Annotated in this window: 55 protein-coding genes and 2 pseudogenes (1 of these 57 running past the window's edge); 26 read left to right on the forward strand and 31 right to left on the reverse strand. The window is 68.4% G+C overall.

All coding sequences use genetic code 11. The features are described 5' to 3' along the window. Positions 1-83 precede the first annotated feature (83 nt). The 5 genes from ACLML9_RS02325 (at position 84) to ACLML9_RS02345 (ending at position 4983) form a co-directional block, all read left to right on the forward strand. Positions 84-1133, forward strand: coding sequence for a cytochrome P450 (locus ACLML9_RS02325; protein WP_411943888.1), 1050 nt, complete (start codon positions 84-86; stop codon positions 1131-1133). A 148-nt stretch (positions 1134-1281) separates the two neighbouring features. Further along, a complete protein-coding gene (locus tag ACLML9_RS02330) occupies positions 1282-2172 on the forward strand; it encodes a CPBP family intramembrane glutamic endopeptidase (protein WP_411943889.1) in 891 nt (296 codons plus the stop codon). Next, positions 2169-3377 carry a histidine kinase gene (locus ACLML9_RS02335; RefSeq protein ID WP_411943890.1) on the forward strand — a complete coding sequence of 403 codons (1209 nt, stop codon included), beginning with the start codon at positions 2169-2171 and terminating at the stop codon, positions 3375-3377. Before ACLML9_RS02330 ends, ACLML9_RS02335 begins: the two co-directional genes overlap by 4 nt. After that, positions 3374-4060, forward strand: a complete 687-nt coding sequence (locus ACLML9_RS02340) for a response regulator transcription factor (protein ID WP_411943891.1) — start codon at positions 3374-3376, stop codon at positions 4058-4060. The genes ACLML9_RS02335 and ACLML9_RS02340 overlap by 4 nt, the downstream gene beginning before the upstream one ends. 38 nt (positions 4061-4098) lie before the next feature. Next, the gene (locus ACLML9_RS02345; protein WP_411943892.1) at positions 4099-4983 is read left to right on the forward strand and encodes an HNH endonuclease; all 885 of its coding nucleotides are present in this window, start codon (positions 4099-4101) and stop codon (positions 4981-4983) included. Positions 4984-5215: 232 nt separating this feature from the next. Here ACLML9_RS02345 and ACLML9_RS02350 read toward each other — a convergent pair whose 3' ends face one another. Continuing rightward, the gene (locus ACLML9_RS02350; protein ID WP_411943893.1) at positions 5216-5869 is read right to left on the reverse strand and encodes a hypothetical protein; all 654 of its coding nucleotides are present in this window, start codon (positions 5867-5869) and stop codon (positions 5216-5218) included. Between the two features lie 287 nt (positions 5870-6156). On the opposite strand from ACLML9_RS02350, the gene ACLML9_RS02355 reads away from it, so the two are divergent. Beyond that, positions 6157-7050, forward strand: a complete 894-nt coding sequence (locus ACLML9_RS02355; protein WP_411943894.1) for a helix-turn-helix domain-containing protein — start codon at positions 6157-6159, stop codon at positions 7048-7050. Beyond that, on the forward strand, positions 7047-7238 hold the full coding sequence (locus ACLML9_RS02360) for a DUF397 domain-containing protein (RefSeq protein ID WP_411943895.1): 192 nt from the start codon (positions 7047-7049) through the stop codon (positions 7236-7238). Before ACLML9_RS02355 ends, ACLML9_RS02360 begins: the two co-directional genes overlap by 4 nt. Before the next feature lie 237 nt (positions 7239-7475). Here ACLML9_RS02360 and ACLML9_RS02365 read toward each other — a convergent pair whose 3' ends face one another. Together ACLML9_RS02365 and ACLML9_RS02370 are read right to left on the reverse strand one after the other, a co-directional pair. Then, positions 7476-7958, reverse strand: coding sequence for an RDD family protein (locus ACLML9_RS02365; RefSeq protein ID WP_411943896.1), 483 nt, complete (start codon positions 7956-7958; stop codon positions 7476-7478). A 261-nt stretch (positions 7959-8219) separates the two neighbouring features. Next, positions 8220-9467 (reverse strand): cytochrome P450, encoded by a 1248-nt coding sequence (locus ACLML9_RS02370; RefSeq protein ID WP_411943897.1) that lies wholly within the window; start codon positions 9465-9467, stop codon positions 8220-8222. Positions 9468-9972: 505 nt separating this feature from the next. Here ACLML9_RS02370 and ACLML9_RS02375 point away from each other — a divergent pair. Both ACLML9_RS02375 and ACLML9_RS02380 read left to right on the forward strand, forming a co-directional pair. Beyond that, complete coding sequence (locus ACLML9_RS02375; RefSeq protein ID WP_411943898.1) at positions 9973-10959, forward strand: AraC family transcriptional regulator ligand-binding domain-containing protein; 987 nt, start codon at positions 9973-9975, stop codon at positions 10957-10959. A 224-nt stretch (positions 10960-11183) separates the two neighbouring features. Then, positions 11184-12371, forward strand: coding sequence for a phosphotransferase (locus ACLML9_RS02380; protein WP_411943899.1), 1188 nt, complete (start codon positions 11184-11186; stop codon positions 12369-12371). On the opposite strand, the gene ACLML9_RS02385 is transcribed toward ACLML9_RS02380, so the two are convergent. Both ACLML9_RS02385 and ACLML9_RS02390 read right to left on the reverse strand, forming a co-directional pair. Then, positions 12372-12539, reverse strand: coding sequence for an SAM-dependent methyltransferase (locus ACLML9_RS02385; RefSeq protein ID WP_411943900.1), 168 nt, complete (start codon positions 12537-12539; stop codon positions 12372-12374). Between the two features lie 261 nt (positions 12540-12800). After that, on the reverse strand, positions 12801-13583 hold the full coding sequence (locus ACLML9_RS02390) for an alpha/beta fold hydrolase (protein WP_411943901.1): 783 nt from the start codon (positions 13581-13583) through the stop codon (positions 12801-12803). Between the two features lie 83 nt (positions 13584-13666). On the opposite strand from ACLML9_RS02390, the gene ACLML9_RS02395 reads away from it, so the two are divergent. The 3 genes from ACLML9_RS02395 to ACLML9_RS02405 all read left to right on the forward strand — a co-directional run bounded on the left by ACLML9_RS02395 (position 13667) and on the right by ACLML9_RS02405 (position 16654). Next, a complete protein-coding gene (locus tag ACLML9_RS02395; RefSeq protein ID WP_411943902.1) occupies positions 13667-14305 on the forward strand; it encodes a TetR/AcrR family transcriptional regulator in 639 nt (212 codons plus the stop codon). Between the two features lie 789 nt (positions 14306-15094). After that, complete coding sequence (locus tag ACLML9_RS02400; protein WP_411943903.1) at positions 15095-16072, forward strand: YdcF family protein; 978 nt, start codon at positions 15095-15097, stop codon at positions 16070-16072. Positions 16073-16270: 198 nt separating this feature from the next. After that, complete coding sequence (locus ACLML9_RS02405) at positions 16271-16654, forward strand: hypothetical protein (protein WP_411943904.1); 384 nt, start codon at positions 16271-16273, stop codon at positions 16652-16654. Between the two features lie 370 nt (positions 16655-17024). Here the strand turns inward: ACLML9_RS02405 and ACLML9_RS02410 are convergent, their stop codons facing one another. Continuing rightward, positions 17025-17627 carry a TetR/AcrR family transcriptional regulator gene (locus ACLML9_RS02410; RefSeq protein WP_411943905.1) on the reverse strand — a complete coding sequence of 201 codons (603 nt, stop codon included), beginning with the start codon at positions 17625-17627 and terminating at the stop codon, positions 17025-17027. Positions 17628-17763: 136 nt separating this feature from the next. Between ACLML9_RS02410 and ACLML9_RS02415 the strand changes: the two genes are divergently transcribed. The 4 genes from ACLML9_RS02415 (at position 17764) to ACLML9_RS02430 (ending at position 21450) form a co-directional block, all read left to right on the forward strand. Next, a complete protein-coding gene (locus tag ACLML9_RS02415; protein ID WP_411943906.1) occupies positions 17764-18528 on the forward strand; it encodes a class I SAM-dependent methyltransferase in 765 nt (254 codons plus the stop codon). 624 nt (positions 18529-19152) lie between these two features. Continuing rightward, entirely contained in the window at positions 19153-19353 is a 201-nt protein-coding gene (locus tag ACLML9_RS02420; protein WP_411943907.1) for a hypothetical protein, read from the forward strand. Between the two features lie 217 nt (positions 19354-19570). Beyond that, positions 19571-20320 carry an SDR family oxidoreductase gene (locus ACLML9_RS02425; protein ID WP_411943908.1) on the forward strand — a complete coding sequence of 250 codons (750 nt, stop codon included), beginning with the start codon at positions 19571-19573 and terminating at the stop codon, positions 20318-20320. A gap of 251 nt (positions 20321-20571) precedes the next feature. Beyond that, positions 20572-21450, forward strand: coding sequence for a LysR substrate-binding domain-containing protein (locus ACLML9_RS02430; RefSeq protein WP_411943909.1), 879 nt, complete (start codon positions 20572-20574; stop codon positions 21448-21450). Positions 21451-21593: 143 nt separating this feature from the next. On the opposite strand, the gene ACLML9_RS02435 is transcribed toward ACLML9_RS02430, so the two are convergent. Both ACLML9_RS02435 and ACLML9_RS02440 read right to left on the reverse strand, forming a co-directional pair. Then, positions 21594-21728 (reverse strand): hypothetical protein, encoded by a 135-nt coding sequence (locus ACLML9_RS02435; RefSeq protein WP_411943946.1) that lies wholly within the window; start codon positions 21726-21728, stop codon positions 21594-21596. Further along, positions 21727-21950: pseudogene (locus ACLML9_RS02440) on the reverse strand (Tn3 family transposase); the annotation flags it as partial. The gene ACLML9_RS02435 and the pseudogene ACLML9_RS02440, both read right to left, overlap by 2 nt. Here ACLML9_RS02440 and ACLML9_RS02445 point away from each other — a divergent pair. Then, entirely contained in the window at positions 21901-22110 is a 210-nt protein-coding gene (locus ACLML9_RS02445) for a hypothetical protein (RefSeq protein WP_411943947.1), read from the forward strand. The pseudogene ACLML9_RS02440 and the gene ACLML9_RS02445 overlap by 50 nt on opposite strands. 37 nt (positions 22111-22147) lie before the next feature. On the opposite strand, the pseudogene ACLML9_RS02450 reads toward ACLML9_RS02445, so the two are convergent. From ACLML9_RS02450 to ACLML9_RS02475, 6 genes and pseudogenes are all read right to left on the reverse strand, one after another. Next, positions 22148-22731: pseudogene (locus ACLML9_RS02450) on the reverse strand (dihydrofolate reductase family protein). Between the two features lie 431 nt (positions 22732-23162). Then, on the reverse strand, positions 23163-23519 hold the full coding sequence (locus ACLML9_RS02455; RefSeq protein WP_063059589.1) for a hypothetical protein: 357 nt from the start codon (positions 23517-23519) through the stop codon (positions 23163-23165). Then, positions 23516-23986 (reverse strand): hypothetical protein, encoded by a 471-nt coding sequence (locus tag ACLML9_RS02460; RefSeq protein ID WP_411943910.1) that lies wholly within the window; start codon positions 23984-23986, stop codon positions 23516-23518. The genes ACLML9_RS02455 and ACLML9_RS02460 overlap by 4 nt, the downstream gene beginning before the upstream one ends. A 106-nt stretch (positions 23987-24092) precedes the next feature. Then, on the reverse strand, positions 24093-25094 hold the full coding sequence (ilvC, locus tag ACLML9_RS02465; protein ID WP_195055121.1) for a ketol-acid reductoisomerase: 1002 nt from the start codon (positions 25092-25094) through the stop codon (positions 24093-24095). Positions 25095-25205: 111 nt separating this feature from the next. After that, entirely contained in the window at positions 25206-25709 is a 504-nt protein-coding gene (gene ilvN / locus ACLML9_RS02470) for an acetolactate synthase small subunit (protein ID WP_030521893.1), read from the reverse strand. Continuing rightward, the gene (locus ACLML9_RS02475; RefSeq protein WP_411943911.1) at positions 25706-27631 is read right to left on the reverse strand and encodes an acetolactate synthase large subunit; all 1926 of its coding nucleotides are present in this window, start codon (positions 27629-27631) and stop codon (positions 25706-25708) included. The genes ilvN and ACLML9_RS02475 overlap by 4 nt, the downstream gene beginning before the upstream one ends. Before the next feature lie 391 nt (positions 27632-28022). Here ACLML9_RS02475 and ACLML9_RS02480 point away from each other — a divergent pair, with 391 nt between their 5' ends. Further along, the gene (locus ACLML9_RS02480; RefSeq protein WP_411943912.1) at positions 28023-28691 is read left to right on the forward strand and encodes a PH domain-containing protein; all 669 of its coding nucleotides are present in this window, start codon (positions 28023-28025) and stop codon (positions 28689-28691) included. Positions 28692-28841: 150 nt separating this feature from the next. After that, entirely contained in the window at positions 28842-30683 is a 1842-nt protein-coding gene (ilvD, locus tag ACLML9_RS02485) for a dihydroxy-acid dehydratase (protein ID WP_411943913.1), read from the forward strand. Between the two features lie 67 nt (positions 30684-30750). Here the strand turns inward: ilvD and ACLML9_RS02490 are convergent, their stop codons facing one another. Continuing rightward, positions 30751-31443 carry a DoxX family protein gene (locus ACLML9_RS02490; protein ID WP_411943914.1) on the reverse strand — a complete coding sequence of 231 codons (693 nt, stop codon included), beginning with the start codon at positions 31441-31443 and terminating at the stop codon, positions 30751-30753. A 339-nt stretch (positions 31444-31782) separates the two neighbouring features. Here ACLML9_RS02490 and ACLML9_RS02495 point away from each other — a divergent pair, with 339 nt between their 5' ends. After that, positions 31783-32889, forward strand: a complete 1107-nt coding sequence (locus tag ACLML9_RS02495) for a PQQ-dependent sugar dehydrogenase (protein ID WP_411943915.1) — start codon at positions 31783-31785, stop codon at positions 32887-32889. A 97-nt stretch (positions 32890-32986) separates the two neighbouring features. On the opposite strand, the gene ACLML9_RS02500 is transcribed toward ACLML9_RS02495, so the two are convergent. The 10 genes from ACLML9_RS02500 to ACLML9_RS02545 form a co-directional block, all read right to left on the reverse strand. After that, a complete protein-coding gene (locus ACLML9_RS02500; RefSeq protein ID WP_411943916.1) occupies positions 32987-33856 on the reverse strand; it encodes an alpha/beta fold hydrolase in 870 nt (289 codons plus the stop codon). Positions 33857-33906: 50 nt separating this feature from the next. After that, positions 33907-34542 carry a GyrI-like domain-containing protein gene (locus ACLML9_RS02505; RefSeq protein ID WP_411943917.1) on the reverse strand — a complete coding sequence of 212 codons (636 nt, stop codon included), beginning with the start codon at positions 34540-34542 and terminating at the stop codon, positions 33907-33909. After that, entirely contained in the window at positions 34526-35062 is a 537-nt protein-coding gene (locus tag ACLML9_RS02510) for a PadR family transcriptional regulator (protein ID WP_411943918.1), read from the reverse strand. The genes ACLML9_RS02505 and ACLML9_RS02510 overlap by 17 nt, the downstream gene beginning before the upstream one ends. A gap of 154 nt (positions 35063-35216) precedes the next feature. Beyond that, complete coding sequence (gene gatB / locus ACLML9_RS02515; RefSeq protein WP_411943919.1) at positions 35217-36725, reverse strand: Asp-tRNA(Asn)/Glu-tRNA(Gln) amidotransferase subunit GatB; 1509 nt, start codon at positions 36723-36725, stop codon at positions 35217-35219. 43 nt (positions 36726-36768) lie between these two features. After that, entirely contained in the window at positions 36769-38154 is a 1386-nt protein-coding gene (locus ACLML9_RS02520) for an alpha/beta hydrolase family protein (RefSeq protein ID WP_411943920.1), read from the reverse strand. Positions 38155-38256: 102 nt separating this feature from the next. Beyond that, complete coding sequence (locus tag ACLML9_RS02525) at positions 38257-39291, reverse strand: ATP-dependent 6-phosphofructokinase (protein ID WP_039825973.1); 1035 nt, start codon at positions 39289-39291, stop codon at positions 38257-38259. Between the two features lie 88 nt (positions 39292-39379). Next, on the reverse strand, positions 39380-40282 hold the full coding sequence (locus tag ACLML9_RS02530) for a hypothetical protein (RefSeq protein WP_411943921.1): 903 nt from the start codon (positions 40280-40282) through the stop codon (positions 39380-39382). A gap of 146 nt (positions 40283-40428) precedes the next feature. Continuing rightward, positions 40429-42810 carry a protein kinase domain-containing protein gene (locus ACLML9_RS02535; protein ID WP_411943922.1) on the reverse strand — a complete coding sequence of 794 codons (2382 nt, stop codon included), beginning with the start codon at positions 42808-42810 and terminating at the stop codon, positions 40429-40431. A 64-nt stretch (positions 42811-42874) separates the two neighbouring features. Continuing rightward, complete coding sequence (locus ACLML9_RS02540) at positions 42875-43567, reverse strand: response regulator (protein WP_411943923.1); 693 nt, start codon at positions 43565-43567, stop codon at positions 42875-42877. A 281-nt stretch (positions 43568-43848) separates the two neighbouring features. Further along, positions 43849-45327 (reverse strand): sensor histidine kinase, encoded by a 1479-nt coding sequence (locus ACLML9_RS02545; RefSeq protein WP_411943924.1) that lies wholly within the window; start codon positions 45325-45327, stop codon positions 43849-43851. A gap of 191 nt (positions 45328-45518) precedes the next feature. On the opposite strand from ACLML9_RS02545, the gene ACLML9_RS02550 reads away from it, so the two are divergent. Then, positions 45519-45824 (forward strand): hypothetical protein, encoded by a 306-nt coding sequence (locus ACLML9_RS02550; protein ID WP_265804409.1) that lies wholly within the window; start codon positions 45519-45521, stop codon positions 45822-45824. A gap of 39 nt (positions 45825-45863) precedes the next feature. Here the strand turns inward: ACLML9_RS02550 and ACLML9_RS02555 are convergent, their stop codons facing one another. From ACLML9_RS02555 to ACLML9_RS02565, 3 genes are all read right to left on the reverse strand, one after another. After that, positions 45864-47924 (reverse strand): protein kinase domain-containing protein, encoded by a 2061-nt coding sequence (locus tag ACLML9_RS02555; protein WP_411943925.1) that lies wholly within the window; start codon positions 47922-47924, stop codon positions 45864-45866. Between the two features lie 107 nt (positions 47925-48031). Beyond that, the gene (locus tag ACLML9_RS02560) at positions 48032-48694 is read right to left on the reverse strand and encodes a response regulator (RefSeq protein WP_411943926.1); all 663 of its coding nucleotides are present in this window, start codon (positions 48692-48694) and stop codon (positions 48032-48034) included. Positions 48695-48825: 131 nt separating this feature from the next. Next, positions 48826-50064 carry a sensor histidine kinase gene (locus tag ACLML9_RS02565; protein ID WP_411943927.1) on the reverse strand — a complete coding sequence of 413 codons (1239 nt, stop codon included), beginning with the start codon at positions 50062-50064 and terminating at the stop codon, positions 48826-48828. A 166-nt stretch (positions 50065-50230) separates the two neighbouring features. Here ACLML9_RS02565 and ACLML9_RS02570 point away from each other — a divergent pair, with 166 nt between their 5' ends. The 4 genes from ACLML9_RS02570 (at position 50231) to ACLML9_RS02585 (ending at position 54640) form a co-directional block, all read left to right on the forward strand. Next, entirely contained in the window at positions 50231-50965 is a 735-nt protein-coding gene (locus ACLML9_RS02570; protein ID WP_411943928.1) for a hypothetical protein, read from the forward strand. 835 nt (positions 50966-51800) lie between these two features. Further along, positions 51801-53093 carry an alpha/beta-hydrolase family protein gene (locus ACLML9_RS02575; protein ID WP_411943929.1) on the forward strand — a complete coding sequence of 431 codons (1293 nt, stop codon included), beginning with the start codon at positions 51801-51803 and terminating at the stop codon, positions 53091-53093. Positions 53094-53222: 129 nt separating this feature from the next. Beyond that, positions 53223-54155 (forward strand): hypothetical protein, encoded by a 933-nt coding sequence (locus tag ACLML9_RS02580; protein ID WP_411943930.1) that lies wholly within the window; start codon positions 53223-53225, stop codon positions 54153-54155. Between the two features lie 41 nt (positions 54156-54196). Then, complete coding sequence (locus ACLML9_RS02585; protein ID WP_411943931.1) at positions 54197-54640, forward strand: SRPBCC family protein; 444 nt, start codon at positions 54197-54199, stop codon at positions 54638-54640. Positions 54641-54720: 80 nt separating this feature from the next. On the opposite strand, the gene gatA is transcribed toward ACLML9_RS02585, so the two are convergent. Together gatA and gatC are read right to left on the reverse strand one after the other, a co-directional pair. Further along, positions 54721-56199, reverse strand: coding sequence for an Asp-tRNA(Asn)/Glu-tRNA(Gln) amidotransferase subunit GatA (gene gatA / locus ACLML9_RS02590; RefSeq protein ID WP_411943932.1), 1479 nt, complete (start codon positions 56197-56199; stop codon positions 54721-54723). Continuing rightward, positions 56196-56495, reverse strand: coding sequence for an Asp-tRNA(Asn)/Glu-tRNA(Gln) amidotransferase subunit GatC (gene gatC / locus ACLML9_RS02595; protein ID WP_030521919.1), 300 nt, complete (start codon positions 56493-56495; stop codon positions 56196-56198). The genes gatA and gatC overlap by 4 nt, the downstream gene beginning before the upstream one ends. A 304-nt stretch (positions 56496-56799) precedes the next feature. Here gatC and ACLML9_RS02600 point away from each other — a divergent pair, with 304 nt between their 5' ends. After that, positions 56800-57450: an amino acid-binding protein gene (locus ACLML9_RS02600; RefSeq protein ID WP_039825984.1), complete on the forward strand. Its 651-nt coding sequence runs from the start codon at positions 56800-56802 to the stop codon at positions 57448-57450. Between the two features lie 17 nt (positions 57451-57467). On the opposite strand, the gene ACLML9_RS02605 is transcribed toward ACLML9_RS02600, so the two are convergent. Continuing rightward, positions 57468-57671, reverse strand: the 3' portion of a protein-coding gene (locus tag ACLML9_RS02605; protein ID WP_411943933.1) for a hypothetical protein. It continues 132 nt past the right edge of the window; 204 of the gene's 336 nt are visible here — the last part of the coding sequence; its start codon lies off the right edge, out of view — the gene reads right to left on this strand; the stop codon is at positions 57468-57470.

The raw sequence follows: 57671 nt of genomic DNA on the forward strand, positions 1-57671 counted from the left end.
CGGTTGTTGCACACCCCGCCCCCGACACCCGGTGCGCCCCTACCACCCCCCGGGCCCCCCCGGGCCGTTCCGGTGGTGGTTTGATGGACACCCGGGGCCGCCGCAACGGCCGGGTGGCCTTCGGCCACCCGTTCCGAAACGAAACGCCGGTTACCTCGCCGCCGGGTCCGATGACCTGCGGCGCTCCGCTCACCGCACGTAATCCATTGCGGAAACTGGTGGCTCCGGCGTTCACCCACCGCCGGACCCAGTCCCTGCGTCCCCGGATCGAGGCGATCACCGCCGAGCTGCTCGACGATATCGCCACCACCCCGGCCGATCGCCCCGTCGACCTGCGCGACCGTTTCGCCTGCGCCCTCCCGATCCGGGTGATCGGCGAACTGATGGGCGTGCCCGCCGAATTGTCCGCCCCCCTGCGCACCTACGCCGGCGGCCCCCTCGACACCACCCTCACCCCCGAGCAGGCCCAGGCCAATTTCGCCGGCCTCTACATCACCCTGCACGAACTGCTGGACTACAAGCGCCGCAACCCCGGTGACGATCTCACCACCGTCCTCATGACGACCCACGACGAGGACGGTTCGAAACTCAGCAGCGAGCAGGAATTGGGCGGCACCCTGCTGCTCATCATCGTCGCCGGGCACGAAACCACCGCCAATCTCCTCGATCACGCCGTCTACGCCCTGCTCACCCATCCGGAGCACCGCACCGCCGCGCTCGACGGGCAGCTCGACCGGTCCGAGATCATCGAGGAGACCCTGCGCTGGGAGCCCCCGATCGCCCATATGCCGATGCGCTTCGCCCGCACCGATATCGACCTGCCCGACGGCTACCGCATCGCCGAGGGTGACGCCCTCCAGGCCGGACTGGCCGGCGCCGGCCGCGACCCGCGGGTCCATCCCGACCACCCCGACACCCTCGACCCGACCCGGCGGACCAAGGACCACATGGCCTTCGGTCACGGCGTGCACCACTGTCTCGGCGCCCCGCTGGCCCGGCTCGAGGCCGCGGTCGCGCTGCCCGCCCTGTTCGCGCGCTTCCCGGAGATCCGCCTGGCCGCCGACCCCACCACCCTCGGCAACGTCCCGAGCCTGGTCACCAACGGACACCGCACCCTCCCGGTTGTGGTCTGAGCCCGATCTCGCATTCAGGATGACCAACCCCTGACCGAAATAGGCACAGGATCGGCTGACCCGTCGACTTCCGTGGTAGCGCGTACGCGACCACGAAACGGTCCCGTTCACCACCGACTTCCCGCGGCTGCCGCTCTGTAATGAGGGCATGACAACAGCGTTGACCGAGCGGGAGCCGCTCGGGTGCGGCACCCGGACACGGCGCAAGGGCATTCTCTGGTTCCTCATCCTCGCCTTCGCGGCAGCGTGGATTCCATGGGGGATCGCCGGGGCGGTGGGGTACTCCCTCGATAATCCGGTCGTTCAACTGCTGACCGGGGCTTTCGTTCCCGCTCTCGCCGCGGTCTGCACCCGGCGGTGGATCACCCGCGAGGGTTTCGCCGATGCCGGTGTGCGCCTGCGGCTCGCCCGGCAGTGGCGCTCGTACCTGATCGCCGCGCTGCTCCCGATCGGTATTCTCGCCCTCGCGCTCGGGCTCGCGCTGGTGCTGGGCATGTGGCGTCCCGAGGCCGGCGACTTCGATTCCGGTCATGTGCTGTTCCTCGCGCTCGCGCCGATCATCCCCATCGTGGCCGCGCCGATCTTCTTCGGTGAGGAATTCGGCTGGACCACCTATCTGCGCGACCGTCTCGTTCCCGGCCGCCCCGTGCTCACCACATTCGCGACGGGCGCGATCTGGGGGGTGTGGCATTGGCCGCTGCCCTGGGTGGGGTATCTCGGTGCGGGCGGTTCCGCCGCCGACGCGTTCGTCGCCATGGTGCTGTGGTTGCCGCTGTCGATCGAACTCGAGTTCGTGATCGGCTGGTTGTGGACGCGCAGCGGTTCGGTGTGGCCGCCGGCCCTACTGCACGGCGGGAGCAACCTCGTGCTGGCGCTGGGACTGGAACTGTTCGCCGGCACCGCCGACCCCTCCGGCGCCGCCACTACGCTGCTGATGTGCGCAGCATATTCGCCCGTGGTCGCGTGGATCGTCGTGGCGACCAAGCGCGGCGCCTCGCGGCGCGCGCAACCGGCGACGACGGCAGGAGCCCGGCAGTGACCGCGGTGGGGTCCGCACTCCGGACAGGCCCGCGTTTCCTCATTTCCCGTTGGCCGTGGTGCGCGCTGCTCTCCGTACTCTGCGGTGGCATCCTCGCGGCGGCCGCGGCGGCCGGCTTCGTACCGGTGGTACTGCTCGGGCTCACCCGCGATCTGCGGGCCGCCCTGTGGGAGCCGATGCTGCGACTCCAGTGCGCTCGGCTCCGACTCGTCGACCCCGACACCGCGGACCACGCCGCGGCGCGGGTGCGGGCCGCCGCGGCCGAGCGCCGGTTGCCCACTGCCCGGCACGCCATCTACCTCGTCGCCACCACTGTGTTCGGCGGTGCGGTGTGCTGCCTGGCAGTGTTCGGTTTCATTCTCGCCGCGGTCCTGCTCGCCGCGCCGCGCCTGGTCCGGAGTGATTACATCGACCTCGGCCCCTGGGTGGTCGATGAGCCGGCGGAAGCATGGCTCTGCGCAGGCGCGGGGTTCGTCGCCACGATCCTGCTGCTGGTGCTCCTCAGCGCCTGGTCCGCCCTCGAAGCGCTGGTGGCCCGGACGCTGCTGGTCCCCGACACCGACCCTTGGCGGCGCGAAGCCGCGCGAATCGAGAACTCCCGCTCCGCGCTGCTGGAAGCGGAGGGGTTCGAGCGTGAACTCCTCGAATCCGAACTGCACGACCGTGTCCAGCATCGACTCGTCGCCCTGTCGATGACCCTGGGCTTGGCCGAATCCCGAGACGAGAACGGACCCGGCGGCCGCGTCGCCGCCGAAGCCCACCGGCAGGTCGACGAAACCCTGAGCGAACTGCGGGCCGTCCTGCGCGGCTTCTCGCCCCGGGTCCTCACCGAACGCGGACTGGGGCCGGCTCTGATCGATCTCGCGGCGGATCTACCACTCGATATCCACATCGACCTCGACGACGCCTCCGGCCCGGGTAACCGGCTACCACCGGCGGTCGAGCATATGTCCTACGTCTTCGCCGCCGAATCCCTCACCAACGTCGCCAGGCACACCGACGCCACCCGAGTCGATTTCCACGGCACCCACACCGGTACACAGTGGGTTGTGAGCATCACCGACAACGGGCCGGGCGGCGCCCACATAGTGGGCGGCCACGGCCTCGACCGCCTGCAACGCCGCCTCGCGGCCCTGGACGGACAACTGACGGTGTCCAGCCCACCCGGCGGACCGACGACCATCCGGATGGAGTGCACAGTGTGACAGCCCCACCCTCTCGACTACGGATCGTGCTGGCCGAGGACAGCCCGCTACTGCGCGCCGGGCTGGAAAGTGTGCTCACCTCGGCCGGCCACGAGGTGAGCGCGGCAGTCGGCGACGCACCGGGCCTCCTCCACGCCTACGCGGCCTACACACCGGACCTGGTGATCACCGACGTCCGGATGCCGCCGAAGGGCACCGACGACGGCCTCCGCGCAGCCGCCGAACTACGCCGCCGTGACCCACGCTTACCGATAGTGGTTCTGTCACAGTATGTTTCCGTCGCCTACCTCGACGACATACTCGGCGATGATTCGACTGCCGGTGTGGGGTACCACCTGAAAGAGCGCGTCGGACACGTCCGGCAGTTCCTCGACACCATCTCCCGGGTCGCGGCAGGCGAAACGATCGTCGACCCCGAGGTCGTCCGAGCCCTCGTCAAGTCGAGCCGGCACCGCACTCCCCTGGCCGATCTCACCGCCCGCGAACGCGAGGTGCTCGCACTGGTGGCGGAAGGCAAGACGAATTCCGGCATAGCGGAGGTCTTGACGGTTTCGGAAGCCGCCGTGCGCAAACACATCGGCGCCATATTCGCGAAACTTCCCCTCCTCGACGGCGATCGACGAGTCCAGGCGACGCTCATCTACCTACGTTCGCTCGGCCAACCACCAACACAGGCCGTATAGAATCCCTATACTCAACGGTCCGTTGGCAAGATTCCAGGGTGGACCTCAGCACCGAATCCGTTCTGCGGCAGCAGATCTTCAAGCACCTGCGAGAGATGACACAGGAGAGTGTGACCGTAACCCGGGAACAGCTGTGGTCGTTCGACGTCGACGGAGAAGTGTACCGACTCATCGATCGCAGTCGCGGAATTCGGAATCCCAAAGGGATGAACGGCACCCTCTCCATCATGTCCGATCCGGATAGTGGTTATGCAGATGAGGAGCTCGGCGGGTCACTATTCGCGTATTCTTACCGCGCGGGAAGCGACGCGAGCGATAATACAAAACTTCGGCGCGCGATCGATCTCGAATTGCCCCTGATCCTTCTCCGCAAGATTGTCCCAGGTTTATACTACCCGGTTTTTCCGGTATACGCGGTGGACGACGATCGCGATAACCAGCGGTTTCTGATTGCACTGAACGAAGAACTACGATCGGTAAAAAACCCTCGGCAACTGGAGCCAGTGGAGAAACGCTATGCCGAAAGAATAACCAAACAGCGGATTCATCAACCCGAGTTTCGAGAGCGGGTTCTACTCGCGTACCGGCAGCAGTGCGCGGTCTGCAATCTGAAGCACAGGGAGTTGCTCGATGCTGCCCACATCATTGCCGATACCCTGCCCCACGGTACGGCGACAGTCGACAACGGCATGAGCCTTTGCAAGATCCACCACGCCGCGTACGACGCCAACTTCCTGGGTATCTCACCCGACCTCGAGGTCAAGATCAACAAGAACTTGCTGGAAGAGAAGGACGGCCCCATGCTCGAACACGGCCTCAAAGCAATGCATGACAGGCCTCTTTTCGTCCCCTCCAGCTCCAAAGACCGCCCGTCCCGAGACCGACTCGACGAACGGTATACCGAATTTTTGAGAGCCAGCTGAAATATCCGAGTGCCTCAGGCGTCCAGGTAGAGCCGTTCGCACGGAAGACGTGGGAGGCCGGCCGGGTTCTCGGGACGCAGAGCGGCTGTGTGTGCGCCATAACGCGCGATCCACTCGTTCAGGAAGAGGTTGGCAGCGGCAGGATGGGCTCGATATTCGAGGCAGAGACCGCGAAGGAAGACAGTGAGGTAGACGTCCATGTCGAGTCGATAGGCCGGGCTCGTACTCATGGCTACGCCTGGGTGAGATCAGTGGTCAGGCGCTGGAGAACCGCAAGAGATGGGCCCGTGCCAGTGATAGCCCGTTCGGCCGATAGGTAAGGGAGGCCACGGGCGGCGGCGCGTTCGCCGGGGCTGCGGGAAGCGGGGACGAGTTTGCCGGTTTCGACCAGTAAGGCGAAAGCGGCGGCTTTACGAGGGCAGTCCAAGGGATTGCAGTTCAGGTGGGTCTGCATAATGCGGTGCGCGTCGGCGATGTGCAGCCGGGTGTCGGGTTCGCTGTGCCAGACCTCGGGCAACCAGATGGGCTCGTGGGGAACGTCATGTGGATTCGTGCCGATTTTCATCCAGAGCTGCCCTGGACACACCGTCATGAGGTCGCAGGTGTCGCAGACTCGGCCGGGGTGGTTTTCGAGATGCGCGAGGTCGGGGATGATCAGCGTTGTTGTGCCGGTCGCGCGAACGATCTCGAGGACGTGACCGATGGCGTCCGGAACGGAGTCGGGGCCGAGGCGGACCATGTAGACCAGCGTGTGACGCTGCCATCGGGCGAGTCGACGGATAGCTTCCGTGTCGCGAACCTCATAGGGCGAGAGGTCGGTTCGAAGATAACCGATCGCGCGGGGTCGATGCGGGTGCTGTATTTCGTTCACCGGACGTAACGTCATCTGTTCTATCCTTTTTCGGAGATGGCGATTTTCCCGGTGACCGCGCGTGGCAGTTCCTGCCGGCACGGCAATGCGATTCCGGCAGCTATCCTGCATATTCGCAATGAAAGTAACTGCGCTCGGGATTTATCCGAGTTCACGCTCATCGGGTGGATACAGTAGACACCGAAAGCTGTTCGCTGGAAAGGCTATTCGGGACGATCCGGTCAGGTCGCCAGGCGTCCAGTATAGGTAGGTCCAGAAAACATAGGTCCGTACTGGACCACGATGAGATAGCGAGGGTGGGCATGGCTATTGGTTCGACTCTTCCACGGCGCGCTTTGGGGCGGCGGCTTCGGGAACTGCGGTTCCAATCCAAGAAGAGTCAGTTGGCCGCAGGCTTGGCGATCGAAGTGTCCAAGCAAGGGATCGGAAGGTTGGAAGAGGGGCAACCGGTTCGGATCAGTACCGCGCAGTTCCGGGATCTACTGGAGTTCTATGGGGCCGACGACGAAGTAACGGATGAGGTTCTGGGCCTTGTTCAAGAGGTGAAGGTAGCGAAGGGCGATCCGTCGCGCGGATGGTGGCGCACCTATGCCGATGTGGTGAACCCACACTTCGACCACTTCATGAGTCTCGAGCAGGCGTGCTCCCGGATGACCGCATTCCAGCTGACTCTCCTGCCCGGCTTGGTGCAGACGGCAGAGTATCGCCGGTGGCTGGTTCGGACGGCCGACCCCGAGATGCCGGCGGTAGACGTCGACCGGCGACTCGAGCTGATGGAGAGGCGGCAACGCAGACTTGTTGCGGATCAGCAGTTCACAATCGATGTGCTGCTATCGGAAGCGGCATTGCGACACCAGGTAGGGGGACGCCATGTGATGGCCGGTCAGGCTCAGCACCTCGTCGATCTGGGAAGAATACCGAACGTTTCCATCCGGGTGATTCCGTTCGGCGTCGGCGGCCACTCTGGGCTGATCGTCCAGTCGTTCACTCTCTTCGAGTTCCCCACCCTGCGTATAGCTCGCGCCCCAGAACCGCCGGTCGTGTTCGTGGAGGGCTTTACCGGAGCGCTGTTCTTGGAGGAAGACAGCGCGATCGAACGCCACAGGCAAGCCTTGGCCGATCTTCACGAGGTAGCGTTGAGTGCCGACGACAGTAGGCGCCTGATGCAGGAGATCGCAGAGGAGTTTGGCGCGTGACCAGGGATCTAACCGGCGCTAGCTGGTTCAAGAGTAGCTATAGCCAACCGAGCGGAGATTGCGTGGAGGTCGCGCATACGACCGATGCGGTCGGTGTCCGGGATTCGAAGGACCCCGCTGGGCCCGTGCTCGTCTTCGCCCCGGCCGAGTGGGATACGTTCATCCGAGAGATCTCGTCCAGTATCTGAATGCCGCGAGTATTGGGCGAGTGAATCCGCGGCGATGATCGCAGCGGCGACAATCCACAGGGCCGAACATCGGGAAAGACCGCAGTTACGCTGGCCGACACGATCGTCAAATGATCAGCATCTCCTACGGAAACCCACCGAGCACCGAGACGGTGACTCGTTCACCGGTGCGGACAGCGTTGTCGCTACCGCACCGGTTGGTGCGGTAGCGACAGCCGGCCGTCGGAACTACGAAAACTACGTGTCGATGACCTGCGTCCCACCCGCCGCGTTGTCGTGCCACCCCTGCTTCGTCGGGCTCGAGCTGATCGTGAACGCGATGGCGATGGCCGAGATGAACCACAGCAACCCGCCCACCCACGGGATCAGGTTGAGCAGCATGTAGGCGTTGCGGACGGCGGAGTCCTTGAGGCTGGGTTTCGGTGCCCTGCCCGACCCGTTGACGTGCAGGCCGAGGAGTTTCTTGCCCGGTGTCGAACCGGAGGACACCTCGAAGAGGACGAAGTAGAGCCAGCCGAAGGCGGCGCCGGGGAGGACCGAGACCCAGTCGGGGAGGTCCCAGACCGTGCCGAGGAGCCAGAAGAAGATGGCGCCGATGATGCCGGCGAGGATCCAGTCGACGAACCTGGCTACCGCGCGTTTGCCCAGGCCGGCAGGTCTGATGCTGCCGGCGGGGCTTGCGGTGGGGCTGTATGCGGGGTCGAATCCACCTGCGGTCATCACGCCTCCTAGCGCACACTGTGCGGCTCGGTTGCCTGCCGGATGCTGATCACGACATATCGATCCCAAGGATCGCACAGGGGCGGGGGTCGATGACTGCTCCTACACCGATTCGTATCCGATTCGATTTGCGGGTTCAACCTGTATTTCGTGCGGAAATGACAGTGCTACCGCCCACCCACAGCGGCGAGGAGCCGTGAGGAACGGACCTGTTTGCCGATCGGTAGCTTCAATCGGGGCCTCTCGGGCGGCACTCTCCGATCAGAGGTTCAGTTTCGCCATCGGGGTGAACGTGACCGGTAGCTCGGCCAGGGCGCGGTGGAAGGGGCCCGGCCGCCAGGCCGGTACGCCGTCCGGCAGCGCGGGTTCCATTTCCGGGAGCGCGTCGAGGAGTTGGTCGATGGCGGCCTGGGCTATCAGGTAGGACAGGGACTGGGCGGGGCAGGCGTGCTGTCCGATTCCCCAGGCGAGATGGGAGCGGTTGCCGAGGTGGTCGTCGGCGCGGATGGCGGGGTCGTTGTTGCACGCGGCCATGCTGACCAGCACGGGCTGGTCGGCCGGTAGCCAGACGTCGTCGATGAGGATGGGGTGGCGGGGATAGGTGATGAGGAAGTTCGCCAGGGGCGGGTCGTTGAACAGGACTTCGTCCAGGGCGTCGAGGGTGGACAGGCTGCCGCCCAGGACGCTGCCGCCGAACCGGTCGTCGGTCAGGATGAGCAGCAGGGTGTTGGCGATCAGGTTCTGCTGGAATTCGATGCCGGCGCCGTAGTGGCCGGCGACCTGATGGACCATTTCGGCTTCGTCGAGGGCGGCGGGATGGCGGAGCAGCTGTGAGGTGATGTCGTTACCGGGGTCGGTGCGCTTGAGCGCGACCAGTTCCAGCATCGCGGCGCTGATCATCTGGTTGCCCTGTTCGGCGTCGACGCCCTCGACCAGGGCGGCCATACCGGTGGCGACGCGCTGCCCGATCTCGGCCGGGCAGCCGAGCAGGGCGTTGACGAGCGCGAAGGTCAGCGGGAAGGCGTATTGGCCGATGAGGTCGGCGGCGCCGGTTTCGCAGAAGGCGTTGATGAGCGGGACGGCGGCCTGCTCCACGGTGGCGTGCAGGGGATGCAGGTCCACGGCGCCGATACTGGCGGTGATGGCCTGGCGGTAGCGCTGGAAATCGGGGCCGGTATTGCGGCTCGCGGTGGGGCGCCACTCCATGATCGGCAGGACAGGGCAGTCGCCGGGGATGTTCTTCTGCCAGTTGCGCGGGTCCGCGGGGAAGCGGTCCGGATCGTTGAGTATTCGCAGCGCGGTGCTGTAACCGACCACCAGGGTCGCGGGGACGCCCGGCGCCAGCTCCACCGGTACCAGCGAACCCCAATCGGCACGCATTGTCCGGTAGGCACGGTGCGGGTCGGCGGCGAACTCCGGTGCGTATAGCGCCACCGGAGTGGCATCGGGCCGGCCGCGGTGGGCGATCGGCGGGGATAGCGGGAACTGCGCGGGATTCCGCTGCGCCAAGATTTTTTCCTAACCCTCTGTCTCACACCGCTATCGGCCTCCGTGGCCCGGTGGGCCGACCCGGCGATGTTGTCAGCATTCGGGTCGGGCGAACAGTGCCGATGGTGCCGCGGCGGGGGCCGATCGCGCCGATATTGCGAATGCGTTGTGCCGAATGCGGTGTCGATGCGCGCGCCGCAGCCGGACATCGCGGCGCCGAGGGCGCGGATCGGCCGTGTATTCCCTGATGACCGGCGGCATTCGAAGGTCACCTCGTAGACGCTGCCCGAAACAACCCGGGTGCGAATACATTCCCGAGAACAGCTCGGCACGGGCCCCCCACACCCGGCAGACGGCGCCTTCCGGCGGGCGGAACGTGCCGATGTCTCCAGGGCGTTTCGCCGAAGCCGAGTTCAGGCGCCCGTACCGCCGGATTCCGGCCCGGTTCCGGACGCGCGAATCGCGCTATGGTCGACGCACTCCGGGCCCCCCGGTATGGACTTGTCCCGGTGAGGTGTGTTCGCAGATGGATCCGGTGGAGAGCATTTCGTTCCCGAACTTCCTGCTGGCACAGTCCGGTGTGAACGCAGGGGTACGGCGGCAGCTCACCCGCGCGGCGGAGCTGCCGGACTGGGTGCTGAACACGACGGACACCCTGGTGTCCAGTAACTTCCAACTGCGACTGTGGGAACTGCTCGAACACGAACTGGCCGAGCCCGATATCGCACTGCAAATCGGCGCGGTGAACACCCTGGGTCACTTCGGTGTGCACGACTATCTGTTTCGTACCGCGCCCACTCTGGGCGAAGGCCTCGCCCGCTCCGAGGAGTACGCGGAACTGATCACCACCAATGTGGGGTTCGCGGTGCTGGGTGACCCCGAGGAGGAAGCGATCGCGGATATCCGGCTGCTCAGCGGGCTCGGACGGGGCACGCAACTGGCCACTCAGTTCGCCCTGGCGGCGGTGGTCACCCGGGCGCGCAATGCGACGGGCCGCACTGTGCATCCGATCCGGGTCCGCTTCCGGCAGCCGGCTCCGCGCCGGCACGACCGGTTCGTCGAAATGTTCGGGACCCCGCGAGTGGATTTCGGCGCGCCGACCGATCAGATCACCTTCCGCGCGTCCGATCTCTCGCTGCCGCTGCGTACCGCCGATCCGGTGCTCGCCGGGATCCTGCGCGAACACACGGCGATCCTGCCGCCACCACCGCGGCTCGAGGTCACCTGGTCGGGGCAGGTCCATCAGGCGCTCACCCTGCTCCTGGGGGACGGGCGGGTGACCATCGACCGGGTCGCGCGGTACCTGGCGACCAGCCGGCGCAGCCTGCAGCGGCGGCTGGCCGACGAGGGAACCACATGGACGCGCGAACTCGACCGGGCCCGCGCGGCGCTGCTGGAGCAGCGGATCCAGCTGAGCCCGGACGATACGCAGACCGCGCTGGCCCGGCGCATCGGCTATGCCGACCCGGGCACGCTGCGGCGGGCCCGGCATCGATGGACGTCGCGGAGTTGACGTGGCGCCGGGCTCTGGGCAGGCGGTAACCGCGCCGCGCGCGCGGCGAACGGCGCCATTTCGCCGCCGCGACACTGCCTTCGAGCTGTGGATATCCACAGGTAAAGGCTCGATTCGACGCGGCTGCGTGTCGTATGCGGCCGGTGCGGTACCGGCCGGCGCCGCCCCATACTTGCGATCCGCCGGGCAGTTGTGCGGCGTCAGGAACCGAGGAGGGCGATGCGATGAGCGGGACAGCTACCAGCGATCGGGCCGAAGGTGTGCTGCCGGGAGCGCTGAAACTGGGCGGGCATGTGCTGGCCGAGAAACTGCCGGGGCGGCGGACCGGGGAGATCCCGATGCGCAAGAGCGAGGTCGACGCGCAGTGGTTCGATCAGGTGCTCACGGCCGAACATCCCGGGGCGCAGGTGGAATCGTTCGATATCGAGGACGCCGAGGGCGGTACGACGAGCCGGTGGAAAGCCACCGTCCACTACAACGAGGCGGGCAGGGAGGCGAGGCTGCCCGTGCATCTGTTCGCCAAGACCACCCTGACCTTCACGCAACGCCTCACCCAGTATCTGGCGCACGCGCTCCCCGGCGAGCCCGGGTTCTTCCGGCATCTCCGGCCGGGACTCGATATCGAAGCACCGCATGGATATTTCGGGGCCGCCGATACGCGAACCGGCAGGTCGCTGACCCTGCTCGAGGATGTCGCCGTCACCAGGCAGGCACGTTTCTGCACCCCGCTGGAGCGGGTCACCCGGGGACAGATGGAAGACCTGCTGGCGAATATGGCCCGCTGGCACGGACACTACTGGCAGTCACCGCAGCTGGACGACCACGGATGGCTGAAGACACCGGGCGCGCATTTCCGCAATTTCGACCGGCTCCTCGGTATGCGGAAACGGGCGGAAGTCGGTCTGCGACGCGCCCCCGAACTCGTGCCCGACACCCTGCCGCCGGTGCGGCACGAACTCTACGACGCCTGCGGCCGCGCCCTGCTCATCGCCGAACAGGGTCCGCATACACTGCTGCACGGCGACCCGCATATCGGCAACGCCTATATCTGCGGCGACGGGCGGATGGGATTCACCGACTGGCAGCTGGTGATGCGCGGCAGCTGGGCGTTCGATGTGGCGTACACGATCACCTCCGGACTGGAGGTCGCCGACCGCCGGGCGTGGGAGCGTGAACTCATCGCCTTCTACCTCGACCGGCTGTCCGCGGCCGGGGGGCCCGCGCTGTCCTTCGAAGCGGCGTGGCTGTCCTACCGGCAGCAGTCGCTCTACCCGTACTTCGCCTGGATGATCACCATCGGACGCGGCGCCCTGATGCCGGAGTTCCAGCCCGCCGAGGTCTGCCGTGCGATCGTGCACCGCACTGCCACCGCGATCATGGATCTGGAGGCGCTGCGGGCCGTCGGCGACTGACTATTTCTTGCGGTTCACGCCCCGCACCGACGGGATGGCCTGCTCGATCTTCGCCGCGGCCTCCCGGTCGGCGGGATAGTTGTCCTTACCGCCCAGGAAATAATCGTAGATGCGGGCGCTGTGTGCCCGGTCCTGCCGAAGGTCCGCCGAACCCTTGTGGTCTGCCACGATCTACTACTCACTCCGGCGCCGCCGTCCGCCGCCAACGAGTCGACCCCCTCCGGGTACACCGCACGGCACGGAAACGCTTGTGCCGCCGCGATTCCGGTCGACCGGGCGAGTCATCACGTCGGCGGTGGATGCGGGACCGCCACCACACCCGGGGTGAGCTGATGGCGGCCGTTTCCGGGCTGATTGCGCACCAGGGGGTCGAAGAGTTCGCGCAGTCCCTGGTGAATTCGGGCGAGTTCCGCGGCCCGGAGGGCTTTGTCACGACGAAGGCGCGGGCGGGGCAACGGGCCGTACACCGTCGATTCCAGAGCAGTGCGAACACTCGCGGATATCGCGACGGGCATCGCAACCGTCGGCGATATCGCGGATCAGCCGGGCGAAACGCTGCGGTTCGGCCAGCGGTAGGTAATGCCCGGCCCGGGGCACCACGAGCAGCCTCGCCTGGGGTGAGGCCGCGACGAAACGCTGCTCGTGGCCGCGGAAATGGTCGCGGCTTCCGTTGATCAGCCAGACGGGGCCGGAGTATCGACGGAGTTCGCCGATCAGATCGAAATTCGCTGCGGCCGCTGCGATATCGGGAATCACCTCGGTGGCGATACCGCCCGCCGCGACACTGGCGGCGACCTGCGCGGGAAGGGTGGCGTCGAAGAGCCGGCGACTGAGCCGCTCCCCTCCGTCGCGCTGGGCCGACAGGACCCGATGAGCGATCCGGAAGGGAATCGTCAGGGCACTGTTCGGGATACGTGTCGATCCGGCGGCCACCAGACCGGCAACACGTTCGCCGAGTTCGGCGGACGCCGCGATGGCGACGTGCCCGCCCAGTGAGTGACCGACGACCAGGGCGCGACCGCCGACACCGTCGATCGCCGCGCGGACGGTGTCGATCGCCGCGGGCATCGTGAAACGTTCGCCGCGACGTGCACCGTGCCCGGGAAGGTCCGGGGTGACCACCGGCCGCTCGGTGCCGATATCGGCCTCGACGGAGACCCAGCATCGGCCACTGAGCCGGATGCCGTGCAGCAGAACCACGGGAAGAGCCATGAAGCCTCCAAAACAACGCAACGTTGCGTTGCACTGTAGCGAGCCCAGTAAAACAACGCAACGTTGCGTTGTATTGTCGGCATATGGACGAGTCAGCCGATCCGAGCACACCCGCCCGGCCCCGGCGGGCCGCGGCGATCTTCGCCGCCGCCCTCGAACTCCTCGCCACCGCGGGCTACGAGGGCCTGACCATGGAGTCGGTCGCGCTGCGCGCCGGTGTCAACAAAACGACCCTCTACCGCTGGTGGAAATCCAAGGACGAGGTGCTCGCCGCCGCGCTGACCGGGTCGGATCTGCTCACCTTCCCGGTGCCCGACACCGGGAGCCTGCGCGGCGACCTCGTCGAAACGACCCGCAGCATCCACGCCCTGCTCACCGACCCCGCGACCGCCCCCATCGCAACCGCCGTCCTGGCGGCCTCCCCCGGCCGGCCGTCGCTGGCGACGATCGGCCGCATGTTCTTCGCCGACCGCGCCGCCCGCGAACACCCGATTTTCCGCCGGGCGGTCGAACGCGGCGAACTCGACGAAGAGACCGATCCCCGCCTGGTCATGGACATGCTCGCGGGGGCGATCTGGTTCCGCCTGTTCCTGCGCGCCGAACCGGTCGAGCCGGCCGATATCGACTCGGCTGTCGATATGATGCTCGGCGGTCTCGCCGCACAGCGGCGCGAACCGGCCGGCGGCCGCGCCCGATCCGGTACGCGGCGTTCCGCCGGCTGAGCCGTCCGGTCGAGAGAACGAATCCGGACTCGGGGCGCGACTGCCGGACTCGGCGATCCGAACCCCTGGACGGTTCCGGCCGGGTTCGCGCGGAAGCACACCGCTTCCATACTCGGCCTGACCAGTTTGGTTGTGCTGTGCTTCGGTATCGCGGCGGCAATGTGGCGCAGCGGCGACCAATCCGCCCGACCGGAAGCATTGTCCTCGAGTGTCCGCGGCTGGCCGTGGACAGATATCGGCTGTACCGCTATCTCACCTACTACGCCGATATCCCCTCCGCTCGGGTGGAACTCGGGACGGCCGCAGCGATGGAACGATGGGCTACGGTCCTCTGACTCCGGTCGCCGAGCGCTGAGCCCGCCGCCACTCGTGAGCGTCGACGCCGTGATGCGCCGGCCGCTCGAGCCCCACCCCTCCGGGTTCTTGGCGCCGCGGGGTGAAGGTGGAGCGCGGCGAAGCCGAGTTCGGCATGATAACACCATGACTGGTGGAGTCTTGGGTATCAACCCAACGAATTGATCGGGCGGTTGGTTGGGTTCCGCCTCTACTCCGTGCAGTTCGTGATGGACTACGTCCAGCTGCACTTCGACGGCCCCACACAGGACATGGCGGCGCTCTTCCCGGAGCGAGGACTGAGGCGACGTACGCGACGGGAGGCGGATGTGGGAGGCATCCAGATACGGGGACTCCGCCAGATGCAGAGAAAGAAGGCCGGTACTAACCTCGACAGGCTGACAGCGGACTCATGGTTCTGCGCGTCGTTTCGGATCATGAGTTTCAAGAGGACGGATGAGTGGCCTGGATCTGCCGGGTGCGAACAGCCCGGCGAGGATTGCTCTGGACGCTGCCGGTCGGGTTGCCCGCGCGTTGACCACCGGTGTCTCGGACGCGGTCGGCAAACAGAGAGGACTGATCAGCGAGACCCGGGCATCGGCCGGCATGTTCCGCCGCGCGGAACGTGATGCTGCGATACCGATCGATACGTCCGCCCGAGCGTTGATCAGGAATGATCAGGTCTACGGCGGGCGCCGGGAAGATGCCTACACCGAATGGTTCGGGGAACTCCGCGATCGCGGTGTGGATACAGACCGGGCGATGTCGGACTTGGGAAAACTGTGGGATTACCTGCGCCACGACCCGAAATGGGAGATCGATCCAGCACGGAACTACGGAGGAATCATCTTCTTCGGCAGCAAAGACATCGGCGGCGCCGCGGTGATCGCGAACCTCGTCCGCGACCGCGGGCTCCACGATGTGCCTGTCGTGTTCTCCGGAAGCAACGGCGAAGCAGCCAAATTCCGCCTGGCCGCGGAGAAGATGAAATTCGACCCCCGACAGATCATCGAGGAACCCAAGGCCGCCAACACGGGGCAAAACGCTGCCTTCTCGGCCCAAATGCTCGCCGACCACGGCCGCGATATCTTCTCGCTCATCGGGGTGTGCACCCCGTTCCACACACGCCGGGTATGGGCCACGGTCATGCAGCAGGGCGTCGCCGACGTGAACGGCAAGCGTGTGTCGGTCGATCACGTCGCCATGTCCACCCCCGATGTCTCCCTGGAGAACTACATGAAGTACGGCAACCGGCCCGATGCCGATACAGCACCGCATCCGAAATCGATCGTCGCGGTCACCATGGGAGAGATCAAACGCCTCGACGAGTACCCCGCCGAAGGCCACATCGTCGGGCAAGCCATCCCCGGCGAGGTCCGCGACGCCTACAACCGACTCAGTGAAACCTTCCGGCCCGCCGAACGCCGATACTGACCACCGCCTTGCGGCCAAGCGAACGGCTCCCTCCCTTGCCGCTTCCGGCCGGTGTTCATAAAAAGGCTATTCATAGACACTTGAAGACAAATAAACACCGTTGAACAGCGATGATCGCTCTCTTGAGTGTCCAGAAATACGTCGGTTTATGAACAGTTGGCGTCTAGCGAAAAGTCCCCGAGCGCCTATTCTGACGCGGTGCATACCCATCGGACTTTCGAAAACCCCGACGCGCTGGCCCACGAGGTCGTGGTCGAGACGTTGGAGCGAGCTCTACGTGACCGTACGGCCGAAGGGGAAGCTGCTGATGCCCTGGTCGGAACCGCGTTGAACGACGACGACATGGAGTTCGTCGAACACTGGTGCATGCAAGTGGGGGCACAGGCTGCGCCGGGTAGTCCGTTGCTTGGGCTGGCCGGCCTGTGCCTAGGTCACACCGCTCGGCGTTTCGGGTGTCTCAGCGATGACGCCCTCGCACTCGCGAAGTCGCTGGCGGCGCGTGCCGAGGCCGACCCGGCGGGCGTGGACGGTCGGGCTCTTGACGGGTATGACGACGTCCGGAGCTTCCTGCACTTGTGGTGAGGTCCATCGGAAACGGCCCTGAACTGAGGTCCGTGGCCCGAGCCGCAAAGTAGCGAGTGGCGTTCGGTGGGAGCATTCCGTCAGCTACCCGTTCCGGTTCCTTGGTCCCCCTGGCGCTGACCGCCGTGTTCGGCCGGGACCGAGATCGGCGGCCCGCGGCCCGGCGCGTGCTGGAGCTGCTATGGCCCGATCACCCAGGTGATCGTTCCATAGGAGGGGGGTTCATCGGAACAGTTCACGGAACACCGTGACCTGGGCCCGAATCCTGCGGAAGTGGTGTTCCGTTGGCGGATCGCCTTACGGAACACTCGATGAGTTCAACCGGTGGGCCGGAAAGCTTATCGGCAGCTGTTCTCGACGCCGGCAGGGCTCAGGCCGGTCGTCGTTGCACGGCATCGGAGATGACCGCTGCCACGAACTTTTCGACTGCTGATGTAGTCGGCGGACCGGGGTCGCGGTCTGTGAATAACAGGTGCCCGCCACCGACGAGGGAGAGGGTGAGTGAGTCGATGTCCGCGTCGGATGCGATGCGGCCCAGTTCCCGCTCGTCGGTCAGATAAGTGGAGATCACGGTCGTCGCCTCGGCGAGGATCGCCATGCCGCCGCCGGGCCTGGCCTGCCGAAGTCGTGCGCGGAGCTCGTCACGGAAGGTGATGAGCGGGATGATCGCCACCGGAACCGGTCCGAACAGAATGGTCAGCGCGCTGGTCAGATTGGCGGCAACCGTGCCGGCGCCGGCGGAGGCGCGCAGCGCACTCGCCTGCGCTTCGAGCTGCGCGGCCCGGTCGAGCACAAGGTCGGTGAGGAAGGCGTCGAAGTCGGTGAAATGCCGGTGCAGAACGCCTTTGGCGCAGCCCGCCTCGTCGGTGACAGCCCGGCTGGTCAACCCGTTCGGCCCATCCCGCAGCAATACGCGTTCGGCAGCATCGAACAGCTGCTGCCGCGCATCGCGCAAATGCACTCCGGTCGGCACTTACAGATCCTCTCGATACGTCAACTAGTCGGTACCAGTTGCCTAGTGGGCACACACCCATTAACGTGGGCGCATGCCCACTCTACCACGCGAGTAACCAGAACCCTTCCCAGCGCAGCTGCACAAGGCCCGGCCGATGGCCGAGTCGTTCGGTACGGACGCGCAACGCTACGACCAGGCCCGGCCCGTCTACCCCGAGGCCCTGGTCGCGCGGATCGTCGCCGGCAGCCCCGGGCCTGACGTGCTCGACGTGGGCTGCGGCACCGGCATCGCGGCCCGCCAGTTCCAAACCGCAGGGTGCACGGTGTTCGGCGTCGAACCCGATGCGCGGATGGCCGACTTCGCGCGAGCCCGCGGCCTGGAGGTCGAGGTGGCGACCTTCGAAGCGTGGCAGCCGGGTGACCGGATGTTCGATGCGGTCATCGCCGCCCAGTCGTGGCATTGGGTGGACCCGGTTGCCGGTGCCGCGAAGGCGGCCGGCGTGCTGCGTCCAGGGGGACGGCTGGCGATCTTCGGCCACGTGTACGAGCCACCCACCGCGGTGGCAGAACCGTTCGCGGCCGCCTACCGGCGGGTGGCGCCGGACTCCCCGTTCAGCGGCCAACCGGCTCGACGACCCGTCGAGCTCTACCAAGCCGGATACGCGAAAATCGCCGACCGGATCCACGAGACCGGACAATTCGGAGATCCCGAACAGTGGCGATTCGACTGGCAGCAGTCCTATACGCGCGACCAATGGCTGGAGCTGCTCCCCACCACAGGTGGCCTGACCCGGCTCCGTCCTGATCAGCTGGCCGAGATACTGGACGCGGTCGGCAACGCCATCGACGCCCTGGGCGGATCCTTCACGATGGACTGCACCACCCTGGCCGCGACCGCCGCACGCGCAGGCACTTCCTGACGGCCGCGCCCGGCACCAAAGCCGGTCCAGGGTGCCGATGGCTGCGGCGGCCGACACCGCTGCGCGCGCAGCACCGACGATGAACCCGTGCCACCCCGCGCCCGTCGGGTGCGCGCGGGCGCTATCCGTCACGGTCGTTCGGCACACCGACCACGGCTCGGTTACCGCTGTCGCGGTGAGAGCCGGGCATGACTTTCCGAAGCTACGGTCTGGCGGCGGTACGGTCATCAGCCGTAGAGGGCGCGGTCATCGGCATGAACGTGCACTCACTATCGTTGGCCGGCGGTGAGCCACACTGCGCCAACTGGCCGTCTATGGGGATCGGGAACTGGCCATCCGTGGGGAATTTCTTCTGGCCGCTGTCACCCTCACCGGGTCTCGAAGCCGAATGCCTTGGTGAGAGGTTCCCCGCACTGCTGGAGAGGCTCTACCGATCCGGCCCGGCGCGTCGGCCCCGATCGTCATACTTTGGTTATGGGGATCGAGTCGCCACGAAGGCATGCACGCGGGGGACGCCTGGGCGGCACCAACGTGAGGGGGTACACCCGCGTCACCGACCGGCCCGCACCTCGTCGGGGTGGCGGCCGGTCCCCGTACTACCCCGGATCCCGCAGCGCCTCGGTCATGCCGACCCTGTGGGCCCTCGGCGCGCTCCTGGTCGGCGGGATTCTCGTGCTGGTCGTGCTGACCCTCACCCACATGGACTCACCCACCGAACGCACCGAGGGGCCTGTCGCGCCGTCGACGGTCGTGCCCGCGAAACCTGCTGCCCCGCCCGCACCTGCTGCCCCGCCGCCGGCGTGCTTCCCTCTGGCGCCCTGCTGACGGCAGCTGTCCCGATCAGTCCCGGCGTTTGAAACGGGCGGGCCTGTCCAGATAACGCCAGAGCCGTTGTCTTTACAGTCCCTTGCCTGGTGATATCGGGGCGGCTTGTGGGGGCACCAAGTTTTTGCGTTTCCTCTGGCCGGGATCGGTCTCTACGGTGGAGATATGGCCATTCGGCCGTTGACCAGTACCGATGCCGGATAGGAGTGGATGAGCAATGGCTGAGCAATCGTTGGAGGGCAAGGTCGCGGTGATCGGCGGCGGCGAGAAGAATCTCGGCGGGTTGTTGTCGACAAGGTTCGGCGAGGCCGGCGCGAAAATCGTAGTGCATTACCACGGCAGCCGCGACGAGGCGGAAGCGACGGTCAAGGCAATCGAGGCAGCCGGTTCGCAGGCGATCACGGTACAAGCAGACCTTACTCAGGTGGCCGAGGTGCGGCGCTTGTTCGACGCGGCAGTCGATGAGTTCGGTGGTGTCGATGTCGCTGTCAACACCACGGGAATGGTGTTGCGGAAGCCGATCCTCGACACCACCGAAGAGGAGTACGACCGCATGTTCGGCATCAACGCCAAAGCAGGCTACTTCTTCATCCAGGAGGCTGGACGCCGACTCAACGACAACGGCAAGATCGTCAGCCTGGGCACCTCGCTGCTTGCTGCCTTCACCGACGGCTACTCCACTTATGCCGGGGCCAAGGCGCCGCTCGAGCATTTCACACGCGCGGCGGCCAAGGAGTTCGCCGAGCGGGGTATCTCGGTCAACGTGGTGGCGCCAGGCCCGATGGACACCCCGTTCTTCTATCCGCAGGAGAACGAGCAGCGCGTGGAGTTCCACAAGTCGCAGGCGTTGGGTAACCAGCTGACCAAGATCGAAGACATCGTTCCGGTCATCGAGTTCCTGGTGACCGATGGTTGGTGGTTCACCGGGCAGACGCTGTTCCCCAACGGCGGCTACACCACCCGCTGACCCACCGGGGTGAGGCCCCGGTCGCAGGGTGAATGGCCGGGGCCCACCGGCACCCGCCGCTGCGCGAGCCCCAGCGGCAGATCGCGGTCCGCAACGACACCTAGGGAAAGATGCGCACCGCGAGGTCGTTCACCGTCGCCGGCGGCAAGATCACCCGCACCGAGACAGGACAGGGATGACCGACCGGGGCTGCCCACACCGGCGACGGACGTGACAGCACCGCCGCGCGTGGGCACGAGGAAGAAGGTGATATGCCGGTCGACTTGCACAAGCTCGAGCACCTCGTGACAGTGGTCGAGGAGGGCAGTTTCACCCGCGCCGCCGCCCGGTTACATCTGACTCAGCAGGCGTTGTCCACTTCGATCCGCGTGCTCGAACGAGAAGTGGGCGTGCCGCTGCTGGACCGCCACGGCGCGCGGCTGTCGGTACTGCCCGCCGGGCGTGCTCTCATCGAGGACGCCTACGCGCTGCGCGGAGCCGCCCACGCGGCCCTGCACCGTGCACGCCGCATCGGGCGCGGACAAGCCGAGGTCCTGCGGATCGGGCACACCCCGGCGGTGACGGTCGACGACATCACCGACCTGCTACACCGGGCCCGCACCGCCGTCGGCGACCCCGCCGTCGAGGTCAACCAACGCTACCCACGCGAATTGACCAGCGCTTTACTGGCGGGCGAGCTCGACCTCGGCCTCTGCCGTGCCATGACACCGGCCCGCGGACTGGCACGCTCCCGATTGTGTGAACAACCGCTGCGCATCGCCGTGTCCGCCGACCACCCGCTGGCCGCACACCGATATGTCGCGTTGTCCGAGCTGTCCGAAGAGACCTTCGTCGTCTGGGGACAACCCGGCCAGTCCGGCTACACCGATCTTCTCCTCACCCACTGCCGCCACGCAGGCTTCGAACCCCACATCGAACGCAGCCCCATGCAAGGAATCCCACCGGTCACCGCCGTCATCGGCACCCACCGCCTCGCGTTCGTCACCACCGGACCCGGCCCCGAAGAACACGGCCGAGTTCACGTACTGGACCTGCAGCCACCGATCCACACCCCGATGTACGCCCTGTGGAACCAACACACCCACAGCCCCGCCCGCGATACCTTCCTCCACACCGCCACTGCGGACTGAACAAGATCGACACCACGTCGGCGCGCAGGGCCGGTGGTGGTCTCGGTGTCGGTTGTGCGGCTGTTCTCGAGGATGCGCCGTGACCCACGACGCATCCTCTGCATTGCCCGATCCGTCGGCTCACATCTGTCTCGTAGCCTTGGTCAAAACAGGGTGTCGCGCATCCGCAGGGGCCGGTACCCGGTCGGTCCGAGCTGGGCGAGTTCGGCGTCGATATCGACCTCGATGGCGCCGAAGAAGTTGATGTTCTCGCTGTGCGCCGGGCTGATGTGCGCCATTCACCGGCGTCGCCCCGTGAGTGTCGGTGGCGTGTTCGGTGATCGGCAGATCCGTGGCGTCGCCGAGGATTTCATCGAGCACGTAGTGCGCGTGGCGACGATGATCTTCGTGCCGTAGGTGGCGTGCCGATCGGTGACATGGGTGTAGGTCGACAGCACCCGGCCGCTGTGGGTGACCATCTCCCGCGCCGTCGTCGACTTGCCGCGGACCGGGAACCGCTGGACCCCGGACAAGTACGACGACTTCGTCGCGGGTATCGAACGCCTCGTCGAGGAGCTCGGAATACCCCAGCCGTTGCCGCCCTTGTCGGCGACAGGTGTCGACTACCTGTTCGAGCCCGATGTGCTGGTCGAGGTGGAGGCGTACGCCGTGCTGGACTGAGTGGTGGCAGGAACGCGCGAGAAGCGCCGCGGGAGGGTTACGCGTGCAGGGTGGGACGGTAGATGAGCTCTTGGATATTGCCGTCGAGCGTCCGGCTCTCGATCAGCTCCAGATCGAAATCGGCCGCGCCGCCGAAGATCGGGTCCGTGCCGGTCCGCCCGGTGATCACCGGGAAGATCGTCACCTGCACCCGGTCGACCAGACCGGCCGCCAACAGCGCCCAGTTCATCGACAGGCTGCCGTGTGAGCGCAACGGCACCTCGGACTCCTCCTTGAGCCGGGCGACGATATCGACGGCGTCGCCGCCCGCGATGGTCGCGTCCGGCCAGTCGAGCGGCCCTGCCAGAGTGCTCGACACCACCGTCGCGGGCAGGTTCCGCATCCGGGTGACCCAGGGGTCACCCACCCCGGACTCTTCGGTGCTCGAGCCCAGCATCTCCACGAACTGCCGAAAGGTTTGGCGCCGAATATCATGCGCTGCTCGGTGCCGAACAGTTCGAATCGGCGGTCGAGCAGTTCGGGGCCCTGTTTACCCCAGTAGCCGCCCCAGTCGCCGCCTTCTCCGTAGGAGCCGTAGCCGTCGAGGCTGGAGAAAACGTCGAAGGTGTAGGTGGCGGTCATGATGCGCTCCTCGGGTGCGGTGATCGGGCACGTACGGGTACAGACCCGGGACCACGGCGAAACTCATCGGCGAACCGCTCAGGCGGTTTCGGTGATCGGCCGGTCCACCCGGCTCAGCAGGTCGCGATCGTCGACTGAAGGCACTGACACACCGCAGCTCACCGTTCGCGACCCCGACCCCCGCGCGCTGCACGCGATGTGTAAATGCGTCGTACCCATACTCTTTCCACGTACGATGCGAAACATACTGTCCAGCAGAGCATTTAGGATCCTCGGTCAGCAAGCACCCCGGCGGTCTACTCACCCCACAAGGGCAACCCGCCACGGTCCACACGCCGTTCGAGTCGGCCGTACATTACGCAGTCGAGCGAATCCTCGACGGACTCAGATCGGAAGACACCAACTTCCGGCACGGGTCGGCCTCTTGGACATCATCGATCCGTGTCTTTGGGATGACGAGGCGATGCGTAGACGAGCCAAACGGTACGGCTGCCGTCGTCGATCACATATCGAATCCGGCCGCCGCTCGTAACTTCATACTCCCACTGCTCGAGGTCGGCTCCGTTGTGCCGATGTGTGCCGAGATCGCCGCGCAGTCGATGCTGACGATCGGGGTTCGTACGCGAGCGCGGGTCAGCACGAAGCACCTCGAAACAACGGCGAGTATTCGGCAGCGCCAGCCGACAGAGCTCCTCCCAACCACGAACTGCATCGGTGGTACCGAAGCGGACTTCCCACTCGCCATCCGGCGCGGGCACTGTAACCCGGTCGCCACGCTTCGGGCTCATATGGTGAGGTCCACAGGACCGAAATCACCGCTGGTCGGTGTTTGCGCTGCTCGATACCCGTCCGGGTCGGCCTTGATACGCGCAGTTGCCCGCCATCCCGCAATGGCCTCTCGGACAGCGGGGTCGGCATCCAATTCGGCTGCGTCCGAGAGCGCTTCGGCCAGTTCGACCGTGAATCCCCGGATTTCCTCTTCGGAGAGGTGACGCACCCAGGGAAATACGTCGGGGATGGCCAAGCGCAGCGTCGCGGCGGCCGCGTCGTGTTTCAGCAGGGCCAGGAACAGCCGGGAGGCGGCCGAGAGCGACTCGTCCCGTAAGTCTTGCCGGTCAGCGGCCGTGAGATAGAAATCCACCGCATCGCGGTGCGTGATGCGCACCCGGCCGAGCCGGGTGGCTCGCTCGGCAACCTCTTTGGGATGCCGCGACAGGTCAGAGAAGGTGACGTGGTCATCGGCAGTCAGGCTCACGATGACATCGTATATCAGAATATAATCTGAATACAGGTCTCGGTTGCGGAAGGGGCCCTCCCGCAAAACGCGGAAGGGCCCCTTTCGGCGCTGGTCGGCGAACCGCTCAGGCGGTTTCTGTGATCGGCCGGTCCACCCAGCTCATCAGGTCGCGCAGCTTCTTACCGGTGACCTCGATCGGGTGCTCGGCGTTCTGCTTGCGCAGGCCCTCGAGCTCCTTGTTGCCACCCTCGACATTGGCGACCAGCCGCTTGACGAAGGTGCCGTCCTGGATGTCCTTGAGGATGTCCTGCATCCGCTTCTTGGTGTCGGCGTCGATGACCCGCGGGCCCGACAGGTAGCCGCCGAATTCGGCGGTGTCGGAGACCGAGTAGTTCATGCGGGCGATACCGCCCTCGTACATCAGGTCGACGATCAGCTTCAGCTCGTGCAGCACCTCGAAGTAGGCCATCTCCGGGGCGTAACCGGCCTCGACCATGACCTCGAAACCGGTCTTGACCAGTTCCTCGGTGCCGCCGCACAGCACGGCCTGCTCACCGAAGAGGTCGGTTTCGGTCTCTTCCTTGAAGGTGGTCTTGATGACGCCGGCGCGGGTGCCGCCGATGCCCTTGGCGTAGGACAGCGCCAGTGCCTGGCCCTCGCCCTTCGGGTCCTGCTCGATGGCGATCAGGGCGGGGACACCCTTGCCGTCGACGAACTGGCGGCGCACCAGGTGGCCGGGGCCCTTGGGGGCGACCATGCCGATGGTGATCTCGGCGGCCGGCTTGATCAGGCCGAAGTGGATATTGAGGCCGTGGCCGAAGAACAGGGCGTCGCCGTCCTTCAGGTTGGGCTCGATGTCATTGGTGAAGATCGACGCCTGCGCCGTGTCGGGGGCGAGCAGCATGATGACGTCGGCCCACTCCGAAACCTCGGCGGGAGTGCCGACGGTCAGCCCGGCCTCTTCGGCCTTGGCCCGCGACTTGGAGCCTTCCTTGAGGCCGATGCGGACCTCGACGCCGGAGTCGCGCAGGCTCAGCGAATGCGCGTGCCCCTGGCTGCCGTAACCGATCACCGCGACCTTACGGCCCTGGATGATCGACAGGTCGGCATCGTCGTCGTAGAACATCTCGACTGCCACTTGGTGGTATCCCTTCTGACTTATTCGAACCCGCGAAACGCGGGAAACGGTAAACGAGGCACGTAACGTGGCCGGGCGCGGGGTGCGCCCGGCCACGGATCAGCGGGTGGCGGTGATGGATTTCGGTCCGCGGCCCACGGCCACCACCCCGGACTGCACGATCTCCCGGATGCCGTACGGCTCGAGCATGCGCAGCAGCGCGTCGAGCTTGGAGCGGGTGCCGGTCGCCTCGACGGTGAGCGCGTCGGGCGAGACGTCGATGACCTTGGCGCGGAACAGGTTGACCGATTCGATCACCTGGGTGCGCACACTGGCGTCGGCGCGGACCTTCACCAGGATCAGTTCGCGGGCCACGGAGGTCTCCGGGTCCTGTTCGACGATCTTGATCACATTCACCAGCTTGTTGAGCTGTTTGGTGACCTGTTCCAGCGGCAGATCGTCCACGGTGACCACGATGGTCATCCGGGAGATCTCCTTGACCTCGGTCGCGCCGACGGCCAGCGATTCGATATTGAAGCCGCGCCGGGAGAACAGACTGGCCACCCGGGCCAGCACGCCGGGCTTGTCCTCGACCAGGACACTGAGGGTGTGGGTGGTGCTCATGACGGGTTCCCCTCGGTCTCGGCCTGCTCGCGATTCATGGCCTCGTGGATGATGGCGGGTTCGGCGGCGGCCTCGTCCTCGTCGAACAGCGGGCGGATACCGCGCGCGGCCATGATCTCGTCGTTGCTCGTGCCCGCGGCGACCATCGGCCACACCTGGGCGTCCTTGCCGACGATGAAATCGATCACCACGGGACGGTCGTTGATCGACTGGGCCTCGCGGATCGCGGCCTCGACGTCCTCTTCCTTCTCCACCCGGATGCCGTGGCAGCCCAAGGCTTCGGCGAGCTTCACGAAATCGGGGATGCGCAGACCGTGGGTCTTGAGGTCGGTATTGGAGTAGCGCTGGTCGTAGAACAGGGTCTGCCACTGGCGGACCATGCCCAGATTGCCGTTGTTGATCAGCGCGACCTTGATCGGCACACCCTCCACCGAGCAGGTGGCGAGTTCCTGATTGGTCATCTGGAAGCAGCCGTCACCGTCGACCGCCCACACCTCGCGGTCGGGCTGACCCATCTTGGCGCCCATCGCGGCGGGAACGGCGTAACCCATGGTCCCGGCGCCGCCGGAGTTCAGCCAGGTCCGCGGCTTCTCGTACTTGATGAACTGGGCGGCCCACATCTGGTGCTGGCCGACGCCCGCGCAGTAGATGGCGTCGGGACCGGCCAGGCGGCCCAGGGTCTCGATGACGTACTCCGGCGACACCGACCCGTCCGACGGCTTGCTCCAGCCGAGCGGGTAGGAGTCGCGGATGCCGTCGAGGTAGGCCCGCCAGGCGGTCAGGTCGAGTTCGAAACCGGCCGGGTCGGCGCGCAGGGTCTCGATGAGTTCGGTGATCACCTCGCGGCAGTCGCCGACGATCGGCACATCGGCGTGCCGGTTCTTCCCGATCTCGGCGGGGTCGATATCCGCGTGGATCACCTTGGCGCCGGGCGCGAAGGAATCCAGCTGCCCGGTGACGCGGTCGTCGAAGCGGGCACCCAGGGTGACCAGCAGATCGGATTTCTGCAGGGCGGCCACCGCGGCCACGGTGCCGTGCATACCCGGCATACCCATATTGAGTTCGTGGCTGTCGGGGAACGCGCCGCGCGCCATCAGCGTGGTGACCACCGGGATACCGGTGAGCTCGGCGAGTTCCAGCAGTTCGGCCGACGCATCGGACTTGATCACACCGCCGCCGACGTAGAGCACGGGCCGGGTGGACTCGGCGATCAGCCGGGCGGCCTCGCGCACCTGCTTACCGTGCGGTTTGGTGACCGGACGGTAGCCGGGCAGCCGCATCTCCGGCGGCCAGCCGAAGGTCGTCTGCTCCTGCAGCACATCCTTGGGGATATCCACCAGCACCACCCCGGGCCGTCCGCTCGACGCCAGGTAGAAGGCCTCGGCGAGGATCCGCGGGATATCGGCGCCCTCTTTGATCAGGAAGTTGTGTTTGGTGATCGGCATGGTGATGCCGGAGATATCGGCTTCCTGGAAGGCGTCGGTGCCGATCAGGCTACGGCCGACCTGACCGGTGATCGCGACCATCGGCACCGAATCCATCTGGGCGTCCGCGATCGGGGTCACCAGATTGGTCGCGCCGGGACCGGAGGTCGCCATACACACACCGACCTTGCCGGTGGCCTGGGCGTATCCGGTGGCCGCGTGGCCCGCGCCCTGCTCGTGCCGCACGAGCACATGGCGCACCTTGGTCGAATCGAAGAGTGGATCGTAAACAGGAAGGACAGCACCGCCCGGAATACCGAATACCGTATCGACACCGAGCTCCTCGAGGGAGCGGACGACGGACTGCGCGCCGGTGACCCGCTCGGGCGGGACCTGGCGGCGGTTCGCCTGGGTGGTCGGAGCGCCGGCCGGAGCCGACGGGTTCGAAGGCGGGGGCCTGCGGGCCCCGGGCCCGGGCCGGGTAGTTGGTGCGCTCACCGTCTGGGTTCCTTACTGCTTGTCGTTCACTGGTCCCGACATAAAAAAGCCCTCGACAGCCGGCGGCTGTTCGAGGGTGGCGCGTCGCAGTGCGAGCTGACGTATTCGACTCCGGATCGTCTGGCTCAGCGCTGGACGCGCCGGCCGATTACGAGCATCTCGTTTCGATTCACGCGCATGACGGTATGTGTGCGTGTGGTGCGGAGTCAAACAGCTGACCGCTGACTTCCCATTATGTGGGAAGGTAGCGGGTGCTCACACCGGTCCACCATGATGCGAGGATGGAGAGGTGTCATCACCGCATCAGTCCGTGCCACCTCCTGAATCGTCCCACAACCCCGCTGCCGCGGAGGTAACGGGTGGGGATACGGCGCCGCCCGGACCGCGGCGTGTGATCCGCACGACACGACTGTCCTTCCTCGGCGTGTTTCTCCTCGCGATGTGCGTGTTCTTCCCCATCGTCGGCTGGCCGGCCGGACTGTTCTGGCTCGCGTTGATCCCCCTTGCCGTGCTCGTCTGGATCGTGCGGACACAGACGACGGTCTCGCCGGCCGGACTGGACCTGCGGTCGGTCTTCTCCTCCCGGCACATCGACTGGGCCCAGGTGATGGGCCTGAGCATCCCCAAACGGGGGTTCGTACGCGTCCATCTGGACGACGACAGCGAGGCGCCGCTGCCGGCGGTGAGCTACGACCGGCTACGCGACCTGGTGGACGCCTCCGGCGGGCGTATCCCGGACCCGTTCGCGGTCCCCGACCCGGCCCCGCCCGCCTCCGACACGGCCACCACCGACGTCACCTCGTCCGATGACACCGCCCCCGGCACCGACGACGCAACGCCCGGCACCGAAGCCGGCAGCCCTGCGCCCGCCGACACGACCTCCGATGACTCCGCGCCCGCCGACACGACCTCCGATGACTCCGCGCCCGCCGACGCCGCAGCCGATGACGCGACGCCGCGTGACGCGGGTTCCCCGGATGCGGCGCCGGGCGACTCGACGTCCGACCGGCCCGCGACCGGTGGCTCCGGAAAGACCCGCGCCGACTCCAACGACTCCTGACCCACCCCCAGGGCTGCCGATACCGGCCCCGGGCCCGCTTCCGAACGGGAGTAGCCTGGAAAATCGCCGATCGCACCCGACCGCGGTCCCCGCGCCGGGCGATACGGCGCTGTCGCAACTTTCAGCCCCGCGACCCGACCGAGGACACTCATGCCACCGCTTCGTTCCCGAACAACCACCATCGGCCGTAATGCCGCCGGCGCCCGCGCCCTGTGGCGGGCCACCGGTATGACCGATTCCGATTTCGGTAAGCCGATCGTCGCCATCGCCAACTCCTACACCCAGTTCGTGCCCGGGCACGTACATCTCAAGGACGTCGGTGAGATCGTGGCCGGCGCGGTGCGGGAAGCGGGCGGGGTACCACGGGAATTCCACACCATCGCGGTGGACGACGGCATCGCCATGGGTCACGGCGGCATGCTCTATTCGCTGCCCAGCCGGGAGATCATCGCCGATTCGGTCGAGTACATGGTGAACGCGCACACCGCCGACGCGCTGGTGTGCATCTCCAACTGCGACAAGATCACCCCGGGCATGCTGAACGCCGCCATGCGGTTGAACATCCCCACCGTCTTCGTCTCCGGTGGGCCGATGGAGGCCGGTAAGGCCGTGGTCGTGGGCGGGGTCGCGCAGGCCCCGACCGACCTCATCACCGCGATCTCGGCCAGCGCGAATTCGGCGGTCACCGATGAGGGATTGAGCGAGGTCGAGCGCAGCGCCTGTCCGACCTGCGGTTCCTGCTCCGGAATGTTCACCGCCAACTCGATGAACTGCCTCACCGAGGCCCTGGGTCTGGCGCTGCCGGGCAACGGGTCGACGCTGGCCACCCACGCGGCCCGCCGCGCCCTGTTCGAGCGGGCGGGCACGATCGTCGTCGATATCGCGACCCGCTGGTACCGCGACGACGACGCGTCGGTGCTGCCGCGCAATGTCGCGAACGAGAAGGCCTTCCGCAATGCCATGGCCCTGGACGTGGCGATGGGCGGGTCCACCAACACCGTCCTGCACACGCTGGCCGCGGCGCAGGAGGGCGAGATCGATTTCGATCTGCACACCATCGAGACCATCAGCCGCAAGGTGCCGACCCTGTCCAAGGTCTCACCGAACTCGGACTATCACATGGAGGACGTGCACCGGGCCGGCGGTATCCCCGCCATCCTCGGTGAGCTGCGCCGGGCCGGTCTGCTGGAAACCGATGTGACGACCGTGCACAGCGCGTCGGTGGACGAATGGCTCGACACCTGGGACATCCGTTCCGGCAAGGCGTCCGAGGAAGCACTGGAACTCTTCCACGCGGCGCCGGGCGGGGTGCGCACCACCGAACCCTTCTCGACCGAGAACCGCTGGTCGTCGCTGGACACCGATGCCGCGGGCGGCTGCATCCGCGATATCGAACACGCCTACACCGCCGAGGGCGGACTGGTCGTGTTGCGCGGCAATATCGCGGTCGACGGCGCGGTGCTCAAAACCGCCGGTATCGACGAGGAACTGTTCTCCTTCGAGGGCCCCGCCCTGGTGGTGGAGTCCCAGGAGGAAGCCGTCTCGGTGATCCTGGGCAAGAAGATCCGGCCCGGTGATGTGCTCGTGGTGCGGTACGAGGGTCCGGCCGGCGGGCCGGGGATGCAGGAGATGCTGCATCCGACCGCCTTCCTCAAGGGCGCGGGCCTGGGCAAACAATGCGCCCTGATCACCGACGGCCGGTTCTCCGGCGGCACCTCGGGCCTGTCCATCGGCCATATCTCGCCGGAGGCGGCCAGCGGCGGTGTGATCGGCCTGGTCGAGAACGGCGACCGGATTCGCATCGATGTCGCGACCCGCACCCTGGAGGTCCTCGTCGACGAGGCGGCGCTGGCCGAACGCCGGGCCAAGATGGAAGCCCGCGAGCGGCCGTGGCAGCCGCAGAACCGGGAACGGCCGGTCACCACCGCGCTGCGCGCCTATGCCGCGCTGGCGACCTCCGCCGACAAGGGCGCGGTCCGGCACGTGCCCTGACCTGTCCCCGCAGCAACGGAAAAGGCGCTCCCCGGATCCAGGGGAGCGCCTTTTTCGTCTCGCGATGTCAGTCGAAGGGACCGATACCGGTGAGCGGGTTGCCGTTCTGGAGCCACCAGTAGGTGAGCACCGCGGCGGCGACCGCCAGGACGAAGACCACCAACGACCCCGCCCCCGGCCGGACCGCCCAGCCCCGCCCGCGGTCGAGCGACCAGCGTCCGGGCCCGGTGAAGATGAGGGCGACCGCGGTGCCGGCGAGGATGCTCTCCATCTCGACCGCGCCCGGGCCGGCCTTGTACTGGAACCCGGGATGCATACCCTGCTTCCAGAACCAGGCGTCCAGGATCACCGCCAGCACCGCGCCCGCGGCCAGCGGGGTGGCCAGACCCAGGATCAGCAGCGCCCCGCCGCCCACTTCGCCGGCAGTCACCATGGCGGCGGCCAGCGAGGGATGTTGCCAGCCGCCGCTCTCCATCATGGCTTTGGTGCCGTCCAGGCCCGGTCCGTGGAACCAGCCCGTCAGTTTCTGCAGTCCGTGGTAGAGGAACGTGGCTCCCACGACCAGCCGCAAGATGAAGAGGCCGAAGTCGAGGGTGCCGCGGCGGAAATCGCCGTTGCGGCGGCGCAGGCCCCTGTTGGGCTGATTACCGGCCGGCGGAATGCTGGCGTTGTAGGTGTCGTCACGACCCCCTGCGTCGCCGGGGCCGCCGGGACCCGGCGTATCGGCCGGTGTACCACCGCTGGTCGCCGATGCGTTCACCGGAATCTCCTTCGTCATGGCCACTGGGGGGAACTGGCCGGTCGGGGAATCGTAGGGACTCCCGACCCCGCCCGCGGTGGTCGATACCGCGCGCTGCTCTCCGGTAGACAGATTCCCGGGCCCCGCGGCCTCGGAGGACGCGGACCCGTTTCTCGCCTTGGCACTCACTCCTCAACAGTAAGCCGACCGACCGCCCGGCACCGGCTGAATCGGCGGCGTGTCCGAGCCACGCGCCGGCCCCGTGTCACAGGGCGGACGAACCGCTCCGGGATGGACGCTTCTCGCCGCGGCGGGGCCTTCGGGGCACGGGCGGCGTCGTTTCCACTACGTTGGGAGATTATGAGGTCGGTTGGCGCGCGGCGCGTGACGGTGGGGCTGGTACTCGGAGCGTTGGTGCTCAGTGGATGCGCTCGATTCGACGATTCCGCATCCAGTCCGTTCACCCCCGAACCGACACTGAAGGGCGCGGAACTCGAGCCGAAGAAACCCGAGCATTCCGAGAGCTCCACCACCCGGCCCAGCGGTCCGTGTATCGACCCGGACCCGGCCGTGGTGGTGAGCTGCCTCGACACCACCGGCGGACTGGTCGAGATGGGCGGGTACGCGCTGGTGGCCGAACGCCGTACCGGCCGGATCCTGCAGGTGGCACCGGAGCAGCAGCCGATCGAAGTGGCCCGGGTCGACGTCGACCCCGCGGGCGACGGCGGGTTGAGCGATATCGCGATCTCCCCCACCTATGCCGAGGACGGGTTGATCTACGCCTATGTCACCACGCCCAGCGACAACCGAGTGGTGCGCTTCGCCGAAGGCGGGCCGGCGAAACCGGTATTGACGGGAATCCCCAAGGGCGCCACCGGTAATCGCGGCGCGATCGAATGGTCGAAGCCCGATCAGATGCTGGTGCTCACCGGCGACACCGGCGATCCCGCCGCGGCCGCCGATCCCGGGAGCCGAGCCGGAAAACTGCTGCGGGTGAACAATCCGAGCTCCAGCGGGGACGCCCCCACCGAGGTCGCGGTCGCCGGAATCGGCTCGGCCGGCGATATCTGCCTCGGCGGTGACCAGATCTGGATCACCGACCGCACCCCCACCATGGACCGGCTCCAGCGGATCGGCCCCGACGGTGTGGTCACCACCGCCTGGACCTGGCCCGACCGGCCGGGCGTGGCCGGGTGCGCGGTGACGCCCGAAGGCGTGGCGATCTCGCTGACCGACGCGAAAGCGCTCGCCATGGCCGCGCCGGACCCCAAGACCTTCGCGGTCACCGCACCCCCGAGCGTTTTCGTCGCCAACAAGTACGGCCACCTGCTCGGCGCGTCCCCGGCGATGGACGGGACGATCTGGGTGTCGACGGCGAACAAATCCGACGGCGGCGCGCCGACACCGAACGACGACCGGGTGGTGCGTATCCCGCCGCCGTCCGCCGGTGGGGGCGGGCCGGACTAGAGATCACAGCAGGTGGCGAGGTGCCCCGGCCGGGGTACCTCGTCGGCGCGTGATCGCCCCGCGGGCGTCGGCGCATCATGAGTCGGCGCCGGGCGGGTCAGCCGATTCCGTTCACGCGTGCCGCGATGATGGCGGCGAGCTCGGCGGGTCGCTCCTCCGGGATCCAGTGTGTGGCGTCCAGGGTTTCGCCACGGAACGGTCCGGTCACGTATTCGGCCGTCAGTTCGGCACCCTTACGTGCCATGAAAATGTCCCGGCTGCCCCATACATGCGTCGTCGGGACGGCGACAGCACGCCCGGCATGCCGCGGCTCGACGAACGGCATGGCCCGGTACCAGTTCAGTGCGTAGTGCAGTGCTCCGCTGTCGACGATATCGCGGCGGACCCGGCCGAACTGTTCGTCGTCCATCCGCGACAGTTCCCGGGCCCGGCGGTACCACTGCGGGCTGCGTACGGCATCGGCCGCGCGAAATCCGCGCGCTATCAGTGCCTCGGGTAGCCAGGGCGCCTGGAACAACACCATGTAGAACGTGCGGAACAACTGGGCGCTGCCGACGCAGGATCGAACGAAAGCCATGGGATGCGGGACCGACACCGAGGTGAGCGTCCGCACCAGCCCCGGGTGCGCCGCCGCGGTCGACCAGGCCACGGCCGACCCCCAGTCGTGGCCGACGAGATGCACCGGTTCACCACCGAGGCTGTCGATCAGCGCCGCCGTATCACCGACCAGCGCACTCATCCGGTAGGCGAACCGCCCACGCGGCCGGGCGCCGGGCGAGTAGCCGCGCTGATCGGGCGCGATCGTGCGGTAGCCGCGCTCGTGCAGATAGGGCGTCAGACGCGACCACTGCCGGGAAGTCTGCGGGAATCCGTGCAATAACACGACCGGAACGCCGTCGGACGGACCGGCGTCGACCACATCGAAGGTGAGCCCGTCATTGGTAAACGTTGTCAGCCGATCGTTCATGAGTCCCCCTGGCCGGTACGCGTCGATCCAACAGTGCCACGGTACCGACGTCAGGCGCCGGCCGCGGCGACCGGCTGCCGGAGGATGGTGCGGAGTTTCTCGGGCGCCACCTTGCGGGCGTCACCGAGATAGATCTCGTGGTGCCGGCCGGTCATCCGGAACCCGTTGTCCGGCACGAATTCGTGGTGCATCCGTGCCAGCACCTCGGTCTCGTCGTCGTAGGAGCCGATGTGCAGCGTCTGCACACAGCGCCCCTCCGACAGGCCGGCCAGACGCACATCGAACAGACGCGACGGCCGATTCTTCGCCGCGACCCGTTCGACGGCGGCCGCGAACAGGCCGGGTTCTATCCAGTCGGGGACCATGATCATCAACGTCCAGTCCCAGCGGGACTTGTCACGCGCGGCGGTGAAGGCATCCATATCCTCGGCCCACCACAAACCCTCCAGCGGCATGACGACATAGTCCCGTCCGAGCTCGCGTTTGCTGGCGAACTTGAGTGCGTAGGCCAGGGGGTAGAGCGCCTCGGTCGCGTGCGCGAAGGCGGGGTCGGTATCGGGATCACCGTGACCGTCGATCATGAGGTACTGCAGATCGGGCACGTCCACCACCTCGAATCGACCCTGCGGGGCGCGATAGGCCGCGATCTCCTTTTTGAAGTCGATCTTGTCAGCCGTCTTGTTCACCATCGGATACCTGGACTCGCCGCGCGAGCCACGACCTCTCTGCCTCCAGGAGGCTCAGCGAATAGGAGAAAACCTCGCGCGCGGGGAGCGCGAGGGGGGATTGCGCGGACGCCGCCGCCTCGATCGCGGCGATACGTGCCCGCACCTGCCCGAGGCGTTCGGCCAGGGCCCGGGTGTATTCCGGCTCGGTCAGCAGCGGCAGGTTCGAGACCCCCACCAGAAAGGGGTTCGATACCGGATGCGGTTCCGCGACGAGCGCGAGCACCGCACGAGTGGCCACCTCCCGCCCCGCCGCGGTGGCATGGAACACCCGCCGGCCCTTCGCCGCGCCCGGCGCCTCGGGCGTGTGCACGAACCCGCGTTTCTCCAGCTTGGTGAGCAGGTAGTAGATCGAGGAGAACCCGATCTCGGTCCACTGCCGTATCCCGCGGCGCTCGATGACCTGTTCCAGGTCGTAGCCGTGCTGTGGGGACTCGATGAGCAAACCGAGGACGACGAGTTCGGACGGGGTGAGTTCCACGCGGCTATTCTAGCACTAGAATAGTTACCGCGGCGCGTCCCCGGCTGCGGCGGAGGCGGAGGTGCCCGGCCGCAGGCGTTCCCTACCCGCCCACAACACACACCGGCCCGCCCCGCAGGAGGCGGGACGGGCCGGTACCAGGATCTCTCGGAAGCTACCCGCCGCAGGCGGCGAGGACCAGTTCACGGACCCGGGCCGCATCGGCCTGACCCCGCGTGGCCTTCATGACATCGCCGACGATCTTGCCCGCGGCCTGCACCTTGCCGGAGCGGATCTTGTCGGCGATATCGGGGTTGGCGGCCAGCGCCTTGTCGACCTCGGCCTGCAGCGCGCTGTCGTCGCTGACCATGCCCAGACCCTTGCTCTCCACGATATGGGCCGGATCGCCTGCACCGTCGAGCACCAGGTCGACCACCTGTTTGGCGACCTTGTTGTTCACCGTCTTGGCCTCCACCAGACCGATCACCTCGGCCACCTGCGCGGGTGTGATCGGCAGGTCCTCGAGGGCGACATCGCGCTCGTTGGCCTTCTCGGTAAGGTAGGCGACCCACCAGGAACGCGCCTCCTTGGCGGGCGCGCCGGCATCGACCGTGGCGATGATCAGATCCAGTGCACCGGCGTTCACGAGATCACGCATCACCTCGTCGGAGACACCCCAATCCGACTGGATGCGCGCGCGGCGCAACCACGGATATTCGGGAATGGTGCCGCGCAGCCCGTCCACCCAGGCCGTATCGGGCGCGACCGGTTCCAGATCGGGTTCGGGGAAATAGCGGTAGTCCTCGGCGGTCTCCTTGCGGCGGCCCGGGGAGGTGGAACCGTCGGCCTCGTGGAAGTGCCGGGTCTCCTGGATCACCTCACCGCCGGTCGCCAGCACCGCGCCCTGGCGGCGCATCTCGTACCGGACCGCGACCTCGACGCTCTTGAGCGAGTTCACGTTCTTGGTCTCGGTCCGGGTGCCGAAGACCTCGGCGCCGACCGGCATGAGCGAGACATTGGCGTCGCAGCGCAGCGAACCGTGTTCCATCCGGACATCGGAGACGTCCAGGGATTTCAGTAGATCGCGCAGGGCGGTGACGTACGCGCGCGCGACCTCGGGCGCGCGATCGCCGGCGCCGGTGACGGGTTTGGTGACGATCTCGATCAGCGGCACCCCGGCCCGGTTGTAGTCGAGCAGGGAATGACTCGCCCCGTGGATACGCCCGGTCGCGCCACCGACGTGCACCGATTTACCGGTGTCCTCCTCCATGTGCGCACGCTCGATCTCCACCCGGAAGGTGGTGCCGTCGTCGAGCGGAACCTCGAGATAGCCGTCGGTGGCGATGGGTTCGTCGTACTGGCTGATCTGGTAGTTCTTCGGCTGGTCGGGGTAGAAGTAGTTCTTGCGCGCGAACCGGCCCCACGGGGTGATCGAACAGTTGAGCGCCAGACCGATCCGCACCGCCGACTCCACGGCCGCCTGGTTGACCACCGGCAGCGAACCGGGCAGGCCCAGGCAGACCGGGCAGACCTGGGTGTTGGGGTCGGCGCCGAAGGTGGTCGGACAACCGCAGAACATCTTGGTGGCGGTATTCAACTCGACGTGGACCTCCATGCCGAGCACCGGCTCGTACCGGGTGACGACCTCGGCGTAATCCATGAGTTCGACGGTGGGTGCGCTCATGGCTCACAGTCTATGCAAGCAGGTGCGGCCCTTCGGTGGGCGGTCAGCCCCCCCGGACCCGGACACCGAGCCAGCCCGTGACCGTATCGAGCGCCGCCGGATCGATGGTCGTCTCGATGGACTCGTACTCGGTGGGCAGGCCGGTTCCCGCGGGCTGCATCAGATGGTTGAGCCCCTCCAGCACCGTGACGGTGGCATCCGGGCCGGCACCCAGCAGATCACGCATGGGCTGCGCGTTCTGCGCCGGCGGAACCTGCACATCCTTGGACCCGAAGAAAGCCAGCACCGGCATCCGCAGCGCGGACAGCGGGGGGGCCGGATCGTGGGAGACCAGCGCCGCCATATACGGGGTGTTCTCCCCGGTGAGGGCCTCGGAGATCGCGCGCAGATCCTTGGGCAGCGTGCGGTTGTAGGTTTCCGACAGCCGCGCCGCCCTGGTGAGTAGACCGGCCCGCAGCGCCGCCGTCCAGTCCCGCAGGAAGGCGAGATGGGTATCCAGTTGCTCGGGAGTGGCCCCGGCCTCGGTGAAGGTCCGGCGGCCCTGGGCCAGGACGATATCGGTGCCCGGGACGGCGGGTGCCGCCATGAGGATCGTGAACGCGATGGCGTTTTCGGGCCGCGCGGCGACGAGCGGCGCCAGATAACCGCCCTCGGAGTGCCCGAACAGCCCGATACGACCGGAGTCGATCTCCGGGCGCTCGTGCAGGAAACGCAGGCCGGCCTCGATATCACCGGTCAGGTCGGTGTAGTTCGCCTGGTTCAGGTTGCCGCCGGTACCGCCGACCCCGCGATCGTCGGTGCGCAGCACCGCGTACCCCGCGCGGGTGAGGGTATCGGCGAGCAGGAGGAAGGGCTGATGCCCGGCGATCTCCTCATTGCGGTCCTGGGGTCCGCTGCCGCCGATGAGGACGACCGCCGGCAACGGGCCGGGGGCCGCCGCGGGGCGGGTCAGGGTGCCCGCGACGGTGATACCGCCGCTCGGATACGAAACATCCTCGGAGAGGTAGGGATACGGCGGCGCGGGTCGCTGGGGACGGGCCGGGGCTCCGACCGGCCGGCGGTTCAGCCGCAGCCCGAAACTGTGCCCGGCCTGGCGGAAGTCACCCACGATGGCATCGGCCGATTCGTCGAGCCTTCCCGCGAACCGCGCGTCGCCCGGCACATCCGGTACCCCGAATTCCACCCGCTCGGGTTCGGCCACGACCCCGGCCAGGGCACGGCCGACGACCTTTTCGGCGGGGATATCGATCCGTCCGCTGTGCCGGCCGGTGAAATCGACCGCGACCACGACCGGCGCGCCGGGCACCTCGATGGCCCCGTGCCATTGCCCGCGCACCCGGTCGTCGACGGCGCCGCCCGGGCAACCGGCGAATACCGGGACGAGCATCGAGAGAACCGCAACCAGCAACACTCCCCTGCCATGGCGCATGGTGCGACTGTATCCCCGCGCCACGGCCGGACCGGGGCGAAGCACCGAGGTCGCACCCAGGTTTCCGGCCGGACCGCAGGTTCCGGCCCCGCCGGGCGGCACTCAGCCGAAGAAGGCCCGGGCTTCGTCGTAGCGGTCGGCCGGAACACGTTTGAGCTGTTTGGTCGCCTCGTGCAACGGCACCAGCCCGATCTCGGTACCCCGCAGGGCCACCATCTGACCGAAATGCCCGGCGTGCACGGCTTCGGCCGCGTGCAGGCCGAAGCGGGTCGCCAGCACCCGGTCGTACGGGGACGGGCTGCCGCCGCGCTGTACGTGCCCGAGCACTGTCGTGCGGACCTCTTTGCCGATACGGCGTTCGATCTCCACACCCAACTGCTGCGCGACGCCGGTGAATCGTTCGTGCCCGAATTCGTCGACCCCGCCCTCCCGCAGGGTGAACCCGGAATCGGGGGCCGGATGCGAGCCCTCGGCGACCACGCAGATGAAATGTTTGTCCCCGCGCTGGAAGCGGCTCTTGATGAGTGCGCACACCTCGGTCACATCGAAGGGCTGTTCGGGAACCAGGGTCAGGTGGGCGCCGGCCGCCATACCGGCGTGCACGGCGATCCAGCCCGCGTGCCGGCCCATGACCTCCACCAGCATCACCCGCTGATGGGATTCCGCGGTGGTGTGCAACCGGTCGATGGCCTCGGTGGCGATGGACAGGGCGGTGTCGTGGCCGAAGGTGACATCGGTGCAGTCGATATCGTTGTCGATCGTCTTCGGGACGCCGACGACCGGCACGCCTTCCTCGGACAGCCAGCTGGCGGCGGTCAGCGTGCCCTCCCCGCCGATCGGGATGAGCGCTTCGATGCCGTTGTCGTCGAGGGTCCGGCGGATCTGTCCCAGGCCCGCGCGCAGGATATCGGGGTTGGTACGCGCCGTACCGAGCATGGTGCCGCCCTTGGCGAGCAGGCGGTCGGTGCGATCGTCGTTCTGAATCCGGATCTTGCGGTCCTCGAGTAATCCGCGCCAGCCGTCCTCGAAGCCCACGATCGCGTCACCGTAGCGGCCGTTCGCGGTGCGAACGACAGCGCGGATCACCGCGTTCAGTCCCGGGCAGTCCCCACCTCCGGTCAGGATTCCGATGCGCATGGCGCCCATCTTGCCCGCTGCGCGACGCCTTTGCCGCGTCGGGCCCGTGAATGTCCGGTAACACCCGTACACCGCGCGGGCCCGCCGGTCACCGGGCCGGGCAGGACCCGCCGGTGAACTCGCCCAGATGCTGTGAGATCAAGCCCGCCATCTCGTCGAGGAGATTCATCCCGTCGGAGAAGGTGCCCGAATCCGGTTGCGCGGCAAGCGCTATCGCCATCGAACCGCCGTTGGCCGGTACCAGGCCGAACTGACGCACCAGGTAGGTGCCCTCGGTGCCCGGACCCCAGCCGCCCTTGAACTCGGCCGCCTCGAACACCGAACCGAGGCCCCACTGCTGGTTCGCGCTGACCGAACCCATCAACTGCACGACCTTGTCCGACCCCGGAAGGCAGGGCAGTTTCGAGGCGAACCGCACCTGATCGGCGAGCGACCATTCGGACTGGCCGAACGACGAGTACTCCGCGTGTTTCGACTTCTCGGCCACGACGGTGACACTGTCCCCGCCCTCGCGCAGCACCGCCTGCACCGATTGGGCGGCCTCCCGCGGGGTGCCCAGCGCGGACCACAGACTGTCCGCGGCGGTGTTGTCCGACGCGGTGATGGCGGCCGAGACAGCGTAGGACTGACCGCCGGGATTCTTCCGTTCCGCGGCCACCACCAGCGGGACCTTCATCGTCGACCAGGCGGGACCGGTGGTCCACTTCCCCAGTCCGACGAACTGCGCCCCGCCCACCGGCATGATCGCCAGACCCAGCTTCCCTTTCGCCGACTGCTCGAGCACGGTGAAATCGGCGGCCAGCGTGCCCGGAATGGTGATCGAGACCTTGCCGCCCGGCGCTTCGGCCGCCGCCTGGGTGATCGAGGTGGTCAGTGGGCGTTTCTCGGGCTCGGATCCGCAGGACGACGCGAAGGCCGCGACGAGCAGGCAGACGGTGACCGCGAGCAGGCGGCGAACCAGTGGGAGTTCCCGTTTCTTATCGGCCGACACTTCTCTCCGCATGGCTCTTGCGATCTCCCACAGTCCCGATGATTCGTACCCGGTCGGAAAACCGTACTCCATCGGCGGCCCCGGCCCGGATCGGATGAGCCCGCCGGACCGGCGCTCGAGTGCCCGGTTCCGTGTCGATCGACAGGTCAGTAGAGGTAGACGACGGCGTTGTTCCCGCCCCGGCAGGTGACCACACCGTCCGCGGCGACGCATTCGAGCGTGTAGGCCTGACCGGTCACCGGACTGATGGCCTCGACGGAGACCGGATCGCCTTCGGCCGAGACGACGGTGGGATCGAGGTAGGCCTGCCGGACCGCCTCGGCGAATTCGCAGCTGGTCACCGCGGTACCGGTTGCCGCCGAGCCGTATTCGGAGCCGCCCGATGCCGACCCCGAACAGGGCTGCGCACCCGTGGGCAGATCGGGCCGGCGCGTGGTGGTGGTCGCCGACGTAGTGGTGCTTGTGCGCGCGGACGTGGTGGAGGGTTCGGCGCTGTTACCGGCCGCGGAGGTCTGTTCGGGCGCCGAGGTGGTGGCGGCGCCGGTCGTATCGGCGGCGCCGGTGGATTCCGGGTCGCCGGAGCCGCCGAGGAATTGGATACCGAGTACCGCGAGGATGACCACCACCGCGAACACCCCGACACCGGCCAGTATCGGAACGACCTTGGATCGTCCGCCGCCGGGGGCGGTATCGCGTGCCTGCGCGTTCGCGGCGTAGTCGCGATAGCCGGCCTCGTAGGCGGCCGCGTAGGGGTCGGCCGGGGGTGGGCCGGGATCGTCGGCCCGGTAGCCGTAGTTGTCGTCCGGCGCCGGGGCGTCGTAACGGCCGGTCGGTTCGGACGGCGGGTACTGCGACCGGTAGGCGCGGCCCGCCTCCTCGGCGGAGTAAGCGAGCCCCGAGGAAGCCTGATCCACCGGCTGATAGGCCCCGGCCGCCTCCTCGGCGGAGTAAGCGAGCCCTGCGGGCGCCTCGTCCACCGGCCGGTAGGCCCGGGTCGCGTCCTCGGCGGAATAGGCGAGCCCCGAGTGATCCACCGGCTGATAGGCCCGAGTCGCCTCCTCGGCGGAATAGGCGAGCCCCGCAGGCGCCTGGTCCATCGGCCGGTAGGCCCGGGTCACCTCCTCGGCGGAATAGGCGAGCCCCGCAGGCGCCTCGTCCACCGGCCGGTAGGCGCGCGTCGCGTCCTCGGCCGAGTAGGGCGCGGGCGCCTCGTCCACCGGTTGGAAGACACGGGTGGTCTCCTCGGCCCCCGGGAGCGGATAGCCGGGCTCGCCGTAGATGCGGGTCGCCTGGTCGTGCGGGTAGAAATCCGCCACCGGCATACCTCCGGTCGCGGGCGCCTGATCCTCGTACTGTGCCGGATCGGCGGCCGGATGCAACTGCTCGTTCTGGTAGAGGTGCGCGTCCGGGAACGGCCGGATACCACCGGCCGGGGCCTCGGGGTCGGCGGCGGCCGTGGGATCGTCGGCCGGTAGCGGCGTGAACTCGGTTTCGGTAGGCCGGAACGAGGTCGGGTCGCCGGGGATGATCGCGGGCAGTGTGGTGGCCGGGTCCGGCGCTCCCTCGTCACGCGGCATCCGGACCACCAGGGTGGGAATGCCACCGGTCGGTGGCGCGGACGGACTCGGCACACCGGGAGTAGCAGGAGATTCGCCGGGCAGCGACTCCGGTCCGGCCGGATACGGGGCGCGCGCCGGGGAATTCAGCGCGTTGCGGGCAGCTACAGCTAGTTCACCTGCGGTAGCGAAACGCTCGTGCGGGTCCTTGGCCATACCCCATGCGATCACATCATCGAGACCGGCCGGTAATCCGGTTCGCTGCACGCTTGCTCGCGGAGGCGACTCGGTGAGATGCGAGCGGATCAACACGCCCACACTGGTTGTCGGGAACGGCGTCGCCCCGGTGAGGCATTCGTGCAGCACACAGGCGAGGGAATAGATATCGGCACGCGGGGTCGCCGGGCCGTTGTCGAACCGCTCCGGCGCCATATAGGTATAGGAACCGATCGCCAGACCCGCCTGGGTCACCCCGGTATCGCTCTCGTGGCGGGCGATACCGAAATCGGCCAGATAGGCGAAGTCGGCCGGGGTGACGAGAATATTCGCCGGTTTCACATCACGGTGCACCAGGCCGCCCTCGTGCGCGGCGTCCAGCGCGGCGGCGATCTGCTCGATCACACTCACCGCCCGCTGCGGGCTCAGCGGCCCCTCGGCCTGCAACAGCGCCCGCAGGTCGGCGCCCTGCACCAGCCGCATATCGATGAACAGGCGACCGTCGATAACACCCCAGTCGTGGATCGGGATGATGTGCGGTTCGGCGAGGCGGGCCGCGGCCTGCGATTCCCAGCGGAACCGGATCTGGTATTCGGGGTCGCCGGCGAGCGCGTCGGAGAGCAGTTTGAGCGCGACGACCCGCTCCTTCACGGTGTCGTAGGCCTCGTAGACCTCGCCCATTCCGCCTTTACCCAGCAATGAGCGCAGCTCGTAGGGACCGAACCACCGACCGACTTCGGAGCCAGGCGCCTGCACCCGTCCATCCTCTCCACACGCGGGCACCGTCTCAGCCGGCCGCGGATCGCACCCGGGCTGCCCGTCAGACCCTGGATTGTCCAGGGGAGACCACACCGTGGTCAAACGCGTAGACGATGGCCGCCGCGCGGTCACGCACGCCCAGCTTCCCGAAGATATGACCCACATGGGATTTCACGGTCACCTCGGAGATTCCGAGCGCGTGGGCGATTTCACTGTTGGCCCGGCCGCGGCCGATCAGAGCCAGGACCTCGCGTTCCCGGGAGGTCAGCTCGACGGCCACGGCGGATGCGGCCGGGGCGGCGGCGGTACTGCGGTAGGTGGACAACACCCGCCCGGTGACGGCGGGGTCGAGCCAGGCGCCGCCGGCGGCGACGGTGCGGACGGCACGGATCAGGTCCTCGGCGGGGGAATCCTTGAGCAGGAACCCGGCCGCGCCCGCACGCAGGGCACCGGACAGCAGCTGATCGTCGTCGAAGGTGGTGAGAACGAGAACCGGGGGTTCGGGAGCGCGGGCGCGCAGAATACGGGTGGCCTCGATACCGCCGACCCGTTTCATCCGCAGATCCATCAGCACGATATCGGGGCTGTGTGCGGCGACCGCCGCGAGCACTTCGTCACCGTCGGCGCATTCGCTGATCCGGAAACCGTCGCGGCGCCGCAGAATGCGCCGCAACCCACCGCGGACGAGTTCCTGATCATCGGCGATGAGCACCTCGACCACCTGTGGCTCGGTGTCGGCCGCCCTGGTCAACATTCCTCCCGCGGAGCAGGTTCATGCGGTCCGCGGACGCCACAGCGAAGGCGGAGGTATCGCATCACAGTTCCTCCTTCTGAACAGGTTCATGCGGACCGCGGAGACCGCAGCGAAGGCGGAGGTATCGCCTCATCGTTCCTCCCATGGGTTCGCGGTCGCCGCCGGCGGCGGCTCCGCACTCGGCCGGCCGGTCGTCGTCGACGCCGGGCCGCCGGACCCCCGCGCCGGGCCGCGCGCGGTCGCCCGGCCCGGCCGCAGACTCTCATGCCGGACGCAGCCCCTCATGCCGGACGCGGTTCGTCGCCGCGGCCGGGACCAGGGTCGTGGTCGGCGATGATCTCCGAGATCGGACAGCGCAGCCGGTCCCGGCTCGGGGCCGCGGCGCTCGCGGGACGCTCGTCCAGCGGGAACTCCGCGCGTACGAGCCACCCGCCGGCCTCCGGACCGACCCTGATGCGACCGCCCAGCCCGTCGGACCGATGCCGCATACCGGCGACCCCGGTCCCCCGGCCGAGCTGCGGGGGCAGGCCGCGCGGGATCGTATTGTGCACGCGCACGACGGCCGAGCGGCCGTCCACGGCCACCTTCAGCTCGACGTCCGCGCCCGGGGCGTGTTTGGCGATATTGGCCAGCGATTCCTGGCAGACGCGATAGAGCGCAAGCCCGACCGCCGCCGACACCCCGGACAGATCGCCGGTGAAACGCCGGTTCACCGTGAGGCCGGCGTTGACGAAGTCGTCGACGAGGGCGGGGATATCACCGGCGCCCGGTTCGACCCCGGCCGCCGAGGGCACCGAATCCAGCAGGCCGACCGTGCGCCGGATATCGGCCATTGCCTGGCGGCCCAGTCGTTCGGCGTCGACGAGGGCGTCGGCCGCCTCGTCCACATCGCGATCGGAGGTCAGTGCGTGGCGGGCGGCCGTCACGTGCAGCAGGGTCACGGTGAGCGAATGGGCGATGACATCGTGTACTTCGCGCGCGATCCGGTTGCGTTCGGCGGCCGCGGCCTGCGCGGCGCGCGCGCTCTGGTTCTCCCGTTCCTGGTACAGGAACAGGCGCTGATACTGCAGCATCACCCCCACCAGCCAGCCGAGCAGGATCCCGAGCGCATACATAGGGAAGCCGGTACGCAGCGAGTGGTCGCCCCACAGTGCCTCCCCGACGAAGGCGAAGGCGAGCAGTTCGGCCGCGGCGACCACCGCCAGCAGGATGCTCAGCCGCTTCGGGGCGATCGCCGCGATCTCGGCGATACCGACCATCAGCACGAAGGGCGCGAAATCGGAGTCCACCGGCTGGACGAAGAACAGCGCCGCCGCGATCATCGTGGCGGCGAACAGTGGCAGCGGCCGCGGCACGATCCCGAACAGCACGTAGATCGGGCCGGACGCGAACAGCAGCACCAGCGCGATCACCGGCAGTGCGGTGGGGAAGTACTCGTGCCGCTGCAGACAGGCCACCACGCCGATGACGAAGAACGCCAGATCGGTGAACAGCACGACCTTGGGCGGATAGTCGAAGGGCAGTTCGCGCAGCGGGTGCGGGGCCCCGGGGAGCAGTCTCGCGAGCAGAGCACCCGGCCGGCGCCGGCTGCGGGCCCACCGTCCGGACCTTACCGCCGCTTCCGCTTCCTCCGGGGCCGGGTCCGTCGTCGTGACCGGCGGTTCCAGGGCGTCCGGATCGGATCCGCCCCTCGCGCCACCGCCCAGCGGCCGCGCACGGTCCCCCGCGGCGGCAACCGGTGTGAGGCGGCTCTCACTCATCTGTCCAGGGTAAGCACCCCCGGGGCCGCGCGGCATCCTGCTACGGCCGGTTCCCGGCTCCGACCACGGTAGGACAGCGATTCACGTCCACGGCACGACGATTTACCGGCGCCGGATTCCTAGCGTGGAACACGAGGTCGCCGTACCACCGGGCCGGCGAAACCCGGCCCCCGACCGAAAGGGCTCGGATCATGTCTTGGGAAGATCAGCACCTACGTACCGAGATCCTGCACACCGTCCTCGACCGCGCTGCCCACGATCCGGCGCGACCGGACCTCTTCGACGACATCCCGCATCTCGACCGCCTGTTCGGCGGGCCGCAGGGCGTACTTGCGGCGCTGCGCTATCGGTGGAACATCCATGTGGACGCCAAGCTGGAGCTCGACCCGGGCCGCTGCTGGACCGCCGAAGAGGCCCGGCTCGAGCTGGCAACCGAACAACCCGTGCTCTACGCGGTGCTCGACGCGCGCACGGCGTCACCCGTGCCGGTGGCCTGATCGGGCCGCGCGGACGACCCACCCGCGGCGCGGCGGCGTTCACAGCGGGGCGTCCGACCACCACCGGTCGATATCACTGCGGGCTCCCGCACCCCAGTAGCGGACGAACAACAGCGAATTGCTCCGGGGCGAATCGGTTCCGGCGCCGAAACCGACCACCATATTCGCGGTGGACCGGCCCCGACCGCCGGGTTCCTCCCACCGATGCGCGGTATAGGGTTCCCCACTCTTGGCACCGGAGACCGAATCGTGGGGCGGCAGGCTCTCGACCACCTCCATGGTGTTCTCGGCGTCCGGGTAGGTGATGACCGTGTAGTCGAGCCGGGTGGCCTCCAGCGAGCGCTGCCGGCAGTCCCAGATCGATTCCCACGGGCGGGTTTCCAGGATCTCGTCGAAGACCGGGACCACTTCGAGTATCGGGATCTGTTCACCGGGCTCGTACTGACTGCACAGCGCGTCCTGATACCCGAAACCGTCCAGCTCCGACCCTTGCGGCAGCAGTGTGGGGAACAACCGCCGGGTGCGGTCGCCCGGTTCTGTCCCCGGCGAGGTCTCGGATTCACCGCTGGTACCGGTCGGGCCCCGTTCGAGCGTGGCGGGTCGAGTAGCGTCCGGCGCACCGCCGGAACCGGAATCGTTGCTGCCCACCACCACCAGAACGGCCGCCACGATCACGGCCAGCACGATGAGCGGGATCAGGATGGCCACCGCGATCCACGGCGCCCGGCTGCGCCGGCGCGCGGCCGGAGCCGGGTGATAGCCGTGGTACTGCCCGGGCGCCGGAGGTCGCGGCACGGCCTGCACGGGCATCCCCCCGGTGTGCTCGACCCCCGCACTCTGCGCCGCCCGGGCGGGGCCGGTGTGTTCCACGGCCGGTCCCGGGCGCACCGCCGGCCCCGGCGGGGTCACGACCGGCTGGGCGCCGGTGTGTTCGACATCGCCCGCCCGCACCGGCGCACCGGCCGAACCTGTCGTCACGCCACCGGTGCGTTCCACGCCCGGTCCCGGCGCACCGGGCGGCAGCGCGGCACCGGCGCGGGCGGCCGCGCCGCCCGCGTATCCACCCTCGGCGTAACCGCCGGTCGCCCCCGCGACCGCACCCGGTGGTCCGGCGGGCGCTCCCGATGGTCCCGCGGGCGCACCGGGCGGACCCGTCGGCGCCGACGCAACGCCGGGAACGGCCGAATAATTGCCCGCCGCACCGGGATACACCGTTCCCGGACCGCTCGCCTCGGCCGGCGGCGCATAGTTCTGGGTGGGCGCCGGGGCGGCGAGCGCCTGCTCGGCGGCCCGCGCGAACTCGACGCAGGTGCGGTACCGGTGACCGGGATGTTTGGCCATCGCCTTCGCCAGCACCGGATCCAGTCCCGGCGGCAGCCCCGGGCGTTTCACCGCCAGCGGCGGCGGGGCGAGTTGCAGATTGCCGTGGATGATGTCGGCGGGGTTGGGTGAATCGAACGGCGCCATTCCGGTGAGCAGCCAGTACAGCGCGCAGGCCAGCGAATACTGATCCGATCGGCCGTCCATGTCGCCGCCGGTCATCTGTTCCGGCGAGGCGAAGGCGAGGGTGGCGGTGAACATACCGGTCTGGGTCAACCGCACTGTTTCCGCGCGTAACCGGGCCAATCCGAAATCGGTGAGGAAAACGCGCTCACCCTGCCCGGGATTGGCGCGGGCGAGCAGGATATTGGACGGTTTCACATCACGGTGCAGAACCCCCATACCGTGCGCGTAATCGAGCGCGTCGGCCACGCCGGCAATGATCTGGACCGCTTTCTCCGGAGCCAGGGCCAGCGGATTGACCGTGCCGGCATCGGCGCCATCGATGTACTGCATACACATCCACAGGTGATCGCCCTCCACGCCCCGGTCGTAGACCGTGACGATGCTCGGATGGTCGAGCGCGGCAGCGAGATCGGCTTCCCGTTCGAACCGGGTGCGGATCGCGGCGTCGGCGAACAGTTCCGGTTTGAGCAGCTTCAACGCGGTCTGTTTCCCGAGCCGGGGATGCCGGGCCAGATATACGGCGCCCATTCCGCCTTCGCCGAGCAACCGCTCGACGGTGAACCCGGCGAACACGTCACCGTTGTTGAGCAACACGACCCCCTTCAGGCGACCGACAGACTGGTGAGCCTACCGGGCACAGCGCGCCGTTTCCCCCGTGACAACGGGAATCAGGGCACTTCATGGAATACCTGACAGTCCGTTCAGCCGGGGGTGACCAACCCGGATTCATAGGACAGCACCACGGCTTGCGCGCGGTCGCGCAGATCCAATTTGGTGAAGACCTTGGACACATGTGTTTTGACCGTCTGCTCGGCGATGAACAGCGCCGTGGCGATTTCGGTATTCGACATACCGCGGGCGATGAGTTCGAGTATCTCCCGTTCGCGCGGGGTCAGTGAGGCCAGCGCCGGGGCGGGGGCGCGCCGGGCCGCGCGGCGGGTGGTCACTTCCGCGATGAGCCGGCGGGTGACGGTCGGCGCGAGCAGCGCCTCCCCGGCGGCGACGACCCGCACCGCCCGCACCAGTTCCTCGGCCGGGGCGTCCTTGAGCAGGAATCCACTGGCGCCGATCCCGAGGGCCTCGTACACGTAGTCGTCGATATCGAAGGTGGTGAGCATGAGCACGCGTACCGGAGGATCGAATCCGGCCCCCAGAATCGAGCGGGCCGCGTCGAGCCCGTTCATCTCCGGCATACGCACATCCATCAGCACCACATCGGGTCGCAACCGCGCCGATTCGGCGACCGCCACTTTTCCGTTGGGCGCGTCGCCGACGACACTGATATCGGGTTGGGCGGCGAGCAATGCTCCGAATCCCTGCCGCACCATGGCCTGATCGTCGGCGATCAACACGGTTATTGCCACGGGCCCAGCTTAATTCCCGGATGAAACCGGCGTGCGCCGAGTGTCCGGCGGCGAAGACCGCCGCCGCACACGGTATTGCTCTCGCCCGCGGTGCCATCCGGCGGCGCGGGACGCCACCGAAACCTCCGGGGTCAGCGCGCACCGGGCGCGGCGGCGGGCAGCGCGAACTCCGCGACGGGCGCGAGCGGCAACCGAGCGTGGACCCGGAATCCGCCGTCGGCGGCGGGTCCCGCGTCGACCCGGCCGCCGACGGCGAGCGCGCGCGCCTGCATACCCGGGATACCGTGCCCGCCCGTACCGCCGCCGGGGGCACCGCTGCCCCGGCCGTTGACCACGGTGAGGTCGATCTCGCCCGTACAGGAGATCGTCACCCGCACCGGTGCGCCGGGGGCGTGCCGACCGGTATTGGCCAGCGATTCCTGGACGATCCGATACAGCGCGGAACCGACGATATCCGGGATCGCGGCCAGGGTTCCGTCGACCGACCAGGAGAGATCCACCCCGGCACGGGCCGCACCGATGAACAGCGCTTCCAGGTCGGCGGCGGTCGGTTGCGGCGTGTGCTCGGCGAGCTGTCCGTCGCTGCGCAGTACACCGAGCAGCCCGCGGATCTCGTTCAGTGCCTCCCGGGCGGTGGCGCCGATCGATTCGAACTCGGCGCGCGCGGCGTCGTTCACACCCTCCACCCGGTAGGGCGCGGTCTGCGCCTGCACGACCACCAGCGACATATGGTGGGCCACCACATCGTGCAGGTCGCGCGCGATGCGCGCCTTCTCCTCGAGAATCGTGCGGCGCGCCCGTTCCAGATCGCTGAGTTCGGTCTGCTTGCTCAGCTCGGTCCGGGAGCGGATCAGCGACCGCACCAGCAGCGCCACGAAGACCAGCCCGCCCAGGGAGACCGGCCAGGCCCACGGGTCGGCGTCGATCCCCTCGGCCGAGAGTGCCGCGCCCAGCAGCAGCGAGGTCGCCCCCCACACCACCGCGACCAGTTGCAGCGGCGAGCGCAGGGCCACCGCGAACACCAGGAAGTACAGCGCGACGATATGCACCACCTGGACCGGGATCTCCTCCCCCGGCAGGTTCGGTACGGCCAACGCGATGAACAGCGCCGAGCCCGCCGAGACCGCCCAGCCCAGCAGCGCGTTCCTGCTCATCAGCAATACCGGCAGCGCGGCGAACGCGGCGATCAGCGGCGCGAGCGGCGCGGGCACGTCGTGAGTGAGGAACAGGGTGGGCCACGCCACCGAGAACAGTGTCACCGCCGTCAGGACCGAGGCGGCGTCGAGCCACCAGCGCAGACCCAGGCCGGCGATCAGGCCCCACAGGCCCCGCCGCCGGCGCACCGGCACCGCGATGCTCGTATCGTTCATGCCCCCGACACTAGGAACTCCGGCCCGGGCGCACCTCATACCGTGGGGTGAATTACGGCCGGTACACCGGGGCTAGCCCCGTACCGGCGTAGGTTCCGGGATCGGCGCGCAAACCCCACCCGAGCGGGACGGCCGCGACCGCCTTCCGTTCATAACGTCCTCGGCCATGGCTGTCTCGAACAATGCCGTGCGCCGCCCGGCCCGGCTGTCCCCGCAGACCGCGCGGCGCGCGGCGACCGCCGCGGCCGGCTTCGCCGCGGCGGTATCCCTGCTGTCGGCGCCCGCGGCCGATGCCGCCGGTCCCGCACCCCGGCCGGTCGCCGCGGCGGCGGTACGCGCGCTCACCACCCCGGGAACGGTCGCCGCGATACCCGCGGATTTCCGCGCGGTGGCCGGCTACGCCCCGGCGCGGGTCGACGGGATGCTGGTCGCGCCGCACGGGTCGTGTTCCTCCCCGGTACCGCTGCCGGCGGAGTTCGATACCGCCTGCAAGGCCCACGACCTCGGCTACGACCTGCTGCGGTACGCCGACCGCACCGGCGCCCCGCTCGGCCCCTGGGCCCGGCAGGAGCTGGACCGGACCCTCGCCGAACGGATGCACACCGCGTGCGCGCAGCGGCCGCAGCCGCTGCCGCGCGCCCGCTGCGCCGTGATGGCCGAGGCCGCCGAGATCGCCGTTGATCTCAATTCGATGCGGCAGGACTACGGCGTACCGGTCGTTGAGGACTTTCCCCTGGCCGGCGCCGTCACCGCGTGGCTGCCCCGGATCTGCGGCCTGCTCCTGCTCGCCACGGCCGTCCTGTTCCTGCGCCGACCGGTCGCCGCGCCGCTGCTCCCGGCGGCCGGAACCCGCCGTCCGATCCGCCCGTACCACGCCGTCGCCGGGGGTTCCCATGTCTGACACGACCACAGCCGTACCCGTCCAGAACCCGTCGCGCCCCGGGCCCCGCACCGGCCTGCCCGGCCACGCCACGGCACCCGCCCGGCCACAGCTCCACACCGATCGACCCGACGACGTCCCGACACCTGCCCGGCCACGGCCCCACACCGGCCAACCGGACGACATCCCGACACCCGGCCGGCCACGGCCCCACACCGGCCAACCGGACGACATCCCGACACCCGGCCGGCCACGGCCCCACACCGGCCAACCGGACGACATCCCGACCCCCGGCCGGTCTCGGCCCCACACCGGCCTACCCACCGACATCCCGACCCCCGGCCGGTCTCGGACTCGCACCGGCACACCCGGGAATGTCCCGTCGCTTTTTCGGTCACCAACCCGCCCCGACGCTGCCGACGACACCCCGCCACCGCCTCGCACCGGCACGCCCGGGAGCGTCCCGGCAGCGGCGGAACCTCTCTTCGGCCGACTCGACGAAGTGCCGGCGCCCGCGCAGCCCCGCCCTTCCGCCGGCCTGTCCGAAAGCGTCCCGGCACTCTCCCCGCCACGCCCCCGCACCGACCTACTACCCGACGACTTCGCGGCACCATCTGTACCCCGCACCGGCCGATCCGACGATGTCCCGGCTCGCTCGCGGCCCCGCCCTCGCACCGAACCGACCGATAACGTTCCGGCACCCGCGCTACCCCGCCCCCGCACCGATCCGGCCGATCACGTCCCGACACCGGCGCAATCCCGGTCTAGCAAGGGCCCGCTCGGATACCTCCGTACCCGGCTACCGCGGCATTGGCCACCCGTAGCGACCACACTCGCCGTCGGTGCCGGAACCGCGGTGTCCCTGGCGCCCGGCCTGCTGCCCCGGGCCGCGGCCGCGCAGGCCGTACTCACCGCGGTGACCGTGGTCGTGGCGCTGGGTATCGCGCGGCTCATCCATCTCGTGATCCGGTACACCGCGGGGCGCGCCCCGGTCGCCACACCGCGAGTCCGGCGCCTGGTCTTCGCGGCCACCGCGGCCGGCGTTCTCGGCGCGGTGGTGCACGCCGCACGCTGGCAGCACATACTCCGGTCGGCGATGGATGTGGCGCCGACCGGCCCGGGCCACTGGGTGGGGTGGGCGGTCGGCGCGACCCTGCTCGCCGTCGCGACCGTGGTGGTGGTCCGCGGGTGCGGCCGGTCGCTCCGGCGGATCGGCTGGTCGCGGGCGCTGGTGATGATGGTGGTCGCGGGGCTGCCGATGGCCCTGTGCGCGGTCCCCGCGGCGGTGGGCTGGAGCGACCGGACCTATGCCGCCGCGAATGCCACCGCCGACCCGGGCCTGGTCCGGCCGGTGGCGGTGACCCGGTCCGGGAGCGCCGCGTCGATGGTGGACTGGTCGACGCTGGGGCGCGAGGGGCAGCGGTTCGTCACCGCCGGACCGCCGGGCGCGGTCCGGGTCTATATCGGACTCCGCTCGGCGCCGGACCTGGCCGGGCGCGCCGAGCTGGCGGTCCGGGAACTGGATCGGGCCGGTGGCTTCGACCGCTCCGATCTGGTGATCGCCGTGCCCACCGGATCGGGCTGGGTGGACGCGCGGGCACTGCAGGGTTTCGATACCCGATTCGGCGGCGATGTGGCGGTGGTCGCGTTGCAGTACTCGTACGCGCCGAGCTGGGCCACCTTCGTCTTCGGCCGGGACGCGGCGACGGCCTCGGCGCGGGCGCTGGTCACCGCCGTCGAACAGCACATCGCCACGGTGCCGGATCCGCCCCGGCTGCACCTGTACGGACAGAGCCTCGGCGCGCTCGGCGGTAGCACGGTGTTCGCGGGCGCCGCCGAGCAGAATCGCCGGGTGTGTTCGGCGCTGTGGGCCGGGATGCCCGGCGGCGGTGGGCCCGCGCCCGGTGCGCGCACCGCGGTACTGGCCAATACGTCCGACCCGGTCGTGCACTGGTCATTCGACCTGCTGTGGCGGCCGCCGGACCTCACCGCCACCCGCCGCGACGCGCCCACCCCGCCCTGGCTGCCCGTGGCCGGTTTCCTACAGACCACCGCGGACCTGCTGGGCGCCCTCGGCGCGCCACCGGGACACGGCCACCGGTACGACACCGATCAGGGGACCGCGCTGCCCGGCTGCGGTCCGGCGTGACACACTCCGCTACCGTCGCGGCGCCGGGTTTGCCGGCCGGATGCGGGCTGCCACCGCGGCGGTCGTGGCTATCGGGAGCGGGACCTGCCGTGCGGGCCCATCACTCCGTAACGCTTAAGGTGTCCCACCATGGCTTCACCCCGTAACGATCACCCGCGCCGGCCCCGGCGCCGGTTCCGGCGGATCTCGCTGCCGGCGTTCACCGGTGCCGCGCTGTTCGGTCTGGTGATCACCGCCGTGCCGGCGCCGACCTCCGAGGCCGTCGGTATCGACGGTTCGGTCACGGCGCCGGCCGGGCTGGCGGTGGTGGACCTGACCTCGGGTGACGCGGTGGTGGACACCGTGGCGGCCATCCCGCGGGATTTCGCGGACCGGATCGGCTACCAGCCCGTCGTCCGGCAGGGCGTGCTCGTGGCTCCGGACGGCAGTTGTTCCTCACCGGTCGAGCTGCCACCGGAATTCGATACCGCCTGTATGGCACACGACCTCGGGTACGACCTGCTGCGGTACGCCGATCGCACCGGCGCCCCGCTGGGGCCGTGGGCCCGGCAGGCCCTGGACCGGACGTTGAGCGTCCGGCTGCACCAGGCCTGCGAAACGCATACCGAACCGGTGGTGCGCACCCGCTGTGAGACGCTGGCCGGGATCGCGGCCACCGCGGTGGAGTTGAATTCGCGCCGGCAGCACTACGGGGTCCCGGTGGTGGAGACTTTGAGCCAGGTGGCGGCCCAGGCCGCCACGGACCATCCGACCCGGCCCTGGCTGCTGCGCGCGGTCGCGCTCGGCCTGGCGACGATGGCCGCCCTGGTCTTCGGGATCCGCCGCCTGCACCGGCGGATCCGGCGCACGACGGCACCCGGTGTCCGCATCCCGGTCGGCGCCGTGCGGCCCGGCCTTGCCACCGGCCTGCCGCGGCCCGCGTTCACCCGTCTCCTGCTGCCGTATGCCCGATGGTTGCCCGGCTTCACGCCCCGGCCCACGGCCGCCCCACCCGACCCCGCGTTTCCGACCGGGGTGCAGCTGTTGCCGACCGCCACGCCGCCACTCGCCCGGACCGGCTGACCACGGTTGACCCGACTTGAAACACGTTCTAATTTGGGGACGTGCTTGTTGTGGACGATGTGGTCGAGGTGGACGCTCCTGCCGAGGTGGTGTGGTCGGTACTCACCGATTTCGACCGGTACGGCGACTGGAATCCGTTCATCAGCCGTTGCCGGGCGGAGCTGACGGTCGGTGCGCCGATCGATATGAGGGTCGAGCAGCTCGCCCCCCGGCCGATCCGGATGCGCGAATGGATCCGCAGCGTCACCGCGGGCCGGGAATTCAGCTACTCCATGAAACCGATCCCCCTCGGCGCGCTGCGCAGCAAACGCTCGCACACGCTGACCCCGCTGGCCGGTGACCGCACCCGCTACGAATCCCATTTCGAACTCGACGGCTGGCTCGCCCCACTGGTCGGCCTGCTGTTCGGGCGCGGATTCGAGAAGGGGTTCCCCGGGATGACCACCGCGGTCGAACGGGAAGCCGAGCGGCGGCACGCCCGCTGATCCGCCCAGGAACACCGAGGGCGGTGGCCCGTTCGGACCACCGCCCTCGGTGAACTCTCGCCGCTCCCGGCGGATCGGTATCAGGCGATATCGCCGCGGGCCGCCTCATAGGCCGCACCCACCCGGTACAACCGGTCGTCGGCCAGCGCCGGCGCCATGATCTGCAGACCCACCGGCATCCCGTCGTCGCCGCTCAGTCCGGACGGGACCGACATGGCCGGATGCCCGGCCAGGTTGGTGGGCAGGGTGCACAGATCGGACAGGTACATGGCCAGCGGATCGTCGACCTTCTCGCCCAGCTTCCACGGCGTGAACGGACTGGTCGGGGAGACCAGCACGTCCACCTGCTCGTAGGCCTTGTCGAAATCACGCGCGATCAGCGTGCGGACCTTGAGCGCCTGGCCGTAGTAGGCGTCGTAGTAGCCCGCCGAGAGCGCGTAGGTGCCGATCATGATCCGTCGTTTGACCTCCGGACCGAATCCGGCGGCGCGGGTCGCGGCCATGACCTGCTCGGCGCTGTGATGACCGTCGTCGGCCACCCGCAGGCCGTAGCGCATGGCATCGAACCGGGCCAGGTTGGAGGAGACCTCGCTGGGCAGGATCAGATAGTAGGACGCCAGGGCGTACTCGAAATGCGGGCAGGACACCTCGACCACTTCGGCGCCCAGATCCTTCAGCACGCCGACCGCGGCGTCGAAGGAGGCGAGCACACCGTGCTGGTAGCTGTCGGAGTGCAGTTCCTTCACCACCCCGATCTTCACCCCGCGCAGATCGCCCGACGCGCCCTTCCGGGCAGCGTCGACCACGGCCGGGACCGCGACGTCACGGGAGGTGGAATCGCGCGGATCGTGTCCGGCGATCACCTCGTGCAGCAGAGCGGTGTCCAGCACCGTCCGGCCGCACGGGCCGCCCTGGTCGAGGGAGGACGCGCAGGCGACGAGTCCGTACCGGGACACGGTGCCGTAGGTGGGCTTGGTGCCGACGGTCGCGGTGACCGCGGCCGGCTGCCGGATCGAGCCGCCGGTGTCGGTGCCGATGGCCAGCGGCGCCTGATAGGACGCCAGCGCCGCCGCCGAACCGCCGCCGGAGCCGCCGGGGATCCGGGTGGTGTCCCACGGGTTGTGGGTCGGCCCGTAGGCGGAGTTCTCGGTGGAGGAGCCCATCGCGAACTCGTCCATATTGGTCTTGCCCAGGATCGGGATCCCGGCGGCCCGCAGCCGGGTGGTCAGCGTGGCGTCGTAGGGCGCGACCCAGTTCTCGAGGATCTTCGACGCGCAGGTGGTGGGCATATCGGTCGTGGTGAACACGTCCTTGAGCGCCAGCGGCACCCCCGCCAGCGGCGAGGCGGGCACCGCACCGGCGGACAGGGCGGCGTCCACCTCGGCCGCGGCGGCGAGCGCCTGCTCTTCCGCGACGTGCAGGAAGGCGTGGTACTCCCCGTCGACCTCGGCGATCCGGTCCAGATGGGCCCGGGTCACCTCCACCGAGGAGACTTCGCCACCGTGGATGCGGCTCGCGAGGTCGGCCGCGCCGAGCCGGGTCAGTTCGCTCGCGCTCATTCGGCCTCCCCCAGGATCTGCGGAACCAGGAACCGCTGTTCCTCGGCGGCGGGTGCGCCGGACAGCGCCTGATCCGGAGTGAGACCGGGGCGGACCTCGTCGGGGCGGGTCACGTTCGTCACCGGATCCGGCGACGCGGTGGCCGGGACATCGGCGGCGGCGACCTCGGAGATGGTCCGCACATGGCTGAGGATCGAATCCAGCTGCCCGGCGAACTGGTCGAGTTCGTCCTCGGACAGGGCGAGCCTGGACAGCCGGGCGAGGTGTGCGACCTCGTCGCGGGAGATGGCGGTCACCGCGAACCCCTTTCGGCGATAGTTTGGACTGCGGATCACAAGCATCGAACAGCCTAATGGTGTGGCCGGACCGGGCTACCCGGCAGGCCGCGCGGGCCGCGGCCACCGGTCCGCGCGAGGGTTCCGCCGGAGCGGGCCGCGGGCCACGCGGAAATTCGAAAGTTACGCATTTCACACCATTCGACACCTGTGACCCTCGTTCCGGGCGCACAATTCGACTCGATAACCCCCGGCAATGGGTGTAAGGATGGGCAGACCGGGTATTCGTTGTAAGCCTCGGCCACAGAAGGAAAGGGAAACGCACGTGTCTTATCTGCTCCGCGTGCAACTTCCGGATCGTCCGGGAAGCCTCGGGTCGCTAGCCGTAGCGTTGGGAACGGTCGGCGCCGATATCCTTTCCCTGGACGTGGTGGAGCGTGGTGCCGGCTACGCGGTCGACGATCTCGTGGTCGAGATCGCCCCCAACGCCCTGCCCGACACCCTCATCACCGCCGCGGAATCGCTCGGCGATGTCCGCGTCGATTCCATCCGTCCCTACTCCGGCGTGCTCGACACCCATCGCGAGCTCGAACTGATCGACAATGTGGCCAACGCCCGCGACGATCGGCTCCAGGTGCTGGTCGACGGGGTCCCGCGAGTGCTGCGGGTCGGTTGGAGCACCGTCCTGGACATGGGGACGCACGGCGCCTACCGCGTGGTGGGCAGTCAGAGCGCGCCGCAGACCCAGGCGGCGTCGGTGCCGTGGATGCCGCTGCAGAAACCGACCGCGCTCGACGGCAACGCCGACTGGGTCCCCGAGATCTGGCGCGATATGGACACCAAACTGGCCGCCGCGCCGCTCGGACCCTCCAGCAAGGCGCTCCTGCTCGGCCGTCCCGGCGGGCCCGATTTCCGCCCCTCGGAGATCGCGCGGCTGGGCTACCTCGCCGGAATCGTCGCCACCGTCCTGGGCTGAATCCCGCCGGCGATGAACTACCGGTCGGCGCCCGGCTCGACGATGCGCCACCGATCCGGCCTACCCGGCGGATAGGCGACGGTGAGCGTGTCCCCGACCGACGGCCAATAGGCGGCATCCCACACCATGCGCCCGTAGACCACCTTCCCCGGCTCGGACGGCCCGGACAGATTCCCGGTGACCGTGACGAACTGCTCGCCCATCGCCTCGGGGCGCGGACT

The organism is Nocardia sp. NPDC002869, assembly GCF_046764065.1.
Taxonomy (GTDB): domain Bacteria; phylum Actinomycetota; class Actinomycetes; order Mycobacteriales; family Mycobacteriaceae; genus Nocardia; species Nocardia rhamnosiphila.

Coding starts and splice junctions, on each gene's coding strand:
- ACLML9_RS02425 (WP_411943908.1), top strand. CDS start 19,571: ATGGCTGAGCAATCGTTGGAGGGCAAGGTCGCGGTGATCGGCGGCGGC.
- ilvC (WP_195055121.1), bottom strand. CDS start 25,094: ATGTTCTACGACGACGATGCCGACCTGTCGATCATCCAGGGCCGTAAG.
- ACLML9_RS02380 (WP_411943899.1), top strand. CDS start 11,184: ATGAGCGGGACAGCTACCAGCGATCGGGCCGAAGGTGTGCTGCCGGGA.
- ACLML9_RS02500 (WP_411943916.1), bottom strand. CDS start 33,856: ATGAACGATCGGCTGACAACGTTTACCAATGACGGGCTCACCTTCGAT.
- ACLML9_RS02390 (WP_411943901.1), bottom strand. CDS start 13,583: ATGGCTCTTCCCGTGGTTCTGCTGCACGGCATCCGGCTCAGTGGCCGA.
- ACLML9_RS02525 (WP_039825973.1), bottom strand. CDS start 39,291: ATGCGCATCGGAATCCTGACCGGAGGTGGGGACTGCCCGGGACTGAAC.
- ACLML9_RS02350 (WP_411943893.1), bottom strand. CDS start 5,869: ATGACGTTACGTCCGGTGAACGAAATACAGCACCCGCATCGACCCCGC.
- gatB (WP_411943919.1), bottom strand. CDS start 36,725: ATGAGCGCACCCACCGTCGAACTCATGGATTACGCCGAGGTCGTCACC.
- ACLML9_RS02495 (WP_411943915.1), top strand. CDS start 31,783: ATGAGGTCGGTTGGCGCGCGGCGCGTGACGGTGGGGCTGGTACTCGGA.
- ACLML9_RS02400 (WP_411943903.1), top strand. CDS start 15,095: ATGAGTGGCCTGGATCTGCCGGGTGCGAACAGCCCGGCGAGGATTGCT.
- ACLML9_RS02415 (WP_411943906.1), top strand. CDS start 17,764: ATGGCCGAGTCGTTCGGTACGGACGCGCAACGCTACGACCAGGCCCGG.
- ACLML9_RS02540 (WP_411943923.1), bottom strand. CDS start 43,567: ATGTTGACCAGGGCGGCCGACACCGAGCCACAGGTGGTCGAGGTGCTC.
- ACLML9_RS02580 (WP_411943930.1), top strand. CDS start 53,223: ATGGCTTCACCCCGTAACGATCACCCGCGCCGGCCCCGGCGCCGGTTC.
- ACLML9_RS02375 (WP_411943898.1), top strand. CDS start 9,973: ATGGATCCGGTGGAGAGCATTTCGTTCCCGAACTTCCTGCTGGCACAG.
- ACLML9_RS02430 (WP_411943909.1), top strand. CDS start 20,572: ATGCCGGTCGACTTGCACAAGCTCGAGCACCTCGTGACAGTGGTCGAG.
- gatA (WP_411943932.1), bottom strand. CDS start 56,199: ATGAGCGCGAGCGAACTGACCCGGCTCGGCGCGGCCGACCTCGCGAGC.
- ACLML9_RS02395 (WP_411943902.1), top strand. CDS start 13,667: ATGGACGAGTCAGCCGATCCGAGCACACCCGCCCGGCCCCGGCGGGCC.
- ilvN (WP_030521893.1), bottom strand. CDS start 25,709: ATGAGCACCACCCACACCCTCAGTGTCCTGGTCGAGGACAAGCCCGGC.
- ACLML9_RS02550 (WP_265804409.1), top strand. CDS start 45,519: ATGTCTTGGGAAGATCAGCACCTACGTACCGAGATCCTGCACACCGTC.
- ACLML9_RS02545 (WP_411943924.1), bottom strand. CDS start 45,327: ATGAGTGAGAGCCGCCTCACACCGGTTGCCGCCGCGGGGGACCGTGCG.
- ACLML9_RS02570 (WP_411943928.1), top strand. CDS start 50,231: ATGGCTGTCTCGAACAATGCCGTGCGCCGCCCGGCCCGGCTGTCCCCG.
- ACLML9_RS02455 (WP_063059589.1), bottom strand. CDS start 23,519: ATGAGCCCGAAGCGTGGCGACCGGGTTACAGTGCCCGCGCCGGATGGC.
- ACLML9_RS02420 (WP_411943907.1), top strand. CDS start 19,153: ATGCCGACCCTGTGGGCCCTCGGCGCGCTCCTGGTCGGCGGGATTCTC.
- ACLML9_RS02325 (WP_411943888.1), top strand. CDS start 84: ATGGACACCCGGGGCCGCCGCAACGGCCGGGTGGCCTTCGGCCACCCG.
- ACLML9_RS02355 (WP_411943894.1), top strand. CDS start 6,157: ATGGCTATTGGTTCGACTCTTCCACGGCGCGCTTTGGGGCGGCGGCTT.
- ilvD (WP_411943913.1), top strand. CDS start 28,842: ATGCCACCGCTTCGTTCCCGAACAACCACCATCGGCCGTAATGCCGCC.
- ACLML9_RS02565 (WP_411943927.1), bottom strand. CDS start 50,064: ATGAACGATACGAGCATCGCGGTGCCGGTGCGCCGGCGGCGGGGCCTG.
- ACLML9_RS02365 (WP_411943896.1), bottom strand. CDS start 7,958: ATGACCGCAGGTGGATTCGACCCCGCATACAGCCCCACCGCAAGCCCC.
- ACLML9_RS02330 (WP_411943889.1), top strand. CDS start 1,282: ATGACAACAGCGTTGACCGAGCGGGAGCCGCTCGGGTGCGGCACCCGG.
- ACLML9_RS02520 (WP_411943920.1), bottom strand. CDS start 38,154: ATGCGCCATGGCAGGGGAGTGTTGCTGGTTGCGGTTCTCTCGATGCTC.
- ACLML9_RS02435 (WP_411943946.1), bottom strand. CDS start 21,728: ATGGCGCACATCAGCCCGGCGCACAGCGAGAACATCAACTTCTTCGGC.